Here is a 57,491-nt window from a genome sequence, read left to right as displayed (position 1 = left end):
CGTGGGTAGCGTGGTGGACATGGGCAGAAGAGACGAAAACTTCTGCGTCCGCACCTAACTGAACATGAGTGGCGAGGAAGAACTGTTGAAGCGAGACGTAGCCATATCCAGGACACCGGCGAAGGTCGCCGCCGGGCCAGCCCCGGTGTTCCCGTGGGGAGGTCTTCTGATCCTCGCCGCGGCAGGTTTCACTGCCGTTACCACCGAACTCCTCCCGTCCGGACTACTTCCACAGATCAGCCGGGACCTGGGAGTAGATGAGGCGGCAGTGGGTTCCCTGACGGCCGCCTATGCAGCAGTCATCGTGTTTACAGCGCTTCCCTTGTCGAGGCTGCTCGGCGGACGGGTCCCGCGCAAGGGGTTGTTGATCGGCACGGTGCTCGCGTTCGCCCTAAGCAACGTGCTGTTGGCTTCCAGCCCGAGCCTGGGCTTCGCAGTTGCCGCGAGGCTCCTCGGGGGTGTGGCCCACGGGATGCTGTGGTCAAGCATGGCCCCCTACGTTGCCAGGATCGTTCCGTCGCACTCCGTCGGAAAAGCAATGGCCGTGGTCTTCAGCGGCAACAGCATCGCGCTGGCTGTGGGCGCTCCGATCGGCACGCTCATGGGCTCGGTGCTTACATGGCGGGTTTCCTTCCTTATCCTGGCCGGAGTCGGTGCGGTTCTCGCGTTGCTGGCCGTTTGGGTGCTCCCCTCCGCTCACGACGAGGACAGCAATACGACACCGACTCTTCGCGGAGCACTGAAGCTGCCTGGCGTGATCGCGGTGGCCACAGCCTGGCCGCTCTTGCTTTTGGGTCACTTCACCCTCTTCACCTACATCGCGCCGTTCCTGCACGTCTCCGGCCTGCCGGATGCCTTCACGAGCATTTCCCTGTCCGTGGTGGGGGCCGCCAGCCTCGTGGGGATCTGGATCGCGGGTCTCACTGCCGATTCGTATCCGCGGCGCTCCCTGCTTTCCGCTGTCGCCCTGCTGGTGCTCGCCTTCGGCCTCTTGCCGCTACTTGGCGGCACCTGGGTAGGCGAACTCGTCCTGGTGACCCTGTGGGGTACCGCCTTCGGGGCCATCGGAATCTACAACCAGGCAGCAATCCTTCGCGCCGGCGGAGAACACAGGGACGCCGCGAACGGCTTGACGGTGGTCACCATTCAACTGGGCATCGCCGTCGGCGCGGGGTATGGCGCCCTGGCCCTGACTACTGTCGGCGCCCTGTGGGTGCCGTTAGCTGCAGCCGTCCCGACGGCGGCAGCACTCGCAATCATCGCGGCCAGCCGCCGTGGCGGCTACCCCGCCGGTCCCCGGGAAGCACGCACTTCACCAGTCCACCTGTAACCTTGACCAGTGGCATTGGACTTTACGGCGATCGACTTTGAAACTGCGAACGGCTTCAGGGGTTCTCCGTGCTCGGTCGGGCTGAGCAAGGTCCGCGGCGGGGTCGTGGTGGAGGAAGCTTCATGGCTCATGCGGCCGCCGGAAAACCACGACCACTTCGAGTACCACAACACGCGGATCCACGGCATTCGCGCCGAGGACGTCGCCGGCGCTCCACGCTTTGGCGAACTCTTCCCTGAAATCGGGGCTTTCATCGGCGGAGACATCCTTGCCGCCCACAATGCGGCGTTCGATCTGGGCGTCATCCGTTCCGGACTCGAAGTTTCCGGCCTGCCTGGCCCCGCATACGAGTACGTCTGCACGGTGATGTTATCCCGGCGCTGCTACTCCTTGGTATCCAATTCCTTGCCCTACGCGGCAGAGGAGGCGGGCGTGCCCCTCGTGAACCATCACGACGCCGCGGAGGACGCCCGGGCCTGCGCCGGAATCCTGGTGGACATCGCGCAGAGGAACAACGCCAACAGCATCGCCGAGCTGTACTTGTCCCTCGGCCTGGCCATTCCCAAACAGCAGGCCTTCCAGCCAGGAGACGGACTGTCCAAACAAACGCTCGCTGCGCTCGCGGGCGTCGGTGGAGTGCGCGACGCGGTCGCCGGCCGGTCCGGCGTCGGGAATGGCGCCGGCCAGCTTGGACGCGCCTGGAGCAATTGGCCTGAAGAAGGCACCAATCCGGAGCCCAACCCTGCAGCGGAACCGGGCCACCCCCTGTTCGGGCAGACCGTCGTCTTCACAGGTGAGCTTGCGATTGCCCGGCCGGAAGCGAAACAGCGGGCAGCGGAGATGGGTGCGCGTCCGGAGAGCCGCGTGACGGGGAGGACCACGGTCCTCGTGGTGGGCGACGGCTTTGTAGCCGGCGATCTCCGGAACGGTCGCCTCACCGGCAAAGCCAAAAGGGTCCTGGAGTTGCACAGCCGCGGCCAGCAGATCGAGGTGCTGTCCGAGGGGGAGTTCCTGCAGATGGTCGGCGGACGCTAGCCACGTCGAATTTCACACGGAGCAACAAAGCTTCCCGTTGTGTCGCGGCGCTCCTAGCCTTGAGCCATGACACAGGGAAAACAGGCCGGCACTGCAGGGTTGACCGCAGCTCCCGCACCCACTGGATGGCGCGCCGTCTTCGCTTTCCCCAATCCGGTCAATGAGTACGCCGCGAGGATCACGGCCGGCCTGGTGGTTGTTGCGGCAGTGGCCACCCTCGTGAGCGGCCTCGGCTGGGGACTCGTGTTGATCGCCGCCGGCTTCTGGCTGCGGGTGTTGTTCGGGCCGAGGATCTCGCCGTTCGCCTTGCTATCCGTCAAAGTCCTGGCACCCAGGGTGGGTCCTGCCAAACTTGTCCCGGGACCGCCCAAGCGTTTCGCGCAGGGAATCGGCGCGGTGCTCAGCACCGCGGCCGTGGTCCTGTTCTTCGCCGGTTTCGCTTCAGGTGCCTGGATCCTGCTCGCCTTGCTGATCGTCGCGGCGTCCCTCGAATCGTTTGTGGGATTCTGCCTGGGCTGCGCCATTTTCGGGTTCCTGCAGAGGCACGGCCTCATCCCCGAGGACGTCTGCGAAGCGTGCAACAACATTGCGCTTCGCAGGCTTTGAACCGTTTGGCTCTTAGCCCACCGTGACGGCGATGAGCCGTTGCGCCATCCCGCGGATGACCTCAGGGGCTTCAAGGGCTTCAAGCCAGTCCGAGGGCAGTGCCTCTTCCCCATGGAGTGCCCCGAGGATATTGCCGGCGATCGACGCGGTGGAGTCGCTGTCACCGCTGTGGTTCAGCGCCAGCGCTATGGCCTGGCGGAAATGGGCGGCCGGATCGCGCTGAGCTTCTGCCGCGGTTGCCAGCACCGCGTAGAGCCCGACGGCGAGTGCCTCCTCCGCGACCCAGCCCTCGCCTAGTTGCGCGGTGAGTTCTTCCGGGCTGAGCAGCGTGCCGGTGGAAGACAGTTCCAGCGCCTCCCGGAGGCGCCCTAGGAGCTCGGGATCTGGATCCGGCAGTGCTGACACCACGCTCAAGGCATGCTCAGCCGCAGTCCGCACATCCGAGCCCGCGGTCACCTTGTGCACGAGCACGCTGAAGGCACCCGCGCTTTGCCGCGCCGAAGGGTGTCCGTGGGTCAAAGACGCGGCATCCGTGCTCAGCTTGTAGACTGCGGCCTCGGAAATATGCGGGACAAGGCCAAACGGAGCGGACCGCATGACCGTGCCGCAGCCTTTGGATTCCGGATTGACGGGCCGGAACTTGGTCCCCATCTGGCCCGTAGCGAGCCCGCTCAGGCACGCTTTGCCCGGATGCCTGCGGTGCCGGAGTACCTCCTGGCTGTCGATCCACCGCGGCTGGGGAGCGGGAGCAGACGCAGGCAACGCCACACCCTGCGTAGCGAGCCATCGCAGGTACGCGAGCCACAGGCACGCCGTTTCATCAGCTGCTACGCCGTCGTTGGCCCACTCGAGGGCTTCCACGAGGCCGTCAACGGTGTACAGCGTCATCTGGGTGTCGTCCGAAAAGTGGCTGCCGCCGTCGAGCTGGCCAAAAGAGGTGAGGCCCGCGGCGCCGAAGCGGGAACGGATGGTGGCTACGTCGTCGAACTCCACGGCGTAGCCGAGCGAATCACCCAAGGCGCCTCCCAGCAGGCAGCCGTGAACCCGGGACTCGAAGGACGGCATGGTGGAGGGGGACGGTTCAGCAGTCATAGTGGTAATTTACCGTGGCTGCATCGCCGGCCTTCACCTGCCCGCTGATACGGTGGCTCGTGAACCAGGAGGCATGATGCGTGAACCCGCGTGGCGGAAAACCGGAAAGACCCCGGACTACAGATTCTCGCTCGCGAATGAGCGCACCTTCCTCGCCTGGATCCGTACTTCCTTGGCGCTGCTGGCTGGTGCCGTCGCTATCGATCAGCTCGCCCCGAACATCGCGCCGCAGCCCGTGCGCATTGTCTTGTGCGTCGTGCTTTCCATGATCGGCGCCGGCCTCGCGACGCTTGCCTACCGCCGGTGGGCGCAGATGGAGGCGGCCATGCGCAACGACGAAGCCCTGCCGTTCTCACGGGTCATGCTGCTGATGACGATCGTGGTTGCCGTGGCAGCGTTCACCTTTGCCGTGCTGATCCTGGTGGCGCGTTGAGCATTGAAGCCAGGGATCGGGGGCTGCAACCGGAGCGCACCACGCTGGCTTGGCGGCGGACCCTGATTTCGCTTCTCGTGGTGGACCTCTTCATCTGGCGCCGGTGGTTGACGGCCAAGTCCGGCGCGGGGCAACTGCCCACCGGGATACCGGGGCTCGATTATCAGGGAATCTGCGCCTTGACGGCCGCCGCTGCGACGATCGTCCTGGGCTGCGTTGTCTGGGTCAGGTCTCATCAGTTGCACCATGGCGCGGAGGAAGCGTCGGCTATCTTGATGCTTGCGAGCGCCCTGTCCATCATCGCGCTCGCCTGCGCTGCGGTCGCCGCAATCGCGTTGGGCGGCTAGGCTCGGATTCAGGAAGCGTCCAGACTCGGCTGACAGGATGCTGCGGGGCAAGAGTGCGGTCCGCTGCAGGGCTTCTTGCCGTACCAGGAGTGCTCGCCTCCGCAACAGACCACCCGAACTTCGAACAAAGGAATCCCTCGACATGACCACAACTGTGTCCGCTCCCTCCTCCCGCGGATCCCGGCTCCTAGCCCGGGCGTCCGCTGAAGCTCTGGGGACGCTGTTCCTTGTGGTTATTGGCTTGGGCGTGTTCATTTTCACGACGTCCCAGACGAATGCGGTGCCGGCGCCGCTCGCAAGTGGCCTAGCCGTCACGGCCGCCATGCTTGCTTTCGGTTACCTGTCGGGCGGACACTTCAACCCGGCCGTTACGGTTGGTCATGTTATTGCTGGTCGCACCAAGCCCGTTGACGGTGCCGCGTATCTTGGCGCGCAGATTGTCGGTGGGTTGCTCGGTGCCCTTACTGTGTTCGCCGTAGTCCGGACAGTGCCCGGAGTCACCGACAGCCGCACCTACTTTGATGCGGCGGCCTCGGGGTTCGATGCGCATTCGAGCTCCCAAGTCCCCCTATCCGGCGTATTGCTCATGGAAATCCTGGGTGCCGCATTGCTCGTAGGAATCTTCCTCGGGGCCACGGGCCGGCGCAATCCCCTCAAAGCTGCCGCACCCTTCGCCGTCGGCCTGACCTTCGCTGTGCTCCTGCAGCTAGGCCAGCCGATCGGCAACCTTGCGTTCAACCCGGCCCGTGCCACCGCGTCGGCAGTGTTCGGTTCGGGTTCGGGCCTTGGGCAGCTCTGGCTCTTCTGGGTCGCGCCTGTGGTGGGCGCGGCGATCGCAGGCCTCATCTTCCGCGGCTTCGGCGAAACCGCTCCGGCGGCCGTGCCTGAGGTCGAAGAACCGTTGCCGGCCGACGGCTGGGACGAAAAGTCCGACGACGACGCTGAAGCTGCTGCCCCGGAAAGTGCGGCCGAAGTTTCCACGCCGGCTGCTGCGCCCGCCGCGACGCCCGTCGAAGCGAAGCCCAACGGCGACCCCGCCCGTGAATTCTTCGACGGCAAGCGGGACTGACGCAGGAATTCAGCTGCCCGGAAGCCCATGTTACGGCCGGTGCCGCCGCGCCGCGCCAATAATGTCGGTGCCTCCAGTTAGCTTGAAAACATGAGGCTTTTGCACACTTCGGATTGGCATCTGGGACGCTCGTTCCATGGCGTCGGGATGCTTGACGCCCAGCGCAATTTCATCGAGCAATTGCTGGCAGTCGTTCGGGAACAGTCGGTGGACGTCGTCTTGATTGCCGGGGACGTCTACGACCGTGCGCTGCCCGGCCTGGATGTCGTGAAGCTTCTCGACGACGCCCTCGTGCGGATCACGGATGCCGGAGCCAAGGTGGTCCTGACAAGCGGCAACCACGATTCCGCGATCCGCCTTGGTTTCGCCTCACGCCTGCTGGAGCGCGGGGGAGTCCATTTGCGGACCCGGGTAGAGGATCTCGATTCCCCTGTCCTGTTTCCGCTGGATGGCGAGGACGGCGCGGCTCAGCCGGGTGCGCCCGTGCTTGCCGTCTATGGGATTCCGTACCTTGAACCGCGGCTTGTCGCCGAACGGCTCGGTACCCAAACACCGAGCCACTTTGACGTCACGCAGGCCGCGGTCCAGCTCATCCGTGAGGACATTGCCCGGAGAAGCGAAGCAGGGCCGGTGCACTCGGTTGTGCTGGCACATACCTTCGCGAGCGGCGGCATCACCTCGGACAGCGAACGCGATTTGAGCATCGGCGGTTTGGGGGCAGTGCCCCTGGATCTCTTCGACGGCTTCGGCTACACGGCCCTCGGACATCTGCACGGGCGACAGGAACTTTCGGAGCACGTCCGCTATTCAGGTTCGCCGCTGGCGTACTCGTTCTCGGAGGCCAAGCATCGGAAGGGTGCATGGCTGATTGATGTCGGCGTCAACGGTGTTGAGAGCGTCGAGGAAGTTCTATGGAGAGCTCCACGGGAGCTGGCCATTCTCCGGGGGAAGCTCGCTGAGCTTTTGGAATCGGAGGAATATTCCTGGGCCGAGACTGCGTATTGCCAAGTCACCCTCACGGACTCCTCGCGGCCGGCGCAGGCTATGGAACAGCTCCGTGCCCGTTTCCCGGACACGCTGGTGCTGGGTTTTGACCCTGAAGACGCCGCGGGAAAGGTCAAAGCCAGTTACAGCAGCAGGCTTGCAGAGGCAGAGGACGATCTTGGTGTTTGCTGCGGCTTCCTCGACCATGTGCGCGGGAGGCCCGCTGACGACACTGAACTTTCCGCCCTTCGTGAAGCCCTGGAATCGGTCCGGCTGGAAGGAGCAGAGCTGTGAGAATCCACCGCCTTGAAATTGAGGCTTTCGGTCCGTTTGCCGGGCTTCAGTCAATCGATTTCGACCAGCTGGGTGCACAGGGCCTGTTCCTCTTGAATGGCGCCACCGGCGCGGGAAAGACGAGCGTGCTCGACGCTATCTGCTTTGCCTTGTATGGCTCGGTGCCGGGCGCCCGCCAGGACGGCAAACGCCTGCGGAGCGACCACGCGGAACCGGCTGCGGAGCCCCGGGTGGTCTGCGAATTCTCGGCGCGCGGCAGGCGCTTCGAGGTCACCCGCTCCCCGGCATGGGACCGGCCAAGCGCCCGTGGACGCAAGGGATTCACCACGCAGCAGGCCAAAACGCTACTGCGCGAACGGGTCAATGGTTTGTGGGAAGAAAAGACTTCCCGCAACGACGAAGCCGGCATGGAAATCGGTGACGTCCTGGGCATGGACCGGGAACAGTTCACCAGGGTGGTCATGCTCCCGCAGGGAGACTTCGCGGCTTTCCTGCGTTCCAAGGCTTCCGACCGGCTGGATCTCCTGCAGAAACTCTTCGGAACCCAGCGTTTTGAAGCGATCGAGCAGCAGTTGGTACTCCAGGCAAACGCCGCGCGAGCAAAAGTGCAGGACAACCAGCACGGACTTCAGCTTCTCGTGCAGCGGGCGGAGTCAGAGTACGCGCAACTGGGCATCGAAGAAGCCAGCGATCCGGGTCTCGATGACGCAGGATCCAACGAGTCCACGCCCGAACTCCGGCTAGGGACCCTCGAGGCCCGGGCCCGGGCCGAATCTTTGGAGCGGCAGCAAGCTGCAATCTCTGCCGATGCCGTCCGGCTTCAGCTGGCAGACAAACTCAGCTCCGCCCGGGAACGGGTTCAACGGCACGCGAAGCTCGACGCCGCCACGCGCCGGCGCGAAGTCCTCGCCACACGTGCGGCTGAAGTGCAGGAATTCCGCGAGCGGCTTGGACGCCACCGCAAAGCCGCCGTCCTCGGCGGACAGCTCAACGCCGTCGACCGCGCCGCGAAGGCCTTAGACCTCGCGGGCGCGAAGGCGGAGTCGGCGACGGCGAAGCTTCTTGCCGCCTCTCTGGGCGCAAGCGACCCCGGAGCGTCCCTGGCCAGGATTCAAGAAACGATGGCCATTGTGGAGGCCCGTGTCGGGGACGAACAGAAGCTCGAGGACATCACTGCCAGGCTTGACGCGCTTGAGCTGGCGGCAGGACAACGGGAGTCGGCCAAAGCAGCGCGGTCCGCCGCATTGGCCGGTCTTCGCGCGGAGGCGGCTGCCTTGGAAGGCGAGTTGGTCCCGCTGGAAGCGGCCGCTGTGGAGCTGCCCCTCCGCGAAAGCGAAGCTGCAGCAGCGCAGAACACGGTCAAAACCGTAGCCCGTTACACAACCGCCCTTGATTCCCAGTCCGCGGCAGTGAAGCGCCACGCGTTGGCCCGGGCCCTCTCCCAGGACCTCCGGCAACTCTGGCTGGATCTCCGCGAATCCCGGCTGGCCAATGCCGCCGCCGAACTCGCCGCAAAGCTGCACGACGGCGAAGCATGCCCCGTCTGCGGAAGCTCCGAACACCCGTCTCCGGCGCCAGCCGGGCTAACCGCCTTGGCCCTTGCCGAGGAAGAGCAATCCGCCCATGAACGCTATGACGAGAGCGAGCACGAACTCTTGCAGGCTGCGGCCGAGCTCGCGTCCGCCGAGCAGGAAGTTGCCGTGCTCGCCGCCCAAGGCGGAGACATCGATCCGAAGGAAGCCGCTTCGGCGGAGGCCGTAGCCAGAGACGCCTTGGCCTCGGCACGTTCCGCCGTCGACGGGCTCAAACGGGGCAAGACCGACCTTGCACGCGCGGCGGAGCGCATTGCCCGCTTGGAGGAAGAGCAAGTCCAGGAGGACACCGCCGCGGCGCAGGCTGCGTCCACCATGGTCCTGCTCGATGAACAACGCGAGTCCCTGGAGACCTTGCTTCGCGGCCTTCGTGATGGCTTCGACACACTGCGCGAGCGGATTGAGGCATTGACCGGGCAACGCGAGGTCCTGCAGTCCGCTGTGGCCGCGGGAGTGCAGTTGGAACGTGCCCGGGAGGCTTCGGATGATGCTTCCACAGCCTTGGAAACCGCCCTGTCGGCGAACGGATTCGACACCGCAGAGGCCGCGCGGCTCGAAATCCTCGACGAGCAGCACGCCGCGAGGCTCGATGAAACCATCAGGGCCGCGGAGACCGAGAGCGCCCGACTCGCGGAGCTCTTCGAGTCCGAGGAACTCGTGCTCGCTGCCAAGGAAGCGCAGATCGGCGAGGTGCCCCTGACCGCCGTCGAGCTCGCCGCCCTGGAACAGGAGGCCGGACAAACGGAAGAAACGGCCCGCCGGCTGGATCTAGCTGCGGGACTCGCTGCCAGGACGATGACCAGCCTGGCGGCGATCCGCTCACAGTACGAAGACGCTGCGGCATCCGGGCGCGGCCCCCGTGAACGCGCCCGGGTACTCAACGAGCTCGCTGAAACCGCCAGGGGAGCAGGCGATAACGGCTACAAGATGAGCCTCAACAGCTATGTCCTCGCTGCCCGCCTCGAACAGGTCGCGGCGGCGGCGTCGGAGCGGCTTATCGCCATGAGCGATGGCCGATACACCCTGCAGCACACGGACGCCAAGGCTGCCCGGGGCGCCAAATCCGGTCTGGGACTGGAAGTCGTGGATGAGTGGACAGGCCAGCGGCGGGACACCGCAACCCTGTCCGGAGGGGAGTCGTTCATGGCTTCGCTCGCGTTGGCCCTGGGGCTCGCGGATGTGGTCCAACAGGAGGCCGGCGGTGTAGACATCGAAACCTTGTTCGTGGATGAGGGTTTCGGGAGCCTTGACGAGCAATCCCTTGAGCAGGTCATGGATGCACTGGAGGGACTGCGCGACGGCGGCAGGGTCGTCGGACTGGTCAGCCACGTTGCGGAGATGAAACAGAGGATCAGCAGCCAGCTGCAAGTGATCAAAAACCGGAACGGTTCCACCGTGCGAATCGTCGACGCCGCGGCAGCCTAGACACCGGTTCAGGCTGCGGGCTCGTGTATGCGGCCCGCTGGAGCAGGCGCAGCCGTCCGGTAGACTTGGAGGGTTACACCGGGTCGCGCGCATCGGGAGGAGGGACGATGCGCACCATTCAGCGAGCCCGGAATCATGAGCTCCTCCCCACAGAACCCCGCGGCGAACACCGCACTTAAGCCTCACCCTGAATTTCCTTCTGCGCCACCGTCGGCCCAGTCCCCGTCGGCGGAGCCCCGTCCCTCGCGTCTACTTGGGCGCTTCGCCCGCTTGCCCGAGCTCGCTGGCCGGAGCTTCCTCCCGCTGGGACTCTTTGCGAGGCTGCCCCTTGCCATGCTGACCGTCGGCACCCTCACGCTGGTCACGGCCGTCAGTCATTCTTACGCTATCGGCGGCCTGGCTGCCGGAGCAGTCGGAATCGGATCGGCCTTGGGCGCGCCGGTGCTCGGCTCGCTCGCCGACCGCTCAGGCCAGCGCCCGGTTCTGCTCGTAGCCGCTGCTGTCAACGCCATGACAGTCATCGCATTGCTCGTTGCGGCGTACCTGACGCCAGATTTCAACACCCCCACGGACGCGATTGCCATATTGGTGACAGCGTTCCTCGCCGGGGCGAGTTGCCCGCAGGTGGGGCCCATGGCCCGTGTCCGTTGGATGGCACTGACCACTAGGAGCCTGAACACCCGGAATTCGATCCCCGGAACCGGGGCCAATGCCGCCGCTTCTGGAAGCGTGGCATCCAGCCGCGCAGACCTCGACACCGCTTTGTCCTACGAGGGAACCGCGGACGAGATCACTTTCGTCCTCGGTCCGGCGCTGGTCGGCATTCTGGCGAGCCTCGTAGCGCCTTGGCTTCCGCTCGCATTGGCGGCGGTCCTTACGGCCACCCTCGTGCCGGCCTTCGCCGTCCATCCCTCACAATTGGCTGTGGTGCCGGCAAAGCGCAAGGCGCGCACCGCCGTCGGGAGCGTCCCTGCAGAGCAGCAGTCAAGGGTCCGTTCATTGGCCTGGCTAAAGGTCGCCGTTCCGGTGCTGGCCATGGTCTGCATGGGAACATTCTTTGGTGCAACCCAGAATGCGTTGAGCGCTTTCTCCGCCCAGTTCGCCACGGCGGAAATTGCGGGGCTGATGTATTCCGTCATGGGCCTGAGCTCCGCCGTCGCTGCGCTGTCTGTTGCCTATTGGCCGCAGCGCTTCGGACTGACCATCCGTTGGGTGCTCGCCGCGGCCGCGATGACGGCGTTCTCCCTCCTGTTGTTCCTTCCCGCCGGGATCTGGCCGATGGCCGTCGTTCTGTTGGTGCTCGGAATTCCCGTGGGACCCGTCATGGTGACGGTCTTCAGTATCGGGGGAGTCGTGGCACCGGCCGGCCGGATGGCGACGGTCATGACGGCCCTGGCGAGCGGCATCGTGGCAGGTACGGCGCTGGGCGCCTACCTTGCCGGCCAGTTGGCCCAGACCCAAGGACCCGGCGCCGCATTTGTGGTGTCCACGTCCGCTTCGGGTGCGCTTCTGGTGCTCGGCATCGTTGCCGGGCTGGTCCTCCGGCGAAGGCCAAGCACGCAACCATAACGACGCTCGCTCATTTATGGGCCATTTTTTGGGAACCCTCGCTCAGATCATCTGCGAGATGGTTCCCGGGTTTGGCCCTATAAGTGAGCGAGCGTTGGAAGAAACCGGACGAACGCACGCATCAAAGGGTGAAGGCTCAGGGGTCCAGGGGGCGGGGCCTTACGCCAGTTGGGACTCTATCCGGGCCGCGCTCGCCGCCAGTGCTTCGCCGACGGCGGCCTGATCCTGTTCGCGGCGGATGTAGACGACGGCGATCGCGGCGGGCCGCCCGCCCGGCACCCGGATCGGGGCGGCCAAGGATGACAAGCCGGCGATGACTTCGTCGTGGCTCGCGGCGTAGCCGAGCCGGCGCGCTTCTGCCGCTTCCGGTCGATAGGGCAGGCCCGGAGCGCGGGCGGACCATTCCTCTTCGCTCATGGTGGATTGGATCGCGATTCCAGGCGCCCCGGTATTCACAGGGTGGCGTGTGCCGGGATGCTGTGCCAGGGTCGCGGCTGAGTGGCGGGGCTCGACAGTGACCAGCGTGACGCAGTCCTGATGATCCCAGACCGCTACGAATGCCGTCATGTTCAGGGCGTTGGCAAGCTGGGTCAGTTCCGGGAGGGCGGCCGTCTGGAGGTCGCGGGAGACACCCCGGGCCAGCACCGCAAGGCCGGGACCGGGCTGAACGCGGCCGGCGTCGTCGCGCACCAGCAGGGAATGATCCTCCAGCGTGCGAAGGATCCGGTAGGCCACCGAGCGATGAACGCGCAGGGCGCCGGCGAGTTCTGCAATGGTCAACGGGGCCTCGGCTGCCGCCAGGATTTCGAGGGCCTGGATTCCGCGGGAGAGGGTCTGCGACGGCGAGACCGTCGCGGTCGTGCCCTGCAGACTTTTCGCGGCGCTGGGAGACATCATGCGCTCCATCCTATGTTGGGGCCTAACGCGACCGGCCCGCCGTCTTGTGCTGTCACTCACAAGAGACTATGGTTCTGTATGAGAATTTGTTGTTCAAATATAGAACAAATTCACATATAGAACAATCGCCAGCCAGGAATCAACGATGATTGCCAAGTCCAGCCACAATGCGGAGCCCGGTCCCTTGAGCCGCACTTCGCGGCCGCGGGCACATCATTTCCGCGGCAGCCTGGGCCGCTTCGCCACAGGTGTCGCCATCGTGACGTTCGACGGCGCCACCAAGCGGCACGGTATCACCGTCAACTCCTTTACCGCCGTATCCATGGAACCGCCGCTGGTCCTGGTCAGCATCGCCCGCAACGCCAAAGCCCACGATGAGCTGGCCGGGCGCCCCTTCAGCGTCAATATCCTGGGCGCCGAACAGAAGCAACTCGCCCTGCATTTCGCGGGCCGACCCGGGCCCGAGCCCCTTTGGGTAGAAGGCGACACGGCGCCCCGGCTATCCAACGTCCTCGCCTATTTCGAATGTACGCCCTGGGCGGCTTACGACGGCGGAGACCACACCCTCTACCTGGGTGAAGTGGCGGACTTCAACTACCGCAGCGGCGACGCGCTCGCGTTCGCCAACAGCTCTTTCACCACTATCCCGGAAAGCCAATTGGGAATGGAGGATCTTCTGTAGTTGCCGGCGCCCGTCGACGCCGCATCCGTATGCCGTTTCAGCTCAACCATCATTGGAGACAACCATGGGAATCCGGACCGGACAGCAGTACCTGGACAAGCTCAACTCGATGAACCCCCACGTCCTGATCGACGGCGAAATGGTCACCGAGAAGATCGCCGACCACCCGTCCTTCAGGAACGTGGCCCGCACGTACGCGAAGCTCTTCGACATGCAGCATGACCCGAAGTATGCGGACGCCCTCACCTACGAGTCCCCGACGACAGGTGACCGGGTGAGTGCCTCGTTCCTCGTGCCGCGCAGCAAGGAAGACCTCGAACATCGGCATGCAGCGATCCGCACCTGGGCGGAGTACTCCCTTGGGTTCCTGGGCCGGACGGGTGACTACATGAACGGCGCCCTCACGGCGCTCGCGGCCGCAGAAAAATGGTTTGCCCAGGCCGATCCGATGTTCGGCGAAAACATCCGCAAATACTACGAGCGTTGCCGCGAGAACGATCTCCTTGCAACGCACACGCTGATCCCGCCGCAAGTCAACCGTTCGGTGTCAGGTTCCGAACAGCTCGGCGGGCAGCTCTCCGCGAGGGTCGTCGAGGAGCGGGAAGACGGCATCGTGGTCCACGGCGCGCGTATGCTCGCCACGATCGCACCGATCGCCGACGAGCTTCTCGTGTTCCCTTCGACGCTCCTGCGCTCGACGCCGGAAGATGCTCCCTACTCTTACGCGTTCGCCCTCCCGAACGATGCGCCGGGCATGCGTTACCTGTGCCGGACCTCGCTCTACAACGGCGGAGGCACCCACGACGAGCCGCTCGCGAGCCGCTTCGAGGAGATGGACGCCGTCGTCGTTTTCGACCACGTGTTCGTGCCGAACGAGCGCATCTTCATGCTCGGGCATCCTGAACTGTGCAACGCCTTCTACTCCGAGACCGGTGCCGGCGCCCTCATGACCCACCAGGTGGTCACGAGGACCATCGCGAAGAGCGAGTTCTTCCTCGGCCTGGCCTCGGAGATCGCGGCATCGATCGGGATTGACGGATTCCAACACATCCAGGAGGACCTCGCGGAGCTGATCGAGACCGTCGAAATCGGTAAGGCGCTCATGGTGGCCGCCGAAGCCCAGGCAGCTCGAAGCCCGGATGGCGTGTTCTTGCCGCATTGGCCCACCCTGAATGCGGCTCGCAACTGGTACCCCAAGGTTGCCCAGCGGTTCCCCGCCATTATCCGGAAGTTCTCGGCGTCGGGCCTCATGGCGCTGCCAGGCGAAGCGGACGTGGCGAGTGACGCGTTGCCGGACATCGAGCTATACCTGCAGGCGAAAACGTTGACCGGGCCGGAGCGCGTGCGCCTCTTCAAGCTCGCTTTCGATGCCAGCATTTCCGCGTTCGCCGGGCGCCAGGCCCTGTATGAGTACTTCTTCTTCGGTGACCCTGTCCGCATGGCAGCCGCCCTCGTGAACAGCTACGACCGCGAGCCGGCCCGTGCCCGGGTGCGGGAGTTCTTGGAGCGGAAGGACTGAACTCGCCACGGCGCGTACGACGACGACGGCGAGCTATCGCCGTCGTCGTTCGCACTCCGACGCTCGCTCACGTATGGCCGGAAATTCTCCGACGCTCGCTCACGTATGGCTGGAACAACCGCAACCCTCCGGCAAATTTGCGAATTACCCCGCCTGCTCCAAAAGCCGCACCGCGTCGTCGTCGGTCAATTGCTCGAAGTGCTCGTAGAACGCGCCCACGGCGTGGAACTTGCCTGGCGTGTGCAGGCACATCATGAAATCGCACACCCGGCTGATGGACGCTTGGGCTTCAAGGGATGACACGGGGACGGCCGCCACCACAGTCGCCGCCCCGCCCGCGCGTACGGCCTCGACGGCGGCGCGCATAGTTGCGCCCGTGGCGAGTCCGTCGTCGACAAGAACCACAGTCTTGCCCTTGAGGTCGAAGTTGATACCGGGGTAGGTCTTCACTCGCCGCAGGAGTTCTCCCCGCTCGCGTACCTCCACAGCGTCGAGCGAAGCCTGGGTGATTCCGTGCCGCAGCATTCGTTCGCCGAGGGGCCGGTTGAGGATGCGGACGATCCTGCCATTGGACCAAGCCAAGGCGCCGAACGCTGTTTCTTCACGCCCAGGGATGCCGAGTTTGCGCACCAGGATGGCGCCGTATGGCTGGAGGAGCTCGACGGCGGCAGTGGCCGCCACAGGGACCCCACCGCGGGCGAGGCCCAACAAGATGGTGTCCGGCCGTTGCCGGAGCTGCGGAAGCCCTGCTGCCACGCGGCGTCCGGCGTCCGCACGGTCCTTGAAGCGCATGCCCATTCGTCCCACTTCCACGTCATCCAGCGCTGAATCAAGCCTACCTTTCTTGCCGGGACCGCTCCGCGCTGCCACGATGGGCCATGTGAACAAGCCCATCGGTTACTGGACCAAACGCTTGGATGCCGCATTGGAGGCGCATCTGGACAGCACGTTGGCGAGGTTGAAACTCAGCCGGAGGCAATGGCAGACCCTCAACGTCCTGGCCGAGACACCCCTCAACCCCGAGGAACTTGACGGAATACTCAACCCATTCTGGGGCGGCGACACACGGCGTCGCGAAAACGAACTCGCCGCGCTCGTAGGCCGCGGAATGATCATCATGGTGGATGATCGCCTCAGCCTCAGCGAACTGGGCCACGCAAAACAAACGGAAGCCCAACGGCTCGTTGAAGACTCGCGCCGGGATCTCTCGATGGGTATCGGTATCGACGAATACGCCATGGCCGTCAGCGTGCTCGAGCGCATGACGCTCAATGCGGAGCGGCTGGCCGGCTAAGGCAGCCGCTCCGCCACTATCAACCGCTCCGCCACCCCCCTAGACGCCGAGGAACGCCACCGCGGCGTCCTTGAAAACCCGGCTCGTCACGGCGTTGCTGTGGTTCCGCCCCGGTACGAGCAGTTGTTCGACCATGCCTCCGGCGTGGGAAGCGATCGAAGCGAGCTCCGGCATGGTGACGGCGCGCTCGTCCTTGTCGCCGGCCACCAGGAGCATCGGCATGTGGGGCACGGCTTCGGCAGGATCGAAGGGTTCGCCCTTGATGGCTTCGATGAGCGACAAGAGCGCAAAAAGATCGTTGCTCGGCAAGAGTTGTGCCATCTTGAGCAACCCTGCGGTGGACTCGTCTTCGATGGGTGTGCCGTCCGCAAGGTAGCGCTGGGCTGCCGCGAGATCGAAGGACGCCAAGGGGTCCTCCTTGTTCGGGCCGCCCAACACCAGCCGGTGCACGAGTTCGGGCTGGGTTGCCCCGAATTCCCAGGCAAGCCGGGAACCCAAGGAATAGCCGATGACGTCGAGCCCGCTGGTAGGGTCACCGGCGCGCACGGGGCGCGCACCGGCGTCGGCGACTATCTGGAGCAGGTCCGCGCGGATCCGGCTCGGGGAGTAGGAGTCGAGGTCCTCGGGGGAACTGCTCTGGCCGTGCCCTGGAAGGTCCACGGTGATGACACGCCTGCCGGCGGACTTGAGGGTGGAAATCCAGCCTGTGTCGCCCCAATTGAGTTTGGTGGACGAGGAGAAACCGTGCAGCAGCAGGACCGGGCGCAGACCCGCATCGGTGCCTTCGGCGGGCTCATGGACTTCCACGAAAAGATGCGGATCTGTTCCTTCCACAGTGTGGATGTGCTCTTCCGTGTGCCTGCCGCTCATGGTGTCAGTCCTCATCAAGTACAGCGCTCAGGCGGACCCGGCGCTTCGGTGCGTCATCCTTGGGAACGGTGCCCACGATGCCGGCAGTATTGTCCGGCACCTCGAACACCACCAGCGGCTCACCGACGTTGATGGTCTCGCCCGGCGCGCCGTGGATACGGATCACTTTACCCGCCTGCGGGCTCGGCAACTCGAGGGCGGATTTGCTCGTCTCCAGCTCCACGAGCGGCTGGTTCCGTTCCACCTGGTCGCCGGGGGAGACGAGCCAGTCCAGCACGGTCGCTTCGATGAGGCCTTCGCCAAGATCGGGCAGGGGGAAGCTGATTTCAGCCACGTCGATACTCCAGTACTCGTTGGATCCCCAGGAGGATGCGGTCAATGTTCGGAATGTATTCGTCCTCCAGGTCGCCGGAGGGGTACGGCACATCGAAGCCGGTGACCCGTTCGACGGGCGCCTTGAGCGTGTCGAAGCAGCTTTGCGTGATCAGCTGGGCCACTTCGGCCCCCAACCCGGAGGTCAGCGGAGCCTCATGTACGACGACGGTGCGCCGCGTCTTTCCGACGGAAGTCGCCAGTGCTTCGGCGTCGATCGGCTTGAGCCAGCGCAGATCGAGGACCTCGACGTCGATTCCGTCCTCCGCGGCGAGTTCGGCAACCTGCAGGCACCGGGCAACCATTGCACCCCAGGCTACGAGGGTCAGGTGGCGGCCCGGCCGGACAACGCGGGCGCCGGTGAGGGTACCGCCGTCGGCTGTGTCGACATCGCCCTTTTGCCAGTAGCGGGACTTCGGTTCCATGAAGATCACCGGGTCCGGCCGCGAGGCCGTGTACTTGAGCAGGTGGTAGGCATCGTGCGGGTCCGACGGCGAAACAACCTTGAGTCCCGGAACGTGCGCGAAGAGTGCCTCGAGGCTTTCGCCGTGGTGTTCGGGGGCGCGGATGCCGCCGAAGCTGGGCACCCGGAGCGTGATCGGCATCGGCAAGGTGCCGCGGCTGCGGTAGTTCATCCGGGCGATCTGGCAGACGATCTGGTTGATGGCGGGATAAGCGAAGCCATCGAACTGTACTTCTGGAATGGGGTGGAAACCGGCCATGGCCAGACCCACGGACATGCCCAGGATGCCCGATTCCGCGAGCGGCGTGTCAAAGACCCGGGGTTCTCCGTGCTTGGCCTGCAACCCGTCGGTGATACGGAAGACTCCACCCAATCGGCCGCAGTCCTCGCCGAAGACCACCGTTTTGGGATCGTTCGAGAGGATCTCGTCCAACGCGCGGTTGAGTGCCTGCTGCATGGAAAGCTTGACGGACTGGTTTTCTGTCGCTGCCCTGGCTTCGAGGGTGGCGGTGGTGCTCTCAGACATGTTCGGACTCCTCGCGCCAACGGATGGCCTGGGTTTCAAGGGCGGGGGTGGTTTCCTGGAAGACGAAATCGAACATTTCGTTGCCGGGCCGGGGCCCGAGGGCTTCGATTCCGGTGCGGATGGCTTCTTCTTCTGCCAGGGCTTCCTGGTTGGCGGCCGTGAAGAATGCCTCGTCGGCCACGCCTTCGGCCAGCAAACGTTTGCGGAGGCGTTCCAGTGGGTCCTCGCCGGCGTCGATGCGCTCGTCGTCGAGGCTCCGGTAGCGCCCGGGGTCGTCGGCGGTGGAATGCGGTCCGCGGCGGTAAGTCATGGCCTCAACCACAACCGGACCGTTCCCGCCGCGGCAGTGGGCGAAGGCGTTGCGGGTGGCCTCATAGACGGCGACCACATCGTTGCCGTCCACCTGAATGCCGGGGATTCCGTAGCCCGCGGCTCGTGCAGCTACCGAGCCGCCAGCCACTTGCCGCTCGGTGGGCACGGAAATCGCCCAGCCATTGTTCTGGATGAAGAAGACGACAGGTGCTTTCATCACGGCGGCAAAGTTCATGGCCTCATGGACATCGCCTTGGGAGGAAGCGCCGTCGCCGAAGTAGCTGAGGGCCACTCCGTGCCCACCGCTCAGGGTCTGGCCATGGGCCCAGCCGACGGCATGAAGTACCGAGCCTGCCACGACGGCCTGGATGGGAGCGAGACGGCTTGCCAAGGGATCGTACATTCCGCCGTGCCACGTTGCCTTGTGGGTGGACATGTACGCCACCATGTCCACGCCCATGGTCCGGGCGACGCCCATCTCGCGGTACGTCGGAAAGGCGAAGTCGCGCGCAGTGTCGAGGGCGTAGGCGCTGCCGACCTGGGCGGCTTCCTGGCCGAGTTCGGGGGCGTAGCCCGGGATGATTCCCTGGCGCTGCCAGGCGACGGCCGAGGTATCGAGGTATCGAACGGCAGCCATCAGGGAATAGAGCTCCCTGAGCTGTCCGGGGGACAGGGGCGCGGCGTCGGCTGCGGCCACGACGGGAAGAGATGAGTCCATGGACGTGACCGTAGTCACTGTTCGGAACGTAGGCAATCCGCCTATTCAGGCCTAGTCAAACTGCCAAGAACTGTCAGTCTTCGCTAGGGGGTACATAGCAATTTGTGCACCTCTTGCCCACCCAAGTAGCTCGCAGTTGTTGTCGTTATGAGGCGTCAAAACGACAACAACTGCTGGGCCCACGCCGCCAGGGTTCCCTGGCCGTGGGGCCCCGCCGGCGAGGGTCCCTGCCTGAGCTTGCGAAGGCTGGGAGCCAGTGGGGACTTGCGAGGCGAGGGTGGCGGTGGGGCTAGTTGGGTTTGCCTAGGCGTTTCGTGCGGACTTGACCTTGGCACCGATCCTGCAGGCGACGGCGATGCACGCGATCAACAGGAACGTGCCGATCAACTGGCCGGCGCTCTCGGCGTTCGAGAAGCCCACCGCGAAGATCAGGGCAAGCAGTGCCAGTCCGAATACCGTGAGGAAGGGGAATCCCTTCATGCGAAGCGGCAGTTCGGTTCCTTCGCGGTCGGCGCGGCGGCGCAGGATGAACTGGGACACGAGTGCCGTTCCCCAGACCACGAGGCAGGTGGAGCCTACGAGGTTGAGCAAGGCCGGAAGCACATGGTCGGGGAAGAGCAGTTCCAGGATCGTGGCGATGAAACCGAAAGCAACGGAAACCCCGACGGCGGCCATGGGCACCTGGGCGCCGCGCAGCCGCGACAGGAAAGCAGGTGCTTCGCCGCGTTCAGACAAGGAGAAGACCATGCGCGAGGCACCGTAAAGGTTTGCGTTGAGCGCGGAAAGCAACGCCACGACGGCAACGAGGGTGATGGCCGTGCCGGCTCCCGGGATGCCGGCAAGGTCCAGGACACCGGCGAACGGCGACTTCAAGCCTTCGGAATCGGAGGGCAGCACTGCTGCGATGACGAAGACCGAACCGATGTAGAAGACCAGGATGCGCCACACCACCGTGCGGATGGCCTTGCCGACGCTGTGTGCGGGATTCTGCGTTTCCGCCGCGGCCACGCTCACAATTTCGGTGCCGCCGAAGGCGAAAATCACCACGAAGAGCGCCGCGGCAATTCCAGACCAGCCGGACGGTGCAAAGTTGCCCGTGAGGTTCCCGAGGCCGGGGGAAGTTACGCCGGGCAGCCAGCCGAACAGCAAGGCCGCGCCGATGACAAGGAAAGCGACAATGGCTGCGACCTTCAGGATGGCAAACCAGAATTCGAACTCACCGAAGTTCCGGACCCCGGCGAGGTTGATCGCGGTAAAGGCCACCATGAACACCAAAGCCAGCGCCCACACGGGAATGACCGGCCAGACGGAGAACAGCAGCCCTGCTGCACCGAGCGCCTCCGCGGCGATGACCACCACCAGCTGCAGCCACCAAAGCCAGCCGACCGTGGATCCGGCCGTCTTGCCCATGGCCTTTTCCGCGTAGACCGAGAAGGCGCCGCTGTTGGGGTTCGCGGCTGCCATCTCGCCGAGCGCCCACATCACGACGATGATCAGGGTGCCTGCCACAAGGTAGGAGATGAGTACTGCCGGGCCGGCCGCGTGGATTCCGGCGCCTGAGCCAAGGAAGAGTCCCGCGCCAATGGCGCTGCCCAGGCCCATCATGGTGAGCTGGCGCGGCTTCATCGAGTGGCCAAGGCCTCGCGAAGTAATGGAGGGTCGAACAGCGGTGGACTTCGTTGTCATTCGTGTTTGCCTTCTTGTGGATGGTTTGTCGACTGGTCCTTGTAGGACTTATCGAATTTACCGCTTCCAAAGGAAAGTGGCGAAAAACACTCGTGAGAGGATGGTTACAAGCTGGTGTGACATCTGGGCATGGAGTGCCGATTTGTACAGCTCATGGGCGGAAGTAGGAAAAACTGATGGTTGTGGACGAGTTGGATGCCAAGATTGTCCGATTTTTCACCGACTCCCCGCGAGCGTCTGTCTTGGAGGCATCCAGGGTCTTGAAGGTCGCCCGCGCCACGGTCCAGTCCCGGCTGGACCGGATGGCTGAGCGCGGGGTGGTGGCACCCTGGGTTCCGCAGCCCGATCCCGCCGGCTTTGGCTATCCCGTGGTCGCCTTTTGCTCCCTGACCATCAACCAGGATTTGGGGCACGACGCCGTCGTCGAAGCCCTGGCTGCCATTCCCGAGCTCATTGAGGTCCATACCGTTTCCGGCAGTTCGGATCTCATGGTGCGGGTGGTGGGCAAGTCGAACTCGGACCTGCAGCGCGTGCTGGACAAGCTCATTGCCACCAAGACCGTGCTCCGTTCGTCCTCGGTGATTGTCCTGAATACTCATTTCCAAGGCCGCACCTTGCCGCTCCTGGAAGCTGCCGCCAAGGAGAATGCGGGCTGAAACATTTGGACACTGTCCTCTAACAGTCGTACCATTAGTTCTAGTCATCTTGACTATAACTAATTTTCCGGTCCCTACGGCAAAGAAGCGGGGTGAATACCGTGTACGCCACCTCCGCCAATGTCGAAGAGCGCAGGCTCGCGCCGCCGTCGTTGGCCATATCAACGGTGATCTTCGCCCTCCGCCCGAGCGAAAGCTCCGGCCGCCCCACGCTGTGGTTGCCGCTGGTGCGTCGCATCCGCGAACCGTTCAAGGACATGTGGGCGCTGCCCGGCGGACCGCTGCAGCACGACGAATCCCTCCAGGACGCCGCGTCCCGGAACCTGCGCGAGACCACGGGGCTGGCTCCCCAATACCTCGAGCAGCTCTACGCCTTCGGCGGCCTGCATCGCTCGCCTGCCCAGCGGGTTGTCTCGATTGTCTACTGGGCCTTGGTGCAGCCCACGGAAGCCGCTCTCGCCGACGAATCCGAGAACGTTCGTTGGTTCCGGGCAGACCGGCTCGCAGAACTGGCGTTCGACCACAACGCGATCGTGGACTACGCCTTGTGGCGGCTGCGCAACAAGATGGCCTACGGGTCCATCGCCTATCACTTGCTGGGTGAATTCTTCACTCTGGCACAGGTCCGCGAAGTCTACGAGGCTGTCCTGGACCGCCAGCTCGATCCGGCGAACTTCCGCCGGCAAATCAAGGGAACACCGGAAATCGAAGAAACCGGTGAATACCTCCAGGGCGGAAAACACCGCCCGCCCCGCCTCTACCGCTTCACCGGCACGCCCGGACTCGGGCCAGACAACAGGAGTACACCATGAGCAGCGTCAACACAGCTATCCAGCTGATCACGCGGGAAGAAGCCGAAAGCGGCCGTTCCGCGGCCGGGTCGACGTGCAGCCCCGCCCTGGCGAAGGGCCCGTGGGAGTACGACCTCGCCGAAGCCCTCGCAGGCATCCCCGCCTACGGTCCCGGCGCGTCCAGTTCCGACGACGCTCCGAAAGCCACACCCCGCCAAGGCCAGTTGCCCGAAGAGTACAAGTTGGCCAGCGACGCCGAGCTCGACGCCCGGATCCGCGCCGCCAAGGAGACGCTGGGGGACCGGGCTGTCATCCTGGGCCACTTCTACCAGCGCGACGAAGTTGTCCAGTACGCGGATTTCGTGGGCGACTCGTTCCAGCTCGCCAACGCTGCCCTGACCAAGCCTGATGCCGAGGCCATCATCTTCTGCGGCGTGCATTTCATGGCAGAGACCGCCGACATCCTGTCCAGCGAGGGCCAGGCCGTGATCCTGCCGAACCTGGCTGCCGGCTGCTCCATGGCGGACATGGCAGACGAGGACTCGGTGGAGGAATGCTGGGAGCAGCTCGAAGAGCTCTTCGGGACCGCCCCCGATTCCGATGGCCGAGCGCCGGTCATCCCGGTGACCTACATGAATTCCTCGGCCGCGTTGAAGGCCTTCTGCGGACGCAACGGTGGCATCGTCTGCACGTCCTCCAACGCCAGGACGGTGCTCGAATGGGCCTTCGAACGCGGCCAGCGGGTGCTTTTCTTCCCCGACCAGCACCTTGGCCGCAACACCGCAAAGGCGCTCGGCGTGCCGCTGGAACAGATGCCCATGTGGAACCCGCGCAAGGAACTCGGCGGAAACGACGAACAGACCCTGCTGGATTCCCGCGTCATCCTCTGGCACGGCTTCTGCTCCGTCCACAAGCGTTTCAACGTGGGCCAGATCGAGAAGGCCCGCGCCGAATTCCCGGGCGTGAACGTCATTGTGCACCCCGAATGCCCCATGGAGGTTGTCGACGCGGCAGACGGCGCAGGCTCCACCGACTTCATCAAGAAGGCCATCGCCGCCGCAACCGAGCCCACCACCTTCGCGATCGGTACCGAGATCAACATGGTGAACCGCTTGGCCGCGGAGAACCCGCAGCACACCATCTTCTGCCTCGACCCGGTGATCTGCCCTTGCTCCACGATGTACCGCATCCACCCCGGCTACCTCGCCTGGGTACTCGAGGAACTGGTGGAAGGCCGTGTGGTCAACCGCATCACGGTGGACGACTCGGTCAAGGACAACGCCAAGATCGCCCTCGAACGCATGCTTGCAGCACGGCCGCTCTAGGTCACACCCAGTACCAACCAGTCGAATCGAGCCTCACATGACTGCAGAACGCATTCCCGGCGCTCCGGCGCTGCGGCGACTCGTCGTCGTCGGAAGCGGCATCGCCGGCCTCTACTCCGCGCTGCTGGCCGCCGAGGCCGGTGCGGAGGTCGTCCTGCTCAGCAAGGGGGCGCTGGCGGACAGCAACACCTTCTTCGCCCAAGGCGGGATTTCGGCAGTGCTGGAGGAACCCGCCCCCGGCGATACCGTCGCCGCGCACATCATGGATACCCTCAAGGCCGGCGCCGGGCACTGCAATGAGGAGGCCGTGCGGGTGCTGTGCACAGAAGCGCGCCTCGACATCAGGGGGCTGGAGCGTTTCGGTGTCCGTTTCGACGCGGACGACGACGGCGATCCCGCCTTGGGGCTCGAAGCCGCCCACTCCGCGCCGAGGATCCTGCACACCGGAGGAGACGCCACCGGTGCCGGGGTCGCGAACGCACTCATCCTGGCGGTCCTTGACGCGCAGGACGCCGGGAAAATCCAGGTGCTGGGACATGCGCAGGCGACTTCCCTGCTCCAGTCCGAGGGGCGTGTCACGGGCGTCGAATTCCTACGCAACGGCCGCCTCGAGAGCGTGTTCGGCGACGCCGTGCTGCTTGCCACCGGTGGGGCGGGGCAGCTGTTTGCCCAGACCACCAACCCCTCGGTGGCAACGGCCGACGGGCTCGCGCTCGCATGGCGGGCAGGCGCCGAGCTCGCGGACCTGGAGTTCTTCCAGTTCCACCCCACGAGCATGGTCCTTTCCGCTGCCGGAAAGCCAACTTCCCTCGGCACCGATCCGCTCCTCATTTCCGAAGCCGTCCGCGGCGAAGGCGCCATCCTGGTGGATGCGAACGGCGAACGATTCATGCCCCGCTACCACCCCGACGCCGAACTGGCCCCGCGCGACGTCGTCTCCCGCAGCATTGCCCTCCACCTGGCTTCGCTGGGTGATCCCAACGGCCACGTCTTCCTTGACGCCCGGGTGGTCGAAGCGAACAAAGGGGAGGGCTTCCTTGAGAAGCGCTTCCCCACGCTCAGCGCCCGGACCCGGGAAGCGGGCCTCGACTGGACCCTCGAGCCCGTTCCGGTCGCCCCTGCCGCCCACTACTGGATGGGTGGGGTGGTCACGGATCTCCACGGCCGGACGTCTGTACCTAGCTTGCTTGCCGCCGGCGAAGTTGCTTGTACCGGGGTGCAGGGCGCCAATCGCTTGGCTAGTAACTCGCTGCTCGAAGGGCTCGTGTTCGGGCGTCGGGCTGTTGAGGGGTTCCTTGGGTGGGCGCCGCCGAATGGCATCCCTCTGCGTGCTAACTCGGCCGCGGGCGGCCTCGCTTTTACGCACGCTGCCGGGACACCGCACGACGGCGCTCAGCGCACCAACGCTGCAGGGACACCTTCAGACGAAAGCCGTCTCACCCCGTGGCAGCCCGAGCTCGTCCCGGAGCCCTTCTCCCGTGCCGCCCTTCGGCGGCTTATGACTGCCAAGGCGGGGGTGCTTCGGACCGGGGGGTTGCTCCGGGAGGCGGCTGAGGCACTCGACGGATGGGCCGACGTCGTGCTTCCTGAGAGTGTGCCGGACTCAGTGGATTCCTTGGTTCATGAGGATGCCAATTTGCTCCTTGCCGCGCAGTTGTTGGTGCGGGCTGCGGGCGCGCGGCGGGGGTCGTTGGGGGCGCATTACCGGAGTGACGCCGTCGAAGCTCAACGCGAAGAAATTGTTCAGAGATACACGATCCGCCGGAAAGCGAGCCTCGTCAATGACTAGCCTGACCCTCCCCGCAGCACCCGTCCGGGACATTCTGGAGCGGGCTTTCGCGGAGGACGCGCCGAGCGGCGACATCACCTCGCAGTTGCTCATTCCCGCCGAAGCCCGGGCCACCGCCGTGCTCAATGCCCGGGTTTCGGGGGTGTTCAGCGGCGGAACGGTGTTCCGTGACGCCATGCTGCTCATCGACCCGGACACGAAGGTGGAGCTGTTGCTCGCGGACGGTGAAGCGTTCGACGCCGGAACCCACCTCGCGCGGGTCAGCGGCCGCGCCCGCTCGGTGCTGCTCGCCGAACGCGTCGGGCTCAACCTTGCCCAGCGCATGAGCGCGATTGCCACCAAGACGGCCGAGTTCGTCAAGCTCGTCGACGGAACCAAGGCCCGCATCACGGACACCCGGAAAACAACCCCCGGGCTGCGGGTGTTGGAACGCTACGCCGTACGCTGCGGCGGGGGAGCCAACCACCGTTACAGCCTGTCCGATGCCGTTCTGGCCAAGGACAACCACCTTGCAGTGATGACCGGTGGCGATTCCGCCAAGCTCACCGCACTGCTCAAGGCCGCCAAGTCCCAGCTGGGCCACACCACGCACTTCGAGGTGGAAGTGGACCGCGCCGAGCAGATCGAACCCGTGCTCGCGGCCGGGGTAGACACGATCATGCTGGACAACTTTTCCCTTGAGGAGCTCCGTGCCGGTGTGAAGCAGGTGGCCGGCCGCGCCGTCGTTGAGGCGAGCGGCAACGTCAACGTGGACACTGTGGCGGACATCGCCGCCGCGGGAGTCGACGTCATTTCCATCGGCGGACTCACCCACAGCGTCAACGCGCTGGATCTCGGCCTGGACGTGACGCTCGACGTGGCACCGGACCCAACCTCAGGTATCGGCTGACGCCATGATCTTCCTCGACGCCGCGGCGACCACACCCGTCCGTAAGGAAGTCCTCGAAGCGATGTGGCCGTATTTGACGGGGGAGTTCGGCAATCCCTCGAGCCATCACGGCCTTGGCGAAGCGGCTGCGAACGCGTTGTCCCGGGCACGCGCGGCAGTCGCGAAGGTCCTGGGCTGCCGGCCGGGGGAAATTACCTTCACTTCCGGCGGCACCGAAGCCGACAATCTGGCCGTGAAGGGGATCGCCCTCGCACGGCGAGCCGCGGATCCCGCCCTGAACCGGATTGTCGTCAGCGCCATAGAGCACCCCGCCGTGGAGGAATCAGCGCTCTACCTGCAACGGGTCCATGGCTTCGAGGTGGACGTGGTCCCCGTGGACGGGCACGGTGTGGTGACGGTTGAGGCGCTCCGGGCTGGCCTGAGTCCGGAGACGGCCCTCGTCAGCATCATGTACGCCAACAACGAGATCGGCACCGTGCAACCCGTGCGGCAACTCGCGGAGGTGGCCGCGGAACACGGCGTGCCGTTCCACACGGACGCCGTCCAGGCCGCGGGTTGGTTGCCTATAGGCGTCAAGGAACTGGGGGTCGATGCCCTCAGCATTTCCGGCCACAAACTCGGCGCGCCCAAGGGTAGCGGCGTGCTCTATGCCAAGGGAAGGCTCAAGCTGGAGCCGCTCGTCCATGGCGGCGGCCAGGAGCGGGGCAAGCGCTCCGGGACCGAAAACGTGGCGGGAGCTGTCGCGCTGGCCACGGCACTCACGCTCGCCCATGCCGCGCAGTCGGAACTCGCCGTACGTGTCTCGGCGTTGCGGGATGCCTTCATCCGCGCTGTCCTTGGGGCCGTGCCGGGTGCCGTGTTGACCGGCCACCCTTCGCAGCGCTTGCCGTCCGTCGCGTCTTTCTGTTTCCCCGGCACCAGCGGGGAGTCCGTGTTGCTTGAGCTTGAGCGGCTTGGTGTGGTTTGTTCGAGCGGCTCGGCCTGCGCCGCTGGATCCGACGCTCCCCCGCCGGTCCTGCTGGCCTTGGGAATCGAGCCCGAGGTGGCCCACACTGCAGTGCGCTTCAGCTTCGACTCCGCGGTGACGTCAGCGGAACTTGAGCAAGCCGCAGAAGCCGTGGCTGCCGCCGTCGGGAGCGTGCAGGGGCTCGGTCGCCGCTGACTGTCCCCACCCCAAGTAACTCGCATTTGTTGTCGTTCTGAGCCCTCAAGACGACAACAAATGCGAGCCAGTTGGGAGTCAGACGTGGCGGGCCCTGCGGAAAATCCAGTGCCGCAGCATCGTGAACCGCACGGCCGTCGCGACGAACCCGGACAGCGTGGTTGTCCAAAGGTCCTCGGCGAGGGTGGCTTCGGGGCGCAACGCATGGAGCACGCCCAGGCTACCGCCCGTGATGATCAGCGCCACGGCGATCACGATCAGCCCGTTCAGATGATCCTGCGTTCTCTTCCGGTTGCCTGTGATCTTGAAGGTCAGCCGCCGGTTCAGGGCCGTGTTCATGAGCGAGGTGATAATCAGTGCCGCGGCGTTCGCGGGTTGGGGTCCCATCCACGGGCGGAACAGCGCGTACAGTGCCAGCGAGGTGACGGTACAGATGATCCCGACGCCGGTAAAACGGATGAGCTGCCTGACCACCGGATAGCGCAGCACGCCTTTGCGGCGCTTGCTTGTATTTGGCCTGGGAAGGGACGTCTGCCGCGTCTCAATTGCCGGCACGGCAGGAGGCTCCATGGCTCAAGCCTGTCATATCAAGCTGGGAATTTTCTCCCAAGTTGCTGCTATGACGGGGTTGCTGAGCTCTCCGATGCCCTCAATGCGGCAGGTCACGGTATCTCCGGGCTCGATCCTGGTGCACTCGGCCGGGAAGCCGGTGAGGACCAGGTCGCCGGGGTGCAAGGTCATGAAGGAGGTGAGGTAGACAAGGATCTCGTCTACCTTCCATCCGAGGTCCGCGGTGCTGGCCGTGCCCAATTCCCGGCCGTTGTGCACTATGCCGATCGAAAGATCATCGTCATTGAGGTCCGTGACGATCCACGGTCCCGCAGGAGTAAACGTGTCCTGGCTTTTCGCGCTGATCCACAGTTCGTCGGTCTTCTGCAGGTCGCGCGCCGAGACGTCGTTGCCGATCGTGAAACCGAGGATGGCGTCGCGCGCGTTGTCGAGTGTGAGCCCGCGGACTCTGCGTCCGACGACGACGGTCAGTTCCGCTTCGGGGTCCACGTAGCCGACGTCCGAGGCGAGCTCGATGGCGTCGCCTGGTCCAATGACGCTCGTGGCGGCCTTGTGGAACGCCTGCGCAGGCAAGTCCCGGCCCGGCTGGCCCGTGTTGTGCGCCATGCCGAAGACGTTGGCGGGAACGGACGGCGCAAGGAACATGAACGCATCCTCGGAGACCTGAGAGCCTGTAACCCAACCCGGCCGCCCTGCGCTGCTGCCATTTGCCGGCGAGCCTGGGAACGGGCTGTCCACCACAGTCCAGCTCCGGCCTTCCGCGGAAGCGAAGTCAACGGCGTAATTCGCGACGAAGAAGTGTTCGTCCGGCGAGGTGGGGGAGAGCGGGCGGACGCGGGCGATCCGGCGTGCACGTGAGGAAGTCATGAAGACATCCTACGTCCTCGCGCCTGTTTAGACGGAGTTTGGACGGAGGTTTAGACGGGCAGGTAGAGCTCCCCCACCGGGATATCCGCGGCCAAACGATTTGCCGGCCCGGCCAAGGGGCACGCCCAGGCCTCGTTGTAGGCGCAGGACGGGTTGTAGGCGAAGTTGAAGTCGAGCACGAATTCCTGTTGCCCTGATCCGCGAAGGCCGTGGAAAGCGCCTTTGATGGTGTCAAGCAAGTACCGGCCGGCGCCGTAGCTTCCTCCTGGTTTGCCGGCTGTGGCGTCGCGGAAAGGCACGAAGATGCCGCCGCCGTAGCTGCGGAGGCGCCACACAGCCAGAGAGCCAAGCTCGTCGAGGTCGAAGGTACCGAGCCGGACAAACGGCACCACGCCGTCGGTTCCGGTGTGCACGTTCATCTCCTGGCCCGCTCCTTCCGGAGAGAGGGCAGCATAGCGGCGGAACCGGGGATCGTAGTCCGCGGTGCGCAAGCCCGAGAAGGACCTCTTGCTGGCGGGAGTCAGCGCCGATGCCGGGTGGGTTCCGAACATGCGGTCCCGTTCCTGGCGCCAGTAAACGTGGGCTTGGAAGGGATCGTCCACCGCGATCTTGCGGACGTCGTCGTACAAGGCAAACGTGCGCAAGCGCCAGTCCGCGATGTCCACGGCGGAGATGCCCTCCACATTGTTTTCGTCCTCATCAAGCTGATCGGGAGCCATGCGTCCAGCCTAGTCCTACGATGCGGGCTGAAGCGGCGGCCCGGAGTGCACCGGCGGGGTTTTCAGGTGCGAAACGCCGATCCGGACGGGCAGGCGGCGGCTCCGCGCCGTTAGGCTGGTGCGCATGCGAGCAAAGCGGATCCCGTCGAAGTTTTCAGTCGCCGTCCTGGGTGCACTCATCGTGGTCGCCGCGGCTGGCTGTAGTTCCGAGGGCAAGGGCGGACCGGTCTGGACGGCCGGGTCCAACAGCGCGGCACCCGGGAGCGCGACGCCGTCGGGCTCCAGTGCGGCCCCGCCGTCGGGCGGCTCCACGGGGAGCCCCTCAGCAGGAACTACAGCGACGGCGGGGGCCACGGCCTCGGCGTGGAAGACGTACTCGGATGCGTCCAAGAAGGTCAGCTTCGATCTTCCGAGTGACTGGATTGCGCAATCGGTCACGCCCGACGCCGGTTCCATGCCCGGCGCCCTGAAGATCGAGGTCAAAGACGCCAAGGGAGGGTACCTCGCGACCCTTCACACCGGACTGGCCTCGGCGAGTCCGGCCGACTGCAATCCGGCCGCCAAGCGTCCCTACGTGGTGGTCAGCAGCGTGCCCATTGACCTTCCCCATGCCGACGGCGATTCCACGATCCCTCCGCACGTGGTGTTCCGGGTCATCCAGGGCTACAAATTCTTCGGTTCGTACGGCATCACCAACTTGGTGGCCGGAACTGATGGCCAGGCCTGCCAGCTCCGGAACCTTGTGGTGGGGCCGGCAGGAAAGGGCAACTACTACTTCGGGGACATGCCCGCGGTGCATGCTTTCGCCACTGACGAAGTAGTTGCTCCCGCGAAGTCCTTTGACACCTTGGACCAGGCCGCCAAGTACGTTGACCAGAGTTCGGAATTCGCCAACGTCCAGCGGATGCTATTGTCTCTGAAGGTCAATCTGTAGAACGACGATTGACACCAACAGATCGGCGACATCGGGGGGTTGTCCAGCCGCAACACTCCGGAGATCCATGGAACGCAACGTGGCTGCCCAGCTCGTTTTCAAGACCGTCGCCAACACCAAGGTGGCAATGGCGATCGCCGTGGCCAGCAATCCAGGCTACGACTCGTTGACCGAAGAGCTGTCAGTCACGGTGGAAGGCGAAGCTGTTCCGCTCACCGAGCTGACGGACCATCACGGTGGGCGTTTCCACTACATGGAGTTCGCCGAACCCAGCGAAGTAACGGTTGACTACCGTGCCTCGGTGGAAGGTTTTGGTGTCCCGGATGAGTCCTCCCGGATGGAGCTCATCCGCTATGTGCGCCCCAGCCGCTATGCCGAGTCCGATCGACTCCTTCCGACGTCGTATGCCGAGTTCGGCGGTCTGCACGGCGAGGAGCTATTGCAGGCAGTCCGGAACTGGGTCCACGATGAACTCCGGTACATCAGCGGTTCCTCGCGGGGAACGGATGGAGCGGTGGAAACGCTCCTGCACCGCAAAGGTGTTTGCCGGGATTTCGCCCACCTTGCCATTGCCCTCCTGCGCTCCAAAGACATCCCCGCCCGGCTCGCGGCGGTCTATGCGCCCGGGTTGAGCCCCATGGACTTCCACGCCGTGGCTGAGGCCCACATCGACGGAACCTGGTACGTGATCGATCCCACAGGCCTGGCCCCGCGCGAATCCATGCTGCGCATCACCGCCGGACGCGATTCCTCGGACACCGCGTTCCTGTCCACGGTGGGCGGCAGCCTGTCGTTGAAGAGCTTGAAGGTCACCGCTGTGGTGGCCGACGAGCTGCCGGATGAGGATCCGGCAAAGCTCGTCGTCCTCCGCTAGTTCTCGCGCGGCTATTTGCTTGCGACGAACGCTTGCAGCTTATCCGTCAGGCGCAGAAGCTCACGTTGTTCGTCGGCCGTCAGGGCCGGCGCCACAAGTTCGGCGATGTCGCGGACGTGCTCGCGGCCGATCTCCTTCTGTAGTTCCTGCCCGGCCGAGGTGAGCCCCAGCAGGATCCCGCGGCCGTCGTCGGGAGCGATGCTGCGCTCCACGAGCCCACGCTTCTCCAGCCTGTCAACCAGCCGGCTCAGGCTGGATTGGCTGAGCAGGACGTGATCGTTGATCTCGTTCAGCCGCAGCTTGCCAGTGGGGCAGCGGGACAAAGTGAACAGGACGTCATACTCCTTGATGGGCAACTTCTTGAAGGCCGGCCCGGCCTGGAGCCGGCGCATCACCGCCACCTGGGAGCGGAACAAGGACTCCCAGGTTTCGGCGGCGAGGCGCACGGCGGACGAGGTGGGCGCCGCGGTGGTCACGGGGTCCGCCCTACGCCGCCACTGACAGCATCGGCTGCGTCGTCCTTGGCCGAGGCGATCACGGAGGCTGCCACCCGGGATGCATGGGTGGGCGCGTCAGGGACGTGGGCCGGCTTGCGGTCCTCGAATTCCTTGCGCAGGACCGGCAGGACTTCTTCGCCGAAGAGATCCAGTTGCTCCAGGACGGTCTTGAGCGGCAGGCCGGCGTGGTCCACCAGGAACAGTTGGCGCTGGTAGTCGCCGAAGTACTCGCGGAAAGTCAGGGTCTTTTCGATGACTTCCTGTGGACTGCCGACGGTCAGCGGCGTCTGGGACGTGAAGTCCTCGAGCGAGGGACCGTGGCCGTACACCGGTGCATTGTCGAAGTAGGGGCGGAACTCCTTCACGGCGTCCTGGGAGTTCTTGCGCATGAAGAACTGCCCGCCGAGGCCCACGATGGCCTGGTCAGCGTTGCCGTGGCCGTAGTGCTCATACCGTTCGCGGTACAGGCCGATCAGCTGCTGGTAGTGCTCCTTGGGCCAGAAGATGTTGTTGGCGAAGAAGCCGTCGCCGTAGTAGGCGGCAAGTTCCGCGATCTGCGGGCTGCGGATGGAGCCGTGCCAGACGAAGGGCGCGACGCCGTCGAGCGGGCGGGGCGTGGAGGTGAAGTTCTGCAGCGGGGTGCGGTACTTGCCGCTCCAATTGACGGTGTCCTCATCCCAGAGCTTGCGCAGCAGGGAATAGTTCTCGATAGCGAGCTCGATCCCGTCCTGGATGTTCTTGCCGAACCAGGGGTAGACGGGGGCGGTGTTGCCGCGGCCCATGATGAGGTCCACTCGACCATCCGCCAGGTGCTGGAGCATCGCGAAGTCTTCGGCGATCTTGACAGGATCGTTCGTGGTGATCAGCGTGGTGGACGTCGACAGCGTGATGCGTTCAGTCTGCGCTGCGATGTACGCCAGTGTGGTGGTGGGGGACGATGAGAAGAAGGGGCGGTTGTGGTGCTCGCCGATCGCATAGACGTCCATGCCGATCTCTTCGACCTTCTTGGCGATGGCCACGGCGGCCTTGATGCGCTCGTTCTCCGTGGGGGTGTGGCCCGTGGTGGGGTCAGTGGTGATGTCGCTGACGCTGAATACGCCGATCTCCATGATGTACCTTTCTGCCTGCCCGATTGGTGTCCGGGCTCTGCCAACAGTCTATCCTAAAATAGATGCATTTGCATGTATCACTGCCTGCAACAGGGTACGGCATCATTTTGTTCCCGGTGTGTCGCCCTACTCGGCGGGGCTGGAAGTGGATCGGCGGCCCGAGACTTTGGGAATCATTCCGGTGGTCCAGTCCAAGTGGTCGCCCGCGCCATGGCCGGCGATGCCGTCCTTCACGACGTCGGGGCGTTGCGTGAGTGCCCTGAGCAGCGACTTCTTCTCCCGACGGCCCTCGACCAGCTTGTAGAGGACGGGCACCAGGACAAGCGTCAAAGCCGTGGACGAAACAAGGCCACCGATGACAACGATCGCGAGCGGGCGGGAAATGAACCCGCCGCCGCCCGTGAGGCCCAAAGCCATGGGCGTCAGCGCGAATACGGTAGCAAGCGCCGTCATGAGGATCGGGCGCAGCCGCTGCCTGGCGCCGTGGGTGATGGCATCCGCCACGCTCATTCCCGGGCGGCCATCGTGTGGTTTGCGGTACTGGTTGATGAGGTCGATCAGGACGATCGCATTGGTCACGACGATTCCCACCAACATCAGCATGCCGATCAGGGAAGGCAGTCCGAGCGGAACACCCGTGACCAGGAGCAAAGCGATGGCGCCCGTTGCCGCAAAAGGCACGGACACCAAGAGGATGAGGGGCTGGATGAGGGACTTGAACGCGGCCACCATGATGACGTAGACAATGGCGACGGCTGCCAGGAGCGCGAGGCCGAGCTGCCGGAACGAGTCCGCCTGCTGCGACGTGGCGCCGCCGATCGTAGCGGTAACGCCTGCCGGCAGCTGCACGGAGGCGAGCCGTTCACTGACTGCCGTGCTGACGGCACCAAGGTTGGAGCCCGACGGCGTGACGGTCACCTTCGCGCTCCGCTGGCCGTTGCTGCTGGTGATGGATACCGGAGTGTCCACTTGCTCCACCGACGCGATGCTCGACAGCGGGACGGGCCCGGCCGGCGTCGGGAGATTGATGCCCCTGACGTCGGCGATGCTGGTGAAGTGCGTGCCTTCGCCGATCTGCACCGGGAAGTCCGTGGTGTCGATGCGGACAGTGCCTGCGGGGATGGGGCTGACCGTGGACGCCAGGACGCCGGCAACTTGCTCCTCGTTCAGCCCGGCGGCGACGGCCTTGGCGCGATCGACCTTCACCTGGACCACGGACTGGCTGGCATCCAGGTTGGTGGCTACCTCGGCGCTCCCGGGCACGCCGTCCATGGCTTTCGCCACGGCGTCGCTCGCGGTCTTGAGATCCGCCGAGTTGGCGGCGTTGATGGTGATGTCCACACTGGAAGAGGTGCCCAGACCACCTTGCTGCGCGCCAACAGTGACCTTCCCGGCAGCCGCGGCGCCCGCGAGCCGGGACCGGACCGTGTCCTGCAGTTTCTGCTGGTCAGCCTTGTCGTCCGTCACCACGGTGAACGTCGAGTTGGAAGCGCCACTTGAGGTGAGCGCGGCGAAACCCGTTTGGGCGTTGCCCGAAGTGACCTGGACGTCCTTGACGCCGTCGATCCCGCGGAGGACCGATTCCACTTGCGCCGCGGCGGCGCCGGTCTGCGCCAGGCTGGTGCCGGCAGGAAGGACCTGGCGCACGGTCATGCTGTTCTGGCCGGAGTCACCGAGCAAGTCCGTGGCGAGCAGCGGGGACATGGCAGCGGTTCCGCCCAACACCAGGACGGCGGCGACGATCGTCATGACCGGGTGCTTTTGGGTTTTGAGCAGGATGGGCAAATACCCGCGCTGCAGGCGGCTGCGCTGCTCGGCCTCGTGCGCCTTGGTTCGGGCGTCTTCCGCGGCACGCACGTCCTCCGCGTCCGCGGCCGGCGATGAAGACTTGAGGAACCAGTACGCCAGCACCGGAACGATCGTGAGGGACACGAGCAACGAGGACAACAGGGCGATGGTCACAGTCAGGGCGAAGGGCCGGAACAATTCACCCGCCAGGTTGCCCACAAAGGCGATCGGCAGGAAGACGGCAACCGTGGTGAGGGTGGACGCCGTGATCGCACCGGCAACTTCCCGGATGGAATTGAGGATGGCCCCGAGCTTGTGCTCACCATAGCTGAGGTGCCGTTTGATGTTCTCGATCACCACGATCGAGTCGTCCACCACGCGGCCGATCGCGATGGTCAACGCGCCGAGGGTGAGGATGTTGAGCGAGTAGTGGGTCGCCGATATTCCAATGAACGTGATCAGGAGCGACAACGGAATGGAGACGACCGTCACGAGCGTGGAGCGCACGGACATCAGGAACACAAGGATGACCGCCACCGCGAAGCCAAGTCCAAGAAGGCCTTCCGTGGTGAGGTCCTTGATGGATTTTTCGATGTACGGGGCCTGGTCGAACACCGGCGTAAAGTGCGCATTGGAGCCGAGTTCGGCTTCCATCTGCGGAATGGAATCCTTGACGGCGTGCGAAATGGCGACCGTGTCGCCGTCGGGCTTTTTCGTGATGGACAGGGCGAGCGTCGGCTTCCCGTTGGTCCGGGTAATCGAGGTTGCGGCGTCGTCCTGGATGCTCACGTCGGCAACGCCGCCGATTGTGGTACCGGCCTTCGCCCCGGTAAGCGGCAGGCCCTTGATGACGTCGAGGGAGTCCACGGGGCTGCCGATCTGCAGGGAGAGAGTCTTGCCCTGATCATCGATGGTTCCGGCCGGGACCAGCGTCCCGTTGTTCTTGAGGGCACTCGTGAGCGACTGGACTGTGGCGCCGTTCGCGGCCATGGCCTGGGCTTTGGGCTGGATCAGGATGTGCTGGGTGGCTCCACCTGTCACTTCGGCGCCGCGGACCCCATCCAGTTTCTGGAGTCGGGGCACGCTCAAGCGCTGCAGCTCTGTATTCAGCTCACTGAGGGGCTTGTCCGAAGACACTGCCAGGTACACGATCGGGAAGTCGCTGATGCTGCCCGCAAAAGACCGGGGCTCGACGTCGGCGGGCAGCACGCGCTTGGCGTTGGAGATGGCGCGATCGATCTGGTTCCGTGCGCGGTCCAGGTTCGAACCGTACGTAAACACCATGGTGATCTGCGAAACACCATTCCGCGACGTCGACGTGGTCGATTCCAGGCCCTCGACACTGTTCAGCGCTGTTTCGAGCGGGCGGCTGAGTTGCTTGTCGACAACTTCCGGTGACGCGCCCGGCATGGCCGTGATCACTGAGATCTGCGGGAACTCGATCGAAGGAATGAGCTCCTGCTTGAGGGACGACATGGTGATCACGCCGAACACCGCCGCGAAGACGGTGATCAGCGCGATCAGTGCCCTGTTCGCCAGTGAAAGTTTTGCCAGACGGAACATTGCACTGTCTCCTGGGATCTACGGTCTGTTTCTTGTCTCGAACCGGCCGCAGCCCGGACGGTTACTAGTGCTGGACGGCGTTTGCAGGCTCAAGTTGGAGAGAACGGGAGGTGCTCGCTTCCAGCTCGGCCGCAAGTTCCGGATTGTCGTTCAGTTTGACGCCGTAGCCGGGCATCATTTCCTTGAGTTTGGACTGCCAGCCCTTGAAGTTCTTCGGGAAGGACCGCTGGAGCATCTCGATCATGATGGGGACGGCGGTGGATGCGCCGGGAGATGCGCCGAGCAGTGCTCCGATGGAGCCGTCACGAGCCGTGATGACTTCGGTGCCGAACTGCAGCACTCCGCCCTTCTTGGAGTCTTTCTTGATGATCTGCACCCGCTGGCCTGCGGTGATGAGCTCCCAGTTGCCGCCGTCGGCCTGGGGGTAGTACTCGCGGAGGGACTCCACCTTGGCGTCGTGGCGCTTGGCCACTTCCTTGATCAGGTACGCAGTCAGGTCCATGTTGTCCTTGGCCACCGCAAGCATCGGGATGATGTTGCTGGGGCGGATGGACAGCGGCAGGTCAAGGTAGCTGCTCGTCTTGAGGAAGTTGGTGGAGAAACCGGCGTACGGGCCGAAAAGAAGTGAACGCTTGCCGTCAACGTAGCGGGTATCAAGGTGCGGCACGGACATGGGCGGGGCGCCCACGGAGGCCTGGCCGTAAACCTTGGCGCTGTGCTGGCCGGCGATGGCCTCGTCGGTGCAGCGGAAGAACTGCCCTGACACCGGGAAACCGCCGTAGCCCTTGCTTTCCGGGATGCCCGATGCCTGGAGCAGGTGGAGTGCTCCACCGCCGGCGCCGACGAAGACGAACTTGGCGTGGATCTGGCCGTGCTCGCCGGAAGCGGGGTGCTTGAGCGAAAGGTCCCAACCGCCGTCGGAGGCTTTGCTCACGTTGGTGACGTCGTGGCCATAGTTGACTTCAACGCCGTTGTCGGCGAGGTAGCCGGTCAGCTCGCGGGTCAAAGCGCCGAAGTCGACGTCGGTGCCTTCCGCTGCGCGGGTGGCGGCGACGCGCTGCTTGGCGTCGCGGCCCTTGACGATCAACGGGGCCCACTTGGCGATCTGTGCCTGGTCTTCCGTGTATTCCATGCTGCGGAAGAGCGTGTTGGGCTTGAGTGCCTCGTAGCGGGTCTTGAGGAAGTCTGCGTGCTTGTCGCCGATGACGAAGCTCATATGGGGAACGGTGTTGATGAAGCCCTTGGGGGAGCCGATCAACTTATTGTCCACAAGGTGGGACCAGAACTGGCGGGAGAGCTGGAATTGCTCGTTGATGTGGAGGGCCTTGGACGGGTCAACCGAGCCGTCCTTCGCTGCGGGCGAGTAATTAAGCTCACAGAGCGCTGCATGCCCGGTTCCCGCGTTGTTCCACGGTCCGGAGCTTTCCAGGCCGGCTTCGTCGAGTCGCTCAAAGAGGGAGATGGTCCAGCTGGGTTCGAGTTGCTTGATGAACGCACCCAGGGTTGCGCTCATGATCCCGCCCCCAATAAGGACGACGTCAGCGTGGTGTGTCTTGGAAATGAAGGTCACGATCTATCTCCGATAGCGGCGGCACTGGCTGTCACAGAATATCCCCGCGTGGGCACATAACTGAAATTGCGGCGGGACGTCAAGACTTCAGGCGAACGTTTGTAAAAACTTCGTTTAAGACAGGCGACGCAGGGTACTTCTCGACGCGGTCGGAAAGGGCCAAAGCCGAGATTGGGAAAGCGATGGGTACTGCAGGGACGGTCGCAGCGATCTGGGCATTGATGGTCTGGTACTGGGAGTTGCGGTCGGCGCCGTCGGGGAGTCCCCGGGCCCGGTCGATCTTTGAGAACACCTGTGGATCGCTGTAGCCGAACTCGCCGTTGTTCTCTCCGAAGAGGGTGCCCACGAAATTGTCCGGGTCAGAGTAGGCGCCGTTCCAACCGAGCAAATGGAGCGCATGGTCACCCGGGGACTGGACCTTCTGGAGGTAGCCGTCATCCCAATTCACCGGTACGGGCTTGATGTTCAGCCCGATGGCGGTGAGCTCTGCGCTGATCTCCGCGTAGATCTTCTCCGGAGTGGGAAGGTAGGCACGCGTGACATTGAGCGGATAGTAGAACTTGAGCTCTTCGCCTTTATAGCCGGACTTGGCGAGCAGTTGCTTGGCCTTGTCCGGGTCGTATCCCAAGGACGGTGCGTTGTTGTTGAAGCCGCTTAGCTTGGGGGGAACGAATTGGGACGCCGGTGAGGTGTTGTCGATGAAGAACTTGTGGATGAGGGTGTCTTTGTCGATGGCCATCTCGATTGCCTGGCGCACCCCAAGGTTCTGGAGGGGCGCCACGGACTCGTTCATCCCGAGGTACATCACGGAGAACGGATCCCGTTGGACAATTTGCATGCCCTTCTTGACCAGTTGGTCGAAGGTGCCGGCGGTGACAAGGTCGTATCCGTCGATGGTTCCGGCGAGCAGGGCCTGGAGCCGGGCCTGCGGGTAGTCGAACGGAATGAAGTTGACCGTGGCTATCTCTCCGCGGTCGCCCCAGTAGCCCTTGTAGCTGGTGAGCGTGATGCGGTCCTTGCCCCAGGAGGAGAAAACGTAGGGGCCCGTGCCCACGGGGTGGGAGGCGTATGCCGACGCCGGTTGTCCTGACAGTTTCCTGTCCAGGACGTTGGCATTGCCGTCGGCCAACGCTTTCGGGGACGACATTGCGAACGCCGGCAGCGTCAAGGCCTGCAGGAAGCCCGTGAAGGGCTTGGTCAGGTTGATTTGGACGTGGTCGGGAGAGACAACCTTGCAGTTCTTGAAGAGGGAAAGCGAAGCGTCGTCCGAGAAGGATTTGAAGACGCTCTTGAATGCGATGCCCGGTGCCTGCTGACGCACGCTTGCCGGGAAGTTGAACCAACGGTTGAAGTTGCCGCAGACAGCGGCGGCGTCAAAGGCGGTTCCATCGTGGAAGGTGACCTTCGACCGCAACGTGAAGTCGTAGCTGAGTCCGTCATTCCCTTGCGACCAGGACGTGGCCAGCAGGGGAGTCGGTTGGCCGGTGGACGAGTCGACTCCCACGAGGCCCTCCATCACTTGCCGCGTGATGCGATACGCCTCGGAGTCGTTCGTCAGGGCGGGATCCAGGCCAAGGGGCATCGACGGGGTGCCAAAGTTGAAGGTCTTGCTCGGCTCCGCCGGAGCGCCGCCTGCGGCCGATGTGGACGGTACCGGTCCAGGACTTACCGTGCACGAAGTCAAGGCCACGGCCAGAAGGCCTGCGCCGATTTGTAGCGTGACTCGGCGAAGCTTGCTGCTTACCACTCTTGTCCCCTCAAGGCAGTTGGACGGGCTGGGGCCCGCGGCAGCCGGACCGCAGTCCAGTCTAGTTCAGGGCCCTGAGTCCCGGCTGGAAACGGAAGTGCCCCGGCCAATGACCGGGGCACTTCCTGAATGTGCGCAAGGGGGGACTTGAACCCCCACGCCCGAAGGCACAGGAACCTAAATCCTGCGTGTCTGCCAATTTCACCACTCGCGCTGGTGCTGGTACCCGGACCGGGATTCAGGTTACCCTGCCCCGGTCATATACCGGCCTCTATTGTACCCGCGGTTTTGCATCGGCCGTTCCAGCCTCGCCTACGCGGCCGCGCGGTGCCTACTAATCGAGTTTGAGGTCCCTGCGCAGTTTTGCGACATGGCCGGTGGCCCGCACGTTGTACTGGGCCACGGCCACCTTGCCGTCCGGATCCACCACTATCGTTGAGCGGATCAGGCCTTGGTACGTGCGCCCATAGTTCTTCTTTTCGCCCCAAGCCGCATAGGCGTCAGCGACCTGGTGCCCTTCGTCGGACAGGAGGGGAAACGTCAGTGACTCTTCGGCCACAAACTTTTCCAGATCCTTCACGGTGTCCGGAGAGATGCCAAGGACGTCGTAACCGGCAGCCTGGAGGGTCGCGAGGGAGTCGCGGAAGTCGCAGGCCTGCTTGGCGCATGCCGGTGTGGAAGCCGCGGGGTAGAAATAGATGACCGTATTGCGGCCACGGTGCGAGGCCAGGCTGACTTCGCGACCCGTGTGGTCCTTGAGGGTGAAGTCCGGGGCAGTGTCGCCTGGAATGAGTCGTTCAGCCATTTGTGCTCCTTGCTAGCGTCCGCGACCACTCAGCTTAGTGACGAGTTGGCCGCTTCACGAATTGAACCCCGGCCTGATCTGCGCCGGGCGGTCTATATACTGGCCCTTATGCCTGATATGGAACGGTGGCCCACCGGGCGCCTGCTCTCCACGGCCGCGCGCCTCGTGGAGCATGCCTGGAACGAGAAACTGCGCGGTATGGATCTGACCCATGCCGGGGTCATTGTCATGGAAGTTCTTGCCGTCAACGGACCGACCACCCAGTCGATGCTCGCACAGATTGTCCGGGTTCAGGCGCAGACAATGGGGAAGACGCTTACCAGGCTGGAGACCCACGGCCACGTCAGCCGCGCCCGCAGCATTTCCGACCGCCGTAGCCAAGTGGTCAGTTTGACCGAAGCGGGGGAGCGCACCCTCGGGCTAGCCACGCAGTTGGAACGCGAAGTGCTTGCACCGGTGCCGGTGGACACAGCCAAACTGCGGCGGGAACTCCAAGCACTCGTACGCGAACTGGCGAACAACCATTCCTCGGCTGTTGTAAGTGACATTGTGGCCGCAGTGGATTCAGGCGCGGCCCCGGGCGAAGTTTCCAACTAAGCTTCCGCAGCTCGCTCCGGTGCCCCGGCCCGGCCTGGGTGAAGCCTGCCGAAAAGCAATAAGATCCCTGGACGGCCATTCAGCCATCCAGGGATCTTCCCTTTAGTGCACCCCCCGGGACTTGAACCCGGAACCCATTGATTAAGAGTCAATTGCTCTGCCAATTGAGCTAGAGGTGCAATTGTTTGTTGCCGCGATGCAAAGAAATAACCCTTGAGCGGCCGCTGCCGCTCAAGGGTCCTTCCCTTTGGTGCACCCCCCGGGACTTGAACCCGGAACCCATTGATTAAGAGTCAATTGCTCTGCCAATTGAGCTAGAGGTGCATTTGTCGATTTCGATCAGCTGGGGGCTTTTCTTCCCTCGTTGATCTCCGCAACGACATGTAACTCTACACGACACTTGCCGAAGTGTGAAATCGGCGTGGGCGTCCTGCGCGCCCCTAGCTGGCAGCCTTCAGGACCAGCGCAAAATCAGGGTTTTGGTTGTTGCTGAGGACCCAAAGTGTGCCGTCCGGCGCATGGGAAACGTCCCTTAGTCGTCCGTACTGGGCTGTGAGGTATGCCACGGGATTCCCCGCCGTTTCTCCGCTCAGCGGTACCGTCCACAAACGCTGCCCGCGCAGCGCGCACGTGAACGCAGTTCCGTTCACGATTTCGAGCCCGCTCGGCGAGGCATCCGCCGTCGACGGCCAGACCACCTTGGCATCGATGTAACCGGCGCGGCCGGGCGCCCCTGTCACTTGTGGCCAACCGTAGTTGCCGCCCGCTTCGATGAGGTTGAGTTCGTCGTTGACATCGGGTCCGAATTCGCTCGCCCAGAGCCTTCCCGAGCTGTCCCAGGCCAGCCCTTGCACATTGCGGTGTCCGTAGCTGTAGACCGGGTTGTTGCCGAACGGGTTGCCCGGCGCCGGCTTCCCCTCGGGGGTAAGCCGCAGGATCTTGCCGCCAAGCGCATTGCGGTCCTGTGCTTGCTCCGGGTGCTGCGCATCTCCCGTGCCGACATAGAGGAACCCATCCGGGCCGAAGCGGATGCGCCCGCCATTGTGGGTCGATGCTTTCGGAATGCCGGCGAAGATGACTTCGGGTGTGCCGAGGCTCAGCCGCCCGTCCGCAGCCTGCTCAAGGCGGGTGCGCGAAATCCGGTTGTCCGATTCGCCGGTGAAATAGGCGTAGAGCAGCCGGTCGCTGGCGAATGCCGGGGAGAGTGCCAGCCCCAACAGGCCGCCTTCGCCGCCGGGTACGACGCCGGGAAACTCACCGACCGTCGTGGCCCGATCATTCCTGACCGATTTGATGAGCTTGGTGTCCCGTTCGGAGATGATCGCAGTGCCGTCGTCGAGGAACACGATGGACCACGGGATTGTCAGATTGAGGTCAAGCTTCCGAAGCAACTCCGGTCCGCTGCCTTGGGTGCCGGGGGGCTGGGCCGCGCGTGATTGGCTCGCGGACGACGTAGGCCCTGGTCCGGGGGCGCCCCCTGTGCAAGCGCTCAGCAGCAAGGCCGCGAGGCATGCCACCGCTGTCACAGTCCGGACAAGTGCAAGGCGGGACCGGAGAATGCTCCCCGATCCCGCCTTTGCCTGATTCATGAGTTCCAGGCCCGTGCCCTGGGGCTTCAGGTCCCTGGGGCTCTCAGCGGCGGTTCCTGCGAGGCGGCCGGAAACCTGCTGCCTCGGCGTGGGCGCTCGAAATAAACCAGACCTCCGCCTTGACTTCGTCGTAGGACGGGCTGTCTTCATCGTGGTAGGTCATGGTGTCCGCGTTGCCTTTGACGGTGTAGCCATCTGGGCCGCTCCCGTCCGCGCCGGCCGCGGCCGAGCCTTCACCGTACGGCTGCTCGGCGGCGAGATGCCCGCCCAACGGCGGCGCGCCGGTTGAATCCTCGGCTGGGGTGGTTGACTCAGGCGTCGAGACCGCGCCGGGAGTCTCGGTCCGGTCTTCTTGCACCCCTTCCGCAGTGTCGACTGCTTCCGCAGCGGCGGATTCCGCACCGGGAAGCGTGGGAGCATGGGCGTCGGTGTACTCGCGGTGGTGAATCGGAGCGGGGGGGACAGGTGCGCCGCCTTCGCTCCAGGTCGCTTCCCACTCGGCGCTATCGGCCAACTGTTCCGGGGTGGCCGGTTCGGTGCCCGAAGACGCCGGAACGCCGGTAGCAGCCGGAACGGAGGGTCCGGCGTCGGCCGCCGTAACGTCGTCTGCCGTCACGCCCCCTTCAAGTTCAGGCTCGGCGGCAACCGTCCCGGCGTCCTCGGAAACCGCCGCTTCGGAAACCGCCTCCTCGGACAGCACGGGTTCCGAGAGCGTGGGCTCCTCGAACACGGGCTCCTCCACCGAGGCTCCGGTCGCCGGGGACTCTTCCTCGGCGGCCATTCCGGTTTCGAGGGGAGGGACAGGGCGCTCCCAGTCGTCGACGTCGACGCCGCCCGCCTCGGTTGCCGCTTCCGGCTCGGGTTCCGGCTCCGGCTCGGGCTCGGCTTCGGGTGCGGCCGCGCGCGACTCGGCCAAGTTTTGTTCGGCGGTCGCGGCCGCTGCCACCAAAGGGGCCGAACCCGTCAAGGCAGCTGCTGTGACGTCCATCTGTGGAGAGGAAACGGTCGGCGAGGGTGAGGACGGGGCCATGACGCCGGAGGAAGACTTCGCGCGGTTGCGGCTCAAGAGCCACCAGACAATCGCGACGATCAACACGATAACGATGACCGTGATCAACCATTCCATGGGTGGAGCCCTTCTGTTCGAGTGGCGCAGTTGTCGTGATTTGACGTTACGTCCGCGTCACGAGGCTGTCTAGGTTAGTCAATCGATTCGCGGCCTTTAGGACTCGCGCGATCCTGTCGGCCGGAGATGCAGCCGATAATGGGACCGATATCTCACATATCGAGACGACCGTCCATTATTTGAATGAAATATTGAATGAAATAGCGCTGAATTCTCGTTAACCGCTGATCATGTTCGTTGGCCACAGTCCAAGAGTCATAGACTCGTGCCCATGAGTGACCACACCCCAATTGCGACAGACAACCAGCCGGACATCAAGCCACGCAGCCGGGTCGTAACGGACGGCATCCATGCCGCCCCCGCGCGAGGCATGTTCCGGGCCGTCGGCATGGGCGATGACGACTTCGCCAAGCCCCAGATCGGCGTCGCGAGCTCGTGGAACGAAATTACGCCGTGCAACCTCTCGCTGAACCGACTCGCCCAGGGCGCCAAGGAAGGCGTTCACGCCGGCGGTGGGTTCCCGATGCAGTTTGGCACCATCTCCGTTTCGGACGGCATTTCCATGGGCCACGAAGGCATGCACTTCTCCCTTGTTTCGCGCGAAGTCATTGCCGACTCCGTTGAAACCGTCATGCAGGCTGAGCGCATCGACGGTTCCGTCCTGCTAGCCGGTTGCGACAAGTCCCTCCCCGGCATGCTGATGGCAGCCGCCCGCCTGGATCTCGCCAGCGTCTTCCTTTACGCCGGTTCCATCATGCCGGGCTGGGTCAAGCTCGAGGACGGCTCCGAGAAGGAAGTCACCCTCATTGACGCCTTCGAAGCCGTGGGCGCGTGCGCTGCCGGCAAGATGAGCAAGGGTGACCTGGATCGCATCGAACGCGCGATCTGTCCGGGTGAAGGCGCCTGCGGCGGTATGTACACGGCGAATACCATGGCGTGCATCGGCGAAGCCCTCGGCATGTCACTCCCGGGCTCGGCAGCCCCGCCCTCGGCAGACCGCCGTCGTGATGACTTTGCCCGCAAGTCCGGCGAGGCAGTGGTCAACCTGCTCCGCCTCGGCATCACCGCCCGGGACATCATGACCAAGAAGGCGTTCGAGAACGCCATCGCCGTCACCATGGCCTTCGGTGGTTCCACGAACGCCGTCCTGCACCTGCTCGCGATCGCCCGTGAAGCCGAGGTCGAACTGACCCTGGACGACTTCAACCGCATCGGCGACAAGATCCCGCACCTGGGTGACCTGAAGCCCTTCGGCCGCTATGTCATGACCGACGTCGACAAGATCGGCGGCGTGCCGGTCATCATGAAGGCGCTGCTCGACGCCGGCCTGCTGCACGGCGACTGCCTGACAGTCACGGGCAAGACCCTCGCCGAGAACCTGGCCTCCATCAACCCGCCGGACCTCGACGGCAAGATCCTGCGTGCGCTGGACAACCCGATCCACAAGACCGGCGGGATCACCATCCTGCACGGTTCCATGGCCCCGGAAGGTGCCGTCGTGAAGAGTGCCGGCTTCGACGCCGATGTCTTCGAAGGAACCGCGCGCGTGTTCGAACGCGAGCAGGGTGCACTCGACGCTTTGGACAAGGGCGAGATCAAGGCCGGAGACGTCGTCGTGATCCGTTACGAAGGTCCCAAGGGCGGCCCGGGCATGCGTGAGATGCTCGCCATCACCGGCGCCATCAAGGGCGCGGGCCTCGGCAAGGATGTTCTCCTGCTGACCGATGGCCGCTTCTCCGGAGGTACCACCGGTCTCTGCATCGGGCACGTTGCGCCTGAAGCCGTCGACGGCGGACCCATCGCCTTCGTCAAGGACGGCGACAAGATCCGCGTGGACATAGCCGCCCGTTCGTTCGACCTCCTGGTGGACGAAGCCGAACTCGAGTCCCGCAAGATCGGCTGGGAGCCCCTCCCGGCCAAATTCACCAAGGGCGTCCTGGCCAAGTACGCCAAGCTGGTCCACAGCGCCTCCACAGGCGCGTACTGCGGCTGACGCCAAGTAGCCCGTGCCTCCAGCGGTGACAAGGCCGCTGGAGGCGGCAGGGCTTAATAAGGGCTGGTCCGAGGGGCCCCGGCCGGACGGCGTTCACGCCGGAGGGTGGGGGTAGGACCAACCCGTGGACAATGGGGTCCACATAGTGAGATGAGATCTTCACCGTTTGACACTTATCTCACAAAGAGGGAACACTGAACGCATGATCGCATTCGTTACTGTCGGCGCCACCGTGGGCACTGTCGTACTTACCAAGCGCGTGGCTTCCTAGCCCGACTGGTAACGAACCGTCACGCGCAACCCCTCGAAGAGCCGCAAGGCTGAGGGGTTTTTTTATTTCCCACAGGGGACGGCGCATTTAGCAACAACCGCATGAACGCAGTACCCAAGCAGTAACTTTCACTAATTGAAGATCCCCAAAGGAAGAGTCCGATGAGCAAAGGATCGCCGATCAGCCCCTCGCTGATGGCTGCAAAGTCCGCTGGAGCCCCCAAAGCTCCGGAAAAGGTCGACCGTCCGGCTGACGCCGTCGTCGACAATGCTGCAACTCTCTCTCCTGTACTCGGGCCGAACAACGTTGTACCCCCAACGGTGATGACCGGCTCGGAAGCTATTGTCCGCTCGCTCGAAGAACTCGGCGTGGACGATATTTTTGGTTTGCCCGGTGGCGCGATCCTCCCCACCTATGACCCTTTGATGGCCTCCAAGATGAATCACGTCCTGGTCCGTCACGAACAGGGAGCCGGCCACGCAGCCCAAGGCTACGCCATGGTTACCGGACGGGTTGGCGTCTGCATCGCCACCTCGGGCCCCGGTGCCACCAACCTCGTTACCGCCATCATGGATGCCCACATGGACTCCGTGCCGCTCGTGGCCATTACCGGCCAGGTATCGGCTTCTGTCATTGGCACGGATGCCTTCCAGGAAGCGGACATCGTCGGCATCACCATGCCGATCACCAAGCACTCCTTCCTGGTGACGGATCCCAACGACATTCCGCATGTCATGGCCGAGGCTTTCCACCTTGCAAGCACCGGGCGTCCCGGTCCCGTATTGGTGGACATCGCCAAGAACGCCCAGCAGGGCACCATGACCTTCTCCTGGCCACCCAAGATCGATTTGCCGGGTTATCGTCCGGTGGTCCGCGGCCACAACAAGCAGGTGCGCGAGGCTGCCCGGCTGATCGCCGCGGCAAGCAAGCCCGTGCTGTACGTGGGTGGCGGAGTGGTCAAGGCGCATGCTTCGGCCGAATTGCGCGAACTCGCGGAGCTCACCGGAGCGCCCGTGGTGACCACACTCATGGCCCGCGGCGCGTTCCCGGATTCCCACCCCCAGCACGTCGGCATGCCCGGCATGCACGGCACGGTTTCCGCGGTGACCGCACTGCAGCAGTCCGATCTGCTGATCACCCTTGGTGCGCGCTTCGATGACCGGGTGACGGGTGTCCTGAGCACCTTCGCTCCGCATGCAAAGATCATCCACGCGGACATCGACCCCGCGGAGATCTCCAAGAACCGCGTGGCAGACGTTCCGATCGTGGGTTCCGTCAAGGAAATCATTCCGGAACTGAGCGAGGCCGTCCGGACCGCTTTCGAACAATCCGGCACTCCGGACCTCGACGGTTGGTGGGCGTTCCTGAACAACCTCCGCGATACCTACCCCCTCGGTTGGACCGAACCGGAAGACGGACTCAGTGCCCCCCAGCGGGTCATCGAACGCATTGGTGCGCTGACGGGTCCGGAAGGAATCTACGTTGCGGGCGTTGGCCAGCACCAGATGTGGGCCGCGCAGTTCATCAAGTACGAGCGTCCCCACGCCTGGCTGAATTCCGGCGGTGCGGGCACCATGGGTTATGCGGTGCCGGCAGCCATGGGCGCCAAGGTCGGCGAACCCGACCGCGTGGTCTGGGCGATCGACGGTGACGGCTGCTTCCAGATGACCAACCAGGAACTGGCCACCTGCGCCATCAACAAGATTCCCATCAAGGTTGCCATCATCAACAACTCCTCGCTGGGCATGGTGCGCCAGTGGCAGACCCTCTTCTATGAAGGCCGCTACTCCAACACCGACCTGAACACCGGCCACGACACCGTCCGTATCCCGGACTTCGTCAAGCTGGCAGACGCTTACGGCTGTGCCGCGTTCCGTTGCGAGCGGGACGAGGACATCGACGCCACCATCCAGAAGGCCTTGGAAATCAATGACCGTCCCGTGGTCATCGACTTCGTGGTCAGCCCGAACTCCATGGTGTGGCCGATGGTCCCCTCCGGAGTCTCGAACGACCAGATCCAGGTTGCCCGCAACATGACCCCGGAATGGGAAGAGGAGGACTAGCCATGAGCCGCCACACACTGTCCGTTCTGGTCGAAGACAAGCCCGGCGTGCTGACCCGCGTGGCCAGCCTCTTCGCCCGGCGGGCCTTCAACATCAACTCCCTGGCCGTCGGCCCCACCGAGGTTTCCGGGATTTCCCGGATGACCGTCGTCGTCGACGCCGATGGCGACCTCATCGAGCAGGTCACCAAACAGCTCAACAAACTGATCAACGTGATCAAGATTGTCGAGCTGACTTCAGAATCTTCCGTGCAACGTGACCACATCCTGGTCAAGGTACGTGCGGATGCCGCGACACGCCTGCAGGTCACCCAAGCTGCAGACTTGTTCCGTGCCTCAGTGGTTGACGTTTCCACAGACTCGGTGGTCATTGAGGCAACCGGTACCCCGGAAAAGCTCGCAGCGCTGCTTTCAGTGCTGGAGCCGTTCGGCATCCGCGAAATAGTGCAGTCCGGCACCTTGGCCGTTGGGCGGGGATCCCGCTCCATGAGTGACAGGGCTTTGCGCAGCGCTTAGGCACTGTCCTAGGTACTGCGTAGCAGCCCGATACCGAACCACAGACAATATCTACAAAACCACTCAAGAGGAGTTACGCAAGTGACTGAAATGTTCTACGACGACGACGCAGACCTGTCGATCATCCAGGGTCGCAAGGTTGCCATTGTCGGCTACGGTTCCCAGGGCCACGCCCACGCGCTGAACCTGCGCGACTCCGGCGTCGAGGTTGTCATCGCGCTCAAGGAAGGCTCGAAGTCGATCGCCAAGGCCGAGGATGCAGGCTTCACGGTCAAGAACGTTGCCGACGCCGCCGAATGGGCCGACGTCATCATGATCCTGGCACCGGACCAGCACCAGCGTGCGATCTACAACGACTCCATCAAGGACAAGCTGACCGCAGGCAAGGCCCTTGCCTTCGCCCACGGCTTCAACATCCGCTTCGGCTACATCGAGGCGCCCGAGGGCGTTGACGTCATCCTGATCGCCCCGAAGGCTCCGGGCCACACCGTGCGCCGCGAATTCGAAGCCGGCCGCGGTATCCCGGACATCATCGCCGTCGAGCAGGACGCTTCCGGTTCCGCTTGGGAGCTGGCCAAGTCCTACGCGAAGGCGATCGGCGGCACCCGCGCAGGCGTCATCAAGACCACCTTCACCGAAGAGACCGAGACCGACCTCTTCGGCGAGCAGGCTGTCCTGTGCGGCGGCGTCTCCCAGCTGATCCAGTACGGCTTCGAGACCCTGACCGAGGCCGGCTACCAGCCGCAGATCGCCTACTTCGAGGTTCTTCACGAGCTCAAGCTCATCGTTGACCTCATGTGGGAGGGCGGCATCGCCAAGCAGCGCTGGAGCGTTTCCGACACCGCGGAATACGGCGACTATGTCTCCGGCCCGCGCGTCATCGACCCCCGGGTCAAGGAAAACATGGCCGGCGTCCTCGCCGACATCCAGTCCGGCGCTTTCGCCAAGCGTTTCATCGACGACCAGGACAACGGTGCAGTCGAGTTCAAGGAACTGCGCGCCAAGGCAGAGCAGCACCCGATCGAGGGTGTCGGCCGCGAGCTGCGTTCCCTGTTCTCCTGGCAGCAGCAGGACGAGGACTACGTCGAAGGCTCCGCAGCCCGCTAATCAAGGCACCCGTTGAGGCCGCGGCAGGAGCCGTAGCAATTCAACACAGAACGCCGTTCGGGATAGGCTCGAAATGAAGCCGCCCGGCATGGAGGCCGGACCCGGTATACCGGGTCCGGCCTTCGTCGTCAAAGAATCGTTTCACCAAAACCCCACCTGAAAAAGAGAGCTAAAGAGGTCACCGGTGACTAGCACCAAACCAGTAGTACTCCTCGCTGAGGAACTTTCGCCCGCCACGATCGAGGCCCTTGGTCCGGACTTCGAAATCCGCCAAACCGACGGTGCGGACCGGTCCCAGCTGCTCTCCGCAATCGTCGACGTCGACGCCATCCTTGTGCGTTCAGCCACCCAGGTGGACGCCGAGGCAATTGCCGCAGCCAAGAACCTCAAGATCATCGCGCGTGCAGGCGTCGGCCTGGACAACGTGGACATCAAGGCCGCCACCCAGGCCGGCGTCATGGTGGTCAACGCCCCGACGTCGAACATTGTGTCCGCCGCCGAACTCACGGTCGGCCACATCCTCAGCCTTGCCCGCCACATTCCCCAGGCCAGTTCCGCCCTGAAGGGCGGCGAGTGGAAGCGCTCCAAGTACACGGGCATCGAACTGTTCGAGAAGAAGATCGGCATCATCGGCCTCGGACGCATTGGGGCGCTCGTGGCTGCCCGCCTGCAAGGCTTCGAGACCGAGATCCTCGCCTACGACCCCTACATCACCTCCGCACGCGCGGCACAGCTCGGCGTAAAGCTCGTCACCCTGGACGAGCTGCTGGAGAAGTCGGACTTCATCACCATCCATATGCCCAAAACGCCGGAAACGGTGGGCATGCTGGGCGCCGATGCCTTCAAGAAGATGAAGGAAACGGCCTATGTGGTCAATGTCGCCCGTGGCGGCCTGATCGACGAGGAAGCCCTCCACGAGGCTTTGGAAGACGGTCAGATCGCCGGCGCCGCTGTCGACGTGTTCGTCAAGGAGCCGAGCACCGACCTTCCGTTCTTCGGCATGGACAATGTCATCGTGACGCCCCACCTGGGTGCCTCCACGGACGAAGCCCAGGAAAAGGCCGGCGTCTCCGTGGCGAAGTCCGTGCGCCTCGCCCTCGCCGGCGAACTCGTGCCGGATGCCGTCAACGTCGCCGGTGGCGTGATCGCCTCCGACGTCCGCCCCGGAATCCCGCTGATCGAGAAGCTCGGCCGGATCTTCACGGCCCTGACCCATGCATCCCTGACGCAGATCGACGTCGAGGTCGCGGGCGAAATCTCCAGCCTGGACGTGAAGGTCCTTGAGCTGGCAGCGCTCAAGGGCGTGTTCGCCGACGTCGTGACCGAGCAGGTCTCCTACGTCAACGCACCCGTCATCGCCGAGCAGCGCGGCATCAACACCCGCCTGATCACGACGCCGGAAGCCGAGGACTACCGCAACGTCCTGACCATCCGCGGGGCCCTTAGCGACGGCTCCCAGATTTCCGTAGCCGGCACGCTCACCGGGCCCAAGCAGGTCCAGAAGCTCGTGGGCGTCAACGGCTACGATGTCGAAATCCCGATCAGCGAGCACTTGGTGGTTGTTTCCTACGCGGACCGTCCCGGTGTCATCGGCACCATCGGCCACATCCTGGGCATGAACAACATCAATATCGGCGGCATGCAGGTGGCCCGCCAGAGCGAAGGCGGCCAGGTCCTGGCGCTGCTCACGATCGACACTTCGGTGCCGCAGCAGGTCCTTGAAGCCATCAAGGCCGGCATCGGTGCCGACATGGTTCGTGAAGTCGACCTGGAGGACTAGCATCCGAACCGTTTGAGCTAGAAACGTGTGCCGCAGTTCACATCGGCCACATATTATTGGCCGGTCTGCCTACAATGGCTTGGTCCGAAATTCGGAACCGGCGGCAGGCCGGCCAATATCTTTTGCACGCACCCGGTGGATTCCTATTGCCTCGGCATGGTTCCAGGGACAGCAGTGTGCACACCCGCAATCCAGGACTCAGGGAGCCCTATGAACGCCGTCCAGAGGTTCATCCGAAGCCGCGTGCTTCTGTTGACCGCGGCCATTTTGATCGTCGCCATGTGTTTGTCCGTATTCATCCAGAGCCAGTCGCAGGCCGCGCTGAACCGGACAGTGGATGAGAACTCACGCGGCCTGTACGACATCCTGGTCCAGGCCAAGTCCGCGGACACCAAGGACGGCGGGGCGCTCCTCCAGCCGGACATCGCGAACGGCCAGGGCGGCATCAGCTTCCCGCAACTCGAGAAGATCCGTGGGCTGGGCGGTACGTCCGTCGCGGCGCCGATCAGCCTCGTTTCCCGGGTGACGCAGAACTTGGAAACCCCGCGGCTTGATGCCATGGATTACCTTGGCTACAACGCGGGGCTGGCTGGTGGGGCCACCGCTGGAGATCCGACCGGAACTGACTCGAAGAACTGGCCCGCGCCAGAGTCCGTCCTTCCCGCGCAGCCCAAAAAGTACCGCCTGACGGCCACTGCCGTGAGCTCCGATGGAGTGTCCCAGCAAACCCTCTTCCAGACCAGCGCTGAAGGCACGCTCGGCAAGGGGCAGGTCATAGAGCAGCAGACTGCCGGGGGCAAGAGCATCCGCATCGCCGGCCCGGCAGGGGAAACCGGCATCAAGTTCCCTGCGCCTGCCGGTGGTTCGGAACACAACCTCTTCAACCTTTCGGTGGCCCTGCCCATGGCTCCCCAGGTCACAGAGTCTGTCGTCGCCGTCGATCCGACAGCTGAACGCGCCCTCTTGGGCTCGGCCGGAGACTTCCTTGCACCGCTGCAAAAAGCTCCGCCGGCCGACACCCGCAACGCCGGTGCCATCGGTCGCTACTTCGAACAACTCTTCGCCAAGAGCCCTACGCAACAGGAACTCGAACAGGGCCCGGATTTCATGGGCGTCAAGCTCAAATACTGGGCACCCCTCATGACCCAGTACCAACAGGCAAAGCTGTCCGGCCAGATCACCGATGCCTCGCAGGCCATTCCTTTGATCGTCCGGCAGGGAACCTCATTGGATCTGAAGTATTCGGTCAAGATCCAGGAAATCGATGATTCGGGCAAGGTCGTCAACGACGTCGGCACTGTCTCGCGTTCCTTGGACAAGGACTACCTGCCGTTCGTGTCAAAGTCGCCCTTCGCCCTCGAATGGCCCGGATCCACGGACCACAGCCAGTTGCTCGGCAACACGGGCAACTTCAGCCAAGGCCTGTACCAGCCGGCCCAGTGGAGCACCGACTTCGCCGCGGCACCCAAGTACAAGGACGGCGAAACCTCCGCGAATGGAGCCGTCGGCAAGTCCGCCACACCGGGGGACTGGGTGACGGTCAACAAGCTTCCCGAGAAATCGGCTTTCGGGGCGATGGTGGACCAGAGCCAGCGCAAGCCGGTCGACGAGCGCTCGTACCGGGAGAACCTTGCCACGGGATCGAAGCCCGCTACCCCACTGCCGATGGTCTACGGGACATTTGATCCCGCCCAGGTCCAGAAAGCGGCGGGCGACGTCAACAAGCTGCCCTTGGGCGGTTATGACCCGGCCCCGATGACGCTCCAGAAGGACGCTTCGGGCAATGACACCGCGGCCAAGGGCCTCAAGCCCTCGCTGAGCGCCACGGGCTTGGTCAGCCAGTCTGCCGGTGCCATTACCGACTACTACGGCCTTGCCGCAGCGCGCGGTTACGATTCCAACGCCAACGTGATCGATGCCATCCGGGTCCGCGCCAGCGCGCCAGGCAACTGGAAGCAAGCCCAACCGGAGGTCGACAAGCTCGCGGCCCAGATCCGCGACATGGGGCTCGAAGCCACAGTGGTGGCCGGCTCCGCGCGTGAAGACGCCAACATCTTCGTGCCCGGATACTCGAAGGACGACGCCGGCAAGGAATCCGCGCTGGGCACCGTCCAGCAGTCCTGGGTTCGGCAGGATGCCGCCGATGCCGTTTCCGGCTCCCTGACAGGCACCAACATCACCCTCCTCTTCCTGACGCTGTGCGGGGCCACACTCCTGACAGGCGCTTCCACCGTCAGCTATATCCGCCAGCGACGCAGCGAGGCGGGGATCCTCCGCGCCATGGGCTGGACCCAAAGGAAGATCCGCAGTTGGGTCCTTGAGGAGTTCGGTATCGGTGCGGGGATCGTTGCCGTGGCAGGCATTGCGCTGAGCCTCCTGAGCTGGAACCTGGCTACGGTCATTGTTTCCGCATCCGTGCTGTTCATCTACTGCGCTGCCGCCTACATCGCGGCCCAGCAATTGCGGCACCGGGACGTCGTCGACCAGGAACCCCAACACGATGAACGCCTGATCGCGGTGGATTCGCCGCTGACGTTCGCGTACCGCCAACTGGTCACGCACCGTTTCAGCTCAGTGGCGCTGGCCGTGGCCGTGGGCGTCTTCGGGGCGGCCGTTGGTGCCCTGATCGCCTTGCTCATCGACATCCCGCGCGCGGCTGGAGCGAGTGCCCTCAGCGGGCTCGCCTCCGCCACCATCGCGCTGCCAAGCGTCATCCTGGCGGTCTCCGGGGTGCTCGTGGGCCTCGTGCTGACCTTGGTCACCGGTCGCTTCGAACTCCAGGCCAGGCGCGAGCAGCTCGGCACGCTGCGGGCCATGGGCTGGAACCCGGACATGCTGGGGCAGGTCAGATTCTTCGAAAATGCCTTGGTCGGAGCCGTGGCCCTGATCCTGGGCGTCCTGGGGGCGCTGGGCCTGGGCCTGTTGCTCGCTCCTTATGCCGCACTTTGGGCCGCCTTGGCCGGAGTGTTGGCCGTAATTTGCTGGATTCCCATTGCAACGAAAGTGGTCAAATGACTGACAATCTCGAACCCGATCTGACCGCGACCACGGAATCCACCGACGAGTCGTTCCAGACCCGCGCCAACACCATCGTCCGGGCAGCGGACCACGGTATGCCCCTCCAGTTGAGCAACATCACCATCCGCTACGGCGGTGACAAGGGTGGCGCAGAGCCGGTGACCGTCGTCGAGGATTTCAACCTGACCCTGCACGCCGGTGAGATGCACTGCGTCGCCGGGCGAAGCGGCTCAGGCAAGACCAGCATCCTGACGGTGGGCGCGGGACTCACGCTTCCGACGTCGGGCCGTGTCCTCTGGGAGGGCGACTCCCTCGAGAAAATGGGCGATGACGAAATCGCCGACCGCCGCCGCGCGCTGATCGGGTATGTGGACCAGGGCGGTGCCTTGATCGACGGCATGAGCGCCTTGGAGAACGTGCTGTTGCCGGCTGTTCCCGACGGCGAAGTGGAGCAGCGCACTGAAATGGCGAAGGACCTGCTGGACCTGGTGGGGCTGGGCCGGCGCATGCGCCACCGTCCGGCGCAGCTTTCCGGCGGTGAGCGCCAGCGTGTCGCCATCGCCCGCGCCCTGATCCTGGGCACCCGTGTCCTCGTGGTGGATGAGCCAACGGCCAGCCTCGACCGCACCTCGGCAAACCGCATCATCAGCATCCTGAAGGACACCACCAGTGACGGGATTGCCGTGTTGGTGGCCTCGCACGACCACGAGCTTGTCAGGCTCAGCGATACGCTGACTGAATTGAACTAGTCCCCACCGCCACCCTCGCCTCGCAAGTCCCCAGCCGCCCCCTAGCTTCGCAAGTCCCCAGCCGCCCCCTAGCTTCGCAAGCTCAGCCAGGGAACCCTGGCGGCGTGGGCCCCGCCGATGCCTCCGGACCGGCCGTCACATGCGGCCGGTCCGGTCTTTCCATCTCCAAGAGAAGGTAACTTCGTAGAGTGACGTCTCCAGATAAACCCCCGTTCTACATCACCACCGCCATTACGTACCCGAACGGCGAGCCGCATATCGGGCATGCCTACGAGTACATCGCCACCGACGCGATGGCCCGGTTCAAGCGCCTCGACGGCTACGACGTGATGTTCCTGACCGGTACGGACGAGCACGGCATGAAGATTGCCCAGGCCGCGGAGAAGGAAGGCATCACGCCCAAGGAACTCGTGGACCGGAATGCCGAAATCTACAAGGCGGCCCACGCTGCCTTGGGCATCTCGTACGACCGCTTCATCCGCACCACGGACGCCGATCACTACGCCGCTTCGCAGGCCATCTGGAAGAAGATGGAAGCCAAGGGGGACATCTACCTGTCCAAGTACGAGGGCTGGTACTCGGTCCGCGACGAGGCCTACTACACCGAGGACGAGACCGTACTGAAGGACGACGGCGTCCGCTACTCGCGCGGTACCGACACCGAAGTGACGTGGACCGCGGAGGAGAGCTACTTCTTCCGCTTGTCCGCCTACCAGGACAAGTTGCTCGCTTTGTACGAGGAGCAGCCGGAATTCGGCGCCCCCCAGTACCGCTTCAACGAGGTCATCAGCTTCGTCAAGCAGGGCCTGCAGGACTTGTCCATCAGCCGGACGACGTTCGACTGGGGCGTCCCGGTGCCGGGGAACGACAAGCACGTCATGTACGTGTGGGTTGACGCCCTGACCAATTACCTGACGGGGGTCGGCTACCCGGATGCCGATTCGGAGGCCTTCCGTAAGTTCTGGCCCGCGGACGTCCACGTCATCGGCAAGGACATCTCCCGGTTCCATGCGATCTTCTGGCCCGCTTTCCTGATGAGCGCCGGCCTGGAATTGCCCAAGCGCGTCATGATCCACGGCTTCCTGACCAACAATGGGGTCAAGATGTCAAAGTCCCTCGGCAACGTGGTGGCTCCCAAGGATTTCGTCGAGCAGTACGGCCTGGACCAGGTGCGTTTCTTCTTCCTCCGCGAAGTGCCCTTCGGCGCCGACGGCAGCTACAACCACGAGGCGATCGTGGGCCGCATGAACGCAGACCTCGCCAACAACTTCGGCAACCTGGCACAGCGTTCGCTGTCCATGGTGGCCAAGAACTGCGAAGGCAAGGTGCCGGTCCCCGGCGAATTCTCAGCCGAGGACTCCGCGCTACTGGCCCAGGCCGGCGAACTGCTGGACGTGGCCCGCGCCGCTTTCGAGAAGCAGGAATTCAGCCGTGCCCTCGAGGCGATCTGGGCCGTGCTGGGTGACACCAACGCGTACTTCGCCGAGCAGGCCCCGTGGGTGCTGCGCAAGACCGACGTCGAGCGCATGAACACCGTCCTCTACGTCACGCTGGAGGTTGTCCGGATCGTGGCGATCCTCGCCCAGCCGGTCATGCCGACGTCGGCCGCCAAGCTGCTTGAGGTGCTGGGACAGCCGGAAGGCGAGGCCCGCCAGTTCGCGGCCATCGCCACTCGGATCGTCCCCGGCACGGAGCTCCCGGCCCCGGCCCCGGTCTTTCCGCGTTACGAGGAGCCCGCCGAGTCCTAGACGCCCGCTCACTTACACCGCCTTTTTGGCCAACGCCCGCTCACTTTTGCGGTGCGTGACACCCCCTCACCCCTCATCGTCAAGCTGGTTGTGAGTCATTCATTACCTGTTGATTGAAGGAGCCGGCGATGGCCGTTGATAACAAGGGTTTTACGCGTGAAGAGA

48 protein-coding genes and 3 tRNA genes are annotated in these 57,491 nt (G+C 64.3%); 29 read left to right on the top strand and 22 right to left on the bottom strand.

The features are described from left to right. Window positions 1-103: 103 nt before the first annotated feature. The 3 genes from ACFVTG_RS06425 to ACFVTG_RS06415 all read left to right on the top strand — a co-directional run bounded on the left by ACFVTG_RS06425 (window position 104) and on the right by ACFVTG_RS06415 (window position 2,971). Complete coding sequence (locus tag ACFVTG_RS06425; RefSeq protein WP_390279337.1) at window positions 104-1,330, top strand: MFS transporter; 1,227 nt, start codon at window positions 104-106, stop codon at window positions 1,328-1,330. A gap of 9 nt (window positions 1,331-1,339) precedes the next feature. Continuing rightward, the gene (locus tag ACFVTG_RS06420) at window positions 1,340-2,365 is read left to right on the top strand and encodes an exonuclease domain-containing protein (protein WP_390279011.1); all 1,026 of its coding nucleotides are present in this window, start codon (window positions 1,340-1,342) and stop codon (window positions 2,363-2,365) included. 66 nt (window positions 2,366-2,431) lie between these two features. Further along, window positions 2,432-2,971 carry a DUF4395 domain-containing protein gene (locus tag ACFVTG_RS06415; protein WP_284751196.1) on the top strand — a complete coding sequence of 180 codons (540 nt, stop codon included), beginning with the start codon at window positions 2,432-2,434 and terminating at the stop codon, window positions 2,969-2,971. Window positions 2,972-2,983: 12 nt separating this feature from the next. On the opposite strand, the gene ACFVTG_RS06410 is transcribed toward ACFVTG_RS06415, so the two are convergent. Further along, window positions 2,984-4,063 carry an ADP-ribosylglycohydrolase family protein gene (locus tag ACFVTG_RS06410; protein WP_390279009.1) on the bottom strand — a complete coding sequence of 360 codons (1,080 nt, stop codon included), beginning with the start codon at window positions 4,061-4,063 and terminating at the stop codon, window positions 2,984-2,986. Window positions 4,064-4,136: 73 nt separating this feature from the next. Here ACFVTG_RS06410 and ACFVTG_RS06405 point away from each other — a divergent pair, with 73 nt between their 5' ends. From ACFVTG_RS06405 to ACFVTG_RS06380, 6 genes are all read left to right on the top strand, one after another. Next, on the top strand, window positions 4,137-4,496 hold the full coding sequence (locus ACFVTG_RS06405; RefSeq protein WP_284751194.1) for a YidH family protein: 360 nt from the start codon (window positions 4,137-4,139) through the stop codon (window positions 4,494-4,496). Next, complete coding sequence (locus ACFVTG_RS06400; RefSeq protein WP_390279007.1) at window positions 4,493-4,843, top strand: DUF202 domain-containing protein; 351 nt, start codon at window positions 4,493-4,495, stop codon at window positions 4,841-4,843. The genes ACFVTG_RS06405 and ACFVTG_RS06400 overlap by 4 nt, the downstream gene beginning before the upstream one ends. Before the next feature lie 142 nt (window positions 4,844-4,985). Next, window positions 4,986-5,912: an MIP/aquaporin family protein gene (locus tag ACFVTG_RS06395; protein WP_390279005.1), complete on the top strand. Its 927-nt coding sequence runs from the start codon at window positions 4,986-4,988 to the stop codon at window positions 5,910-5,912. A 90-nt stretch (window positions 5,913-6,002) separates the two neighbouring features. Continuing rightward, a complete protein-coding gene (locus tag ACFVTG_RS06390; RefSeq protein ID WP_284751191.1) occupies window positions 6,003-7,190 on the top strand; it encodes an exonuclease SbcCD subunit D in 1,188 nt (395 codons plus the stop codon). After that, on the top strand, window positions 7,187-10,207 hold the full coding sequence (locus ACFVTG_RS06385) for an AAA family ATPase (protein ID WP_390279003.1): 3,021 nt from the start codon (window positions 7,187-7,189) through the stop codon (window positions 10,205-10,207). Before ACFVTG_RS06390 ends, ACFVTG_RS06385 begins: the two co-directional genes overlap by 4 nt. Window positions 10,208-10,477: 270 nt before the next feature. Beyond that, window positions 10,478-11,776 (top strand): MFS transporter, encoded by a 1,299-nt coding sequence (locus ACFVTG_RS06380; RefSeq protein ID WP_390279001.1) that lies wholly within the window; start codon window positions 10,478-10,480, stop codon window positions 11,774-11,776. Window positions 11,777-11,935: 159 nt separating this feature from the next. Here the strand turns inward: ACFVTG_RS06380 and ACFVTG_RS06375 are convergent, their stop codons facing one another. After that, entirely contained in the window at window positions 11,936-12,670 is a 735-nt protein-coding gene (locus ACFVTG_RS06375) for an IclR family transcriptional regulator (protein WP_284751326.1), read from the bottom strand. 148 nt (window positions 12,671-12,818) lie between these two features. Here ACFVTG_RS06375 and ACFVTG_RS06370 point away from each other — a divergent pair, with 148 nt between their 5' ends. Next, window positions 12,819-13,355, top strand: a complete 537-nt coding sequence (locus ACFVTG_RS06370; RefSeq protein ID WP_390278999.1) for a flavin reductase family protein — start codon at window positions 12,819-12,821, stop codon at window positions 13,353-13,355. Between the two features lie 64 nt (window positions 13,356-13,419). After that, window positions 13,420-14,874, top strand: a complete 1,455-nt coding sequence (gene hpaB / locus ACFVTG_RS06365; RefSeq protein ID WP_390278997.1) for a 4-hydroxyphenylacetate 3-monooxygenase, oxygenase component — start codon at window positions 13,420-13,422, stop codon at window positions 14,872-14,874. A 144-nt stretch (window positions 14,875-15,018) separates the two neighbouring features. On the opposite strand, the gene ACFVTG_RS06360 is transcribed toward hpaB, so the two are convergent. Beyond that, entirely contained in the window at window positions 15,019-15,672 is a 654-nt protein-coding gene (locus ACFVTG_RS06360; RefSeq protein WP_390279335.1) for a phosphoribosyltransferase, read from the bottom strand. Between the two features lie 82 nt (window positions 15,673-15,754). On the opposite strand from ACFVTG_RS06360, the gene ACFVTG_RS06355 reads away from it, so the two are divergent. Next, window positions 15,755-16,168: a MarR family transcriptional regulator gene (locus ACFVTG_RS06355; protein ID WP_390278995.1), complete on the top strand. Its 414-nt coding sequence runs from the start codon at window positions 15,755-15,757 to the stop codon at window positions 16,166-16,168. Between the two features lie 39 nt (window positions 16,169-16,207). Here ACFVTG_RS06355 and ACFVTG_RS06350 read toward each other — a convergent pair whose 3' ends face one another. From ACFVTG_RS06350 to ACFVTG_RS06330, 5 genes are all read right to left on the bottom strand, one after another. Then, window positions 16,208-17,038: an alpha/beta fold hydrolase gene (locus ACFVTG_RS06350; protein ID WP_390278993.1), complete on the bottom strand. Its 831-nt coding sequence runs from the start codon at window positions 17,036-17,038 to the stop codon at window positions 16,208-16,210. Between the two features lie 4 nt (window positions 17,039-17,042). Further along, window positions 17,043-17,372 (bottom strand): biotin/lipoyl-containing protein, encoded by a 330-nt coding sequence (locus ACFVTG_RS06345; RefSeq protein ID WP_234747729.1) that lies wholly within the window; start codon window positions 17,370-17,372, stop codon window positions 17,043-17,045. Continuing rightward, window positions 17,365-18,399 (bottom strand): alpha-ketoacid dehydrogenase subunit beta, encoded by a 1,035-nt coding sequence (locus ACFVTG_RS06340; protein WP_390278991.1) that lies wholly within the window; start codon window positions 18,397-18,399, stop codon window positions 17,365-17,367. The genes ACFVTG_RS06345 and ACFVTG_RS06340 overlap by 8 nt, the downstream gene beginning before the upstream one ends. Further along, window positions 18,392-19,429, bottom strand: coding sequence for a thiamine pyrophosphate-dependent dehydrogenase E1 component subunit alpha (locus tag ACFVTG_RS06335; protein WP_390278989.1), 1,038 nt, complete (start codon window positions 19,427-19,429; stop codon window positions 18,392-18,394). The genes ACFVTG_RS06340 and ACFVTG_RS06335 overlap by 8 nt, the downstream gene beginning before the upstream one ends. A gap of 303 nt (window positions 19,430-19,732) precedes the next feature. Further along, window positions 19,733-21,115, bottom strand: coding sequence for an amino acid permease (locus ACFVTG_RS06330; protein WP_390278987.1), 1,383 nt, complete (start codon window positions 21,113-21,115; stop codon window positions 19,733-19,735). Window positions 21,116-21,291: 176 nt separating this feature from the next. Here ACFVTG_RS06330 and ACFVTG_RS06325 point away from each other — a divergent pair, with 176 nt between their 5' ends. The 6 genes from ACFVTG_RS06325 (at window position 21,292) to ACFVTG_RS06300 (ending at window position 27,727) form a co-directional block, all read left to right on the top strand. Beyond that, entirely contained in the window at window positions 21,292-21,771 is a 480-nt protein-coding gene (locus tag ACFVTG_RS06325) for an Lrp/AsnC family transcriptional regulator (RefSeq protein WP_059387632.1), read from the top strand. Between the two features lie 101 nt (window positions 21,772-21,872). Further along, window positions 21,873-22,583, top strand: a complete 711-nt coding sequence (locus ACFVTG_RS06320) for an NUDIX domain-containing protein (protein ID WP_284751324.1) — start codon at window positions 21,873-21,875, stop codon at window positions 22,581-22,583. Then, window positions 22,580-23,887, top strand: a complete 1,308-nt coding sequence (gene nadA, locus ACFVTG_RS06315) for a quinolinate synthase NadA (RefSeq protein ID WP_390278986.1) — start codon at window positions 22,580-22,582, stop codon at window positions 23,885-23,887. The genes ACFVTG_RS06320 and nadA overlap by 4 nt, the downstream gene beginning before the upstream one ends. 37 nt (window positions 23,888-23,924) lie before the next feature. Continuing rightward, the gene (locus tag ACFVTG_RS06310) at window positions 23,925-25,676 is read left to right on the top strand and encodes an L-aspartate oxidase (RefSeq protein WP_390278985.1); all 1,752 of its coding nucleotides are present in this window, start codon (window positions 23,925-23,927) and stop codon (window positions 25,674-25,676) included. Next, complete coding sequence (nadC, locus tag ACFVTG_RS06305; RefSeq protein WP_390278983.1) at window positions 25,669-26,565, top strand: carboxylating nicotinate-nucleotide diphosphorylase; 897 nt, start codon at window positions 25,669-25,671, stop codon at window positions 26,563-26,565. The genes ACFVTG_RS06310 and nadC overlap by 8 nt, the downstream gene beginning before the upstream one ends. A gap of 4 nt (window positions 26,566-26,569) precedes the next feature. Beyond that, window positions 26,570-27,727, top strand: coding sequence for a cysteine desulfurase family protein (locus ACFVTG_RS06300; protein ID WP_390278981.1), 1,158 nt, complete (start codon window positions 26,570-26,572; stop codon window positions 27,725-27,727). A 78-nt stretch (window positions 27,728-27,805) separates the two neighbouring features. Here the strand turns inward: ACFVTG_RS06300 and ACFVTG_RS06295 are convergent, their stop codons facing one another. The 3 genes from ACFVTG_RS06295 to ACFVTG_RS06285 are packed head-to-tail and all read right to left on the bottom strand — an operon-like array spanning window position 27,806 to window position 29,883. Then, complete coding sequence (locus ACFVTG_RS06295) at window positions 27,806-28,297, bottom strand: GtrA family protein (protein ID WP_284751177.1); 492 nt, start codon at window positions 28,295-28,297, stop codon at window positions 27,806-27,808. Between the two features lie 12 nt (window positions 28,298-28,309). Beyond that, window positions 28,310-29,164, bottom strand: a complete 855-nt coding sequence (locus ACFVTG_RS06290; protein ID WP_390278979.1) for a fumarylacetoacetate hydrolase family protein — start codon at window positions 29,162-29,164, stop codon at window positions 28,310-28,312. Window positions 29,165-29,214: 50 nt separating this feature from the next. Further along, window positions 29,215-29,883, bottom strand: a complete 669-nt coding sequence (locus ACFVTG_RS06285) for a DUF1684 domain-containing protein (protein WP_284751175.1) — start codon at window positions 29,881-29,883, stop codon at window positions 29,215-29,217. Window positions 29,884-30,007: 124 nt separating this feature from the next. On the opposite strand from ACFVTG_RS06285, the gene ACFVTG_RS06280 reads away from it, so the two are divergent. Both ACFVTG_RS06280 and ACFVTG_RS06275 read left to right on the top strand, forming a co-directional pair. Then, window positions 30,008-30,817, top strand: coding sequence for a hypothetical protein (locus ACFVTG_RS06280; RefSeq protein ID WP_284751174.1), 810 nt, complete (start codon window positions 30,008-30,010; stop codon window positions 30,815-30,817). A 67-nt stretch (window positions 30,818-30,884) separates the two neighbouring features. Next, complete coding sequence (locus ACFVTG_RS06275) at window positions 30,885-31,691, top strand: transglutaminase family protein (protein ID WP_284751173.1); 807 nt, start codon at window positions 30,885-30,887, stop codon at window positions 31,689-31,691. Between the two features lie 11 nt (window positions 31,692-31,702). Here ACFVTG_RS06275 and ACFVTG_RS06270 read toward each other — a convergent pair whose 3' ends face one another. The 7 genes from ACFVTG_RS06270 to bcp form a co-directional block, all read right to left on the bottom strand. Continuing rightward, entirely contained in the window at window positions 31,703-32,167 is a 465-nt protein-coding gene (locus ACFVTG_RS06270) for a MarR family winged helix-turn-helix transcriptional regulator (RefSeq protein ID WP_390278976.1), read from the bottom strand. Further along, window positions 32,164-33,297 (bottom strand): LLM class flavin-dependent oxidoreductase, encoded by a 1,134-nt coding sequence (locus ACFVTG_RS06265; protein WP_390278974.1) that lies wholly within the window; start codon window positions 33,295-33,297, stop codon window positions 32,164-32,166. The genes ACFVTG_RS06270 and ACFVTG_RS06265 overlap by 4 nt, the downstream gene beginning before the upstream one ends. A gap of 126 nt (window positions 33,298-33,423) precedes the next feature. After that, window positions 33,424-36,648, bottom strand: a complete 3,225-nt coding sequence (locus ACFVTG_RS06260; RefSeq protein WP_390278972.1) for an efflux RND transporter permease subunit — start codon at window positions 36,646-36,648, stop codon at window positions 33,424-33,426. Between the two features lie 64 nt (window positions 36,649-36,712). Next, the gene (locus ACFVTG_RS06255; protein WP_390278970.1) at window positions 36,713-38,218 is read right to left on the bottom strand and encodes a malate:quinone oxidoreductase; all 1,506 of its coding nucleotides are present in this window, start codon (window positions 38,216-38,218) and stop codon (window positions 36,713-36,715) included. A gap of 79 nt (window positions 38,219-38,297) precedes the next feature. After that, window positions 38,298-39,965 carry an ABC transporter substrate-binding protein gene (locus ACFVTG_RS06250; RefSeq protein WP_284751169.1) on the bottom strand — a complete coding sequence of 556 codons (1,668 nt, stop codon included), beginning with the start codon at window positions 39,963-39,965 and terminating at the stop codon, window positions 38,298-38,300. Between the two features lie 132 nt (window positions 39,966-40,097). Further along, window positions 40,098-40,179: transfer RNA gene (locus ACFVTG_RS06245), tRNA-Leu, on the bottom strand. Window positions 40,180-40,299: 120 nt separating this feature from the next. Further along, window positions 40,300-40,770 carry a thioredoxin-dependent thiol peroxidase gene (bcp, locus tag ACFVTG_RS06240; protein WP_390278968.1) on the bottom strand — a complete coding sequence of 157 codons (471 nt, stop codon included), beginning with the start codon at window positions 40,768-40,770 and terminating at the stop codon, window positions 40,300-40,302. 108 nt (window positions 40,771-40,878) lie between these two features. Between bcp and ACFVTG_RS06235 the strand changes: the two genes are divergently transcribed. Continuing rightward, a complete protein-coding gene (locus ACFVTG_RS06235) occupies window positions 40,879-41,367 on the top strand; it encodes a MarR family winged helix-turn-helix transcriptional regulator (RefSeq protein WP_284751167.1) in 489 nt (162 codons plus the stop codon). Window positions 41,368-41,473: 106 nt separating this feature from the next. Here the strand turns inward: ACFVTG_RS06235 and ACFVTG_RS06230 are convergent. The 4 genes from ACFVTG_RS06230 to ACFVTG_RS06215 form a co-directional block, all read right to left on the bottom strand. Then, window positions 41,474-41,546: transfer RNA gene (locus ACFVTG_RS06230), tRNA-Lys, on the bottom strand. Between the two features lie 69 nt (window positions 41,547-41,615). Further along, window positions 41,616-41,691: transfer RNA gene (locus tag ACFVTG_RS06225), tRNA-Lys, on the bottom strand. Window positions 41,692-41,807: 116 nt separating this feature from the next. After that, complete coding sequence (locus ACFVTG_RS06220) at window positions 41,808-42,956, bottom strand: PQQ-dependent sugar dehydrogenase (protein ID WP_390278966.1); 1,149 nt, start codon at window positions 42,954-42,956, stop codon at window positions 41,808-41,810. A 43-nt stretch (window positions 42,957-42,999) separates the two neighbouring features. Next, the gene (locus tag ACFVTG_RS06215; protein WP_390278964.1) at window positions 43,000-44,082 is read right to left on the bottom strand and encodes a hypothetical protein; all 1,083 of its coding nucleotides are present in this window, start codon (window positions 44,080-44,082) and stop codon (window positions 43,000-43,002) included. 271 nt (window positions 44,083-44,353) lie between these two features. Between ACFVTG_RS06215 and ilvD the strand changes: the two genes are divergently transcribed. The 8 genes from ilvD (at window position 44,354) to metG (ending at window position 57,326) form a co-directional block, all read left to right on the top strand. Continuing rightward, a complete protein-coding gene (gene ilvD, locus ACFVTG_RS06210) occupies window positions 44,354-46,075 on the top strand; it encodes a dihydroxy-acid dehydratase (RefSeq protein WP_284751164.1) in 1,722 nt (573 codons plus the stop codon). Window positions 46,076-46,507: 432 nt separating this feature from the next. Beyond that, window positions 46,508-48,409, top strand: a complete 1,902-nt coding sequence (locus tag ACFVTG_RS06205) for an acetolactate synthase large subunit (protein ID WP_284751163.1) — start codon at window positions 46,508-46,510, stop codon at window positions 48,407-48,409. A gap of 2 nt (window positions 48,410-48,411) precedes the next feature. After that, a complete protein-coding gene (gene ilvN, locus ACFVTG_RS06200) occupies window positions 48,412-48,924 on the top strand; it encodes an acetolactate synthase small subunit (protein WP_028264679.1) in 513 nt (170 codons plus the stop codon). Between the two features lie 81 nt (window positions 48,925-49,005). Then, entirely contained in the window at window positions 49,006-50,031 is a 1,026-nt protein-coding gene (gene ilvC / locus ACFVTG_RS06195) for a ketol-acid reductoisomerase (protein ID WP_078108575.1), read from the top strand. Between the two features lie 184 nt (window positions 50,032-50,215). Then, entirely contained in the window at window positions 50,216-51,811 is a 1,596-nt protein-coding gene (gene serA, locus ACFVTG_RS06190; RefSeq protein WP_390278961.1) for a phosphoglycerate dehydrogenase, read from the top strand. Window positions 51,812-52,021: 210 nt separating this feature from the next. After that, window positions 52,022-54,826 (top strand): FtsX-like permease family protein, encoded by a 2,805-nt coding sequence (locus ACFVTG_RS06185; protein WP_390278959.1) that lies wholly within the window; start codon window positions 52,022-52,024, stop codon window positions 54,824-54,826. Beyond that, window positions 54,823-55,578 (top strand): ABC transporter ATP-binding protein, encoded by a 756-nt coding sequence (locus tag ACFVTG_RS06180; protein ID WP_078108578.1) that lies wholly within the window; start codon window positions 54,823-54,825, stop codon window positions 55,576-55,578. The genes ACFVTG_RS06185 and ACFVTG_RS06180 overlap by 4 nt, the downstream gene beginning before the upstream one ends. Window positions 55,579-55,766: 188 nt before the next feature. Next, window positions 55,767-57,326, top strand: coding sequence for a methionine--tRNA ligase (metG, locus tag ACFVTG_RS06175; RefSeq protein ID WP_390278957.1), 1,560 nt, complete (start codon window positions 55,767-55,769; stop codon window positions 57,324-57,326). Window positions 57,327-57,491: the final 165 nt, after the last annotated feature.

This window comes from Arthrobacter sp. NPDC058127 (assembly GCF_042884555.1).
In the GTDB taxonomy this organism is placed as follows: domain Bacteria; phylum Actinomycetota; class Actinomycetes; order Actinomycetales; family Micrococcaceae; genus Arthrobacter.
Note: the sequence above shows the minus strand (reverse complement) of the source record. Positions and strands in the feature narration are given on the sequence as shown.

Coding starts and splice junctions, on each gene's coding strand:
- ACFVTG_RS06415 (WP_284751196.1), top strand. CDS start 2,432: ATGACACAGGGAAAACAGGCCGGCACTGCAGGGTTGACCGCAGCTCCC.
- ACFVTG_RS06350 (WP_390278993.1), bottom strand. CDS start 17,038: ATGAGCGGCAGGCACACGGAAGAGCACATCCACACTGTGGAAGGAACA.
- ACFVTG_RS06235 (WP_284751167.1), top strand. CDS start 40,879: ATGCCTGATATGGAACGGTGGCCCACCGGGCGCCTGCTCTCCACGGCC.
- ACFVTG_RS06370 (WP_390278999.1), top strand. CDS start 12,819: ATGATTGCCAAGTCCAGCCACAATGCGGAGCCCGGTCCCTTGAGCCGC.
- ACFVTG_RS06185 (WP_390278959.1), top strand. CDS start 52,022: ATGAACGCCGTCCAGAGGTTCATCCGAAGCCGCGTGCTTCTGTTGACC.
- ACFVTG_RS06335 (WP_390278989.1), bottom strand. CDS start 19,429: ATGGACTCATCTCTTCCCGTCGTGGCCGCAGCCGACGCCGCGCCCCTG.
- ACFVTG_RS06180 (WP_078108578.1), top strand. CDS start 54,823: ATGACTGACAATCTCGAACCCGATCTGACCGCGACCACGGAATCCACC.
- ACFVTG_RS06390 (WP_284751191.1), top strand. CDS start 6,003: ATGAGGCTTTTGCACACTTCGGATTGGCATCTGGGACGCTCGTTCCAT.
- ACFVTG_RS06375 (WP_284751326.1), bottom strand. CDS start 12,670: ATGTCTCCCAGCGCCGCGAAAAGTCTGCAGGGCACGACCGCGACGGTC.
- hpaB (WP_390278997.1), top strand. CDS start 13,420: ATGGGAATCCGGACCGGACAGCAGTACCTGGACAAGCTCAACTCGATG.
- ACFVTG_RS06285 (WP_284751175.1), bottom strand. CDS start 29,883: ATGGCTCCCGATCAGCTTGATGAGGACGAAAACAATGTGGAGGGCATC.
- ACFVTG_RS06395 (WP_390279005.1), top strand. CDS start 4,986: ATGACCACAACTGTGTCCGCTCCCTCCTCCCGCGGATCCCGGCTCCTA.
- ACFVTG_RS06215 (WP_390278964.1), bottom strand. CDS start 44,082: ATGGAATGGTTGATCACGGTCATCGTTATCGTGTTGATCGTCGCGATT.
- nadA (WP_390278986.1), top strand. CDS start 22,580: ATGAGCAGCGTCAACACAGCTATCCAGCTGATCACGCGGGAAGAAGCC.
- ACFVTG_RS06205 (WP_284751163.1), top strand. CDS start 46,508: ATGAGCAAAGGATCGCCGATCAGCCCCTCGCTGATGGCTGCAAAGTCC.
- ACFVTG_RS06280 (WP_284751174.1), top strand. CDS start 30,008: ATGCGAGCAAAGCGGATCCCGTCGAAGTTTTCAGTCGCCGTCCTGGGT.
- ACFVTG_RS06410 (WP_390279009.1), bottom strand. CDS start 4,063: ATGACTGCTGAACCGTCCCCCTCCACCATGCCGTCCTTCGAGTCCCGG.
- ACFVTG_RS06295 (WP_284751177.1), bottom strand. CDS start 28,297: ATGGAGCCTCCTGCCGTGCCGGCAATTGAGACGCGGCAGACGTCCCTT.
- ACFVTG_RS06340 (WP_390278991.1), bottom strand. CDS start 18,399: ATGTCTGAGAGCACCACCGCCACCCTCGAAGCCAGGGCAGCGACAGAA.
- ilvN (WP_028264679.1), top strand. CDS start 48,412: ATGAGCCGCCACACACTGTCCGTTCTGGTCGAAGACAAGCCCGGCGTG.
- ACFVTG_RS06220 (WP_390278966.1), bottom strand. CDS start 42,956: ATGAATCAGGCAAAGGCGGGATCGGGGAGCATTCTCCGGTCCCGCCTT.
- ilvD (WP_284751164.1), top strand. CDS start 44,354: ATGAGTGACCACACCCCAATTGCGACAGACAACCAGCCGGACATCAAG.
- ACFVTG_RS06360 (WP_390279335.1), bottom strand. CDS start 15,672: ATGGGCATGCGCTTCAAGGACCGTGCGGACGCCGGACGCCGCGTGGCA.
- ACFVTG_RS06275 (WP_284751173.1), top strand. CDS start 30,885: ATGGAACGCAACGTGGCTGCCCAGCTCGTTTTCAAGACCGTCGCCAAC.
- ACFVTG_RS06330 (WP_390278987.1), bottom strand. CDS start 21,115: ATGACAACGAAGTCCACCGCTGTTCGACCCTCCATTACTTCGCGAGGC.
- ACFVTG_RS06310 (WP_390278985.1), top strand. CDS start 23,925: ATGACTGCAGAACGCATTCCCGGCGCTCCGGCGCTGCGGCGACTCGTC.
- bcp (WP_390278968.1), bottom strand. CDS start 40,770: ATGGCTGAACGACTCATTCCAGGCGACACTGCCCCGGACTTCACCCTC.
- ACFVTG_RS06325 (WP_059387632.1), top strand. CDS start 21,292: ATGGTTGTGGACGAGTTGGATGCCAAGATTGTCCGATTTTTCACCGAC.
- ACFVTG_RS06260 (WP_390278972.1), bottom strand. CDS start 36,648: ATGTTCCGTCTGGCAAAACTTTCACTGGCGAACAGGGCACTGATCGCG.
- ACFVTG_RS06405 (WP_284751194.1), top strand. CDS start 4,137: ATGATGCGTGAACCCGCGTGGCGGAAAACCGGAAAGACCCCGGACTAC.
- ACFVTG_RS06265 (WP_390278974.1), bottom strand. CDS start 33,297: ATGGAGATCGGCGTATTCAGCGTCAGCGACATCACCACTGACCCCACC.
- ACFVTG_RS06290 (WP_390278979.1), bottom strand. CDS start 29,164: ATGACTTCCTCACGTGCACGCCGGATCGCCCGCGTCCGCCCGCTCTCC.
- ACFVTG_RS06300 (WP_390278981.1), top strand. CDS start 26,570: ATGATCTTCCTCGACGCCGCGGCGACCACACCCGTCCGTAAGGAAGTC.
- nadC (WP_390278983.1), top strand. CDS start 25,669: ATGACTAGCCTGACCCTCCCCGCAGCACCCGTCCGGGACATTCTGGAG.